General features: G+C 72.0%; 60 protein-coding genes (2 of these 60 only partly in view). 32 read left to right on the plus strand and 28 right to left on the minus strand.

Annotated features, from left to right (window positions below):
• From AC3ANM_RS17700 to ettA, 3 genes are all read left to right on the plus strand, one after another.
• Positions 1-269: the final stretch of a GTPase family protein gene (locus AC3ANM_RS17700; protein WP_488285728.1), read on the plus strand. Its footprint begins 1,408 nt before the window's first position; only the last 269 of its 1,677 coding nucleotides appear in the window; the start codon falls outside the window, past its left edge; its stop codon occupies positions 267-269.
• A 421-nt stretch (positions 270-690) separates the two neighbouring features.
• A complete protein-coding gene (locus AC3ANM_RS17705; RefSeq protein WP_488285729.1) occupies positions 691-1,239 on the plus strand; it encodes a single-stranded DNA-binding protein in 549 nt (182 codons plus the stop codon).
• Between the two features lie 70 nt (positions 1,240-1,309).
• On the plus strand, positions 1,310-2,992 hold the full coding sequence (ettA, locus tag AC3ANM_RS17710) for an energy-dependent translational throttle protein EttA (protein ID WP_488285730.1): 1,683 nt from the start codon (positions 1,310-1,312) through the stop codon (positions 2,990-2,992).
• Between the two features lie 147 nt (positions 2,993-3,139).
• Here the strand turns inward: ettA and AC3ANM_RS17715 are convergent, their stop codons facing one another.
• Positions 3,140-3,760 carry a TetR/AcrR family transcriptional regulator gene (locus AC3ANM_RS17715; protein WP_488285731.1) on the minus strand — a complete coding sequence of 207 codons (621 nt, stop codon included), beginning with the start codon at positions 3,758-3,760 and terminating at the stop codon, positions 3,140-3,142.
• Positions 3,761-3,822: 62 nt separating this feature from the next.
• Between AC3ANM_RS17715 and AC3ANM_RS17720 the strand changes: the two genes are divergently transcribed.
• From AC3ANM_RS17720 to AC3ANM_RS17735, 4 genes are all read left to right on the plus strand, one after another.
• Positions 3,823-4,968, plus strand: coding sequence for an acyl-CoA dehydrogenase family protein (locus AC3ANM_RS17720; protein ID WP_488285732.1), 1,146 nt, complete (start codon positions 3,823-3,825; stop codon positions 4,966-4,968).
• A gap of 79 nt (positions 4,969-5,047) precedes the next feature.
• Complete coding sequence (locus tag AC3ANM_RS17725; RefSeq protein ID WP_488285733.1) at positions 5,048-5,818, plus strand: SDR family oxidoreductase; 771 nt, start codon at positions 5,048-5,050, stop codon at positions 5,816-5,818.
• Positions 5,815-6,606 (plus strand): SDR family oxidoreductase, encoded by a 792-nt coding sequence (locus tag AC3ANM_RS17730; protein ID WP_488285734.1) that lies wholly within the window; start codon positions 5,815-5,817, stop codon positions 6,604-6,606. Before AC3ANM_RS17725 ends, AC3ANM_RS17730 begins: the two co-directional genes overlap by 4 nt.
• The gene (locus tag AC3ANM_RS17735; protein ID WP_488285735.1) at positions 6,606-7,595 is read left to right on the plus strand and encodes an NADPH:quinone oxidoreductase family protein; all 990 of its coding nucleotides are present in this window, start codon (positions 6,606-6,608) and stop codon (positions 7,593-7,595) included. Before AC3ANM_RS17730 ends, AC3ANM_RS17735 begins: the two co-directional genes overlap by 1 nt.
• A 101-nt stretch (positions 7,596-7,696) precedes the next feature.
• Here AC3ANM_RS17735 and AC3ANM_RS17740 read toward each other — a convergent pair whose 3' ends face one another.
• From AC3ANM_RS17740 to AC3ANM_RS17765, 6 genes are all read right to left on the minus strand, one after another.
• Entirely contained in the window at positions 7,697-7,930 is a 234-nt protein-coding gene (locus AC3ANM_RS17740; RefSeq protein ID WP_488285736.1) for a helix-turn-helix domain-containing protein, read from the minus strand.
• Positions 7,927-8,658 (minus strand): hypothetical protein, encoded by a 732-nt coding sequence (locus tag AC3ANM_RS17745; RefSeq protein ID WP_488285737.1) that lies wholly within the window; start codon positions 8,656-8,658, stop codon positions 7,927-7,929. Before AC3ANM_RS17745 ends, AC3ANM_RS17740 begins: the two co-directional genes overlap by 4 nt.
• A gap of 109 nt (positions 8,659-8,767) precedes the next feature.
• Positions 8,768-9,688 carry an aminoglycoside phosphotransferase family protein gene (locus tag AC3ANM_RS17750; RefSeq protein ID WP_488285738.1) on the minus strand — a complete coding sequence of 307 codons (921 nt, stop codon included), beginning with the start codon at positions 9,686-9,688 and terminating at the stop codon, positions 8,768-8,770.
• 160 nt (positions 9,689-9,848) lie between these two features.
• Complete coding sequence (fabG, locus tag AC3ANM_RS17755) at positions 9,849-10,610, minus strand: 3-oxoacyl-ACP reductase FabG (protein WP_488285739.1); 762 nt, start codon at positions 10,608-10,610, stop codon at positions 9,849-9,851.
• A gap of 51 nt (positions 10,611-10,661) precedes the next feature.
• Positions 10,662-11,675, minus strand: a complete 1,014-nt coding sequence (locus tag AC3ANM_RS17760; RefSeq protein WP_488285740.1) for a phosphotransferase family protein — start codon at positions 11,673-11,675, stop codon at positions 10,662-10,664.
• A gap of 88 nt (positions 11,676-11,763) precedes the next feature.
• The gene (locus tag AC3ANM_RS17765; protein WP_488285741.1) at positions 11,764-12,777 is read right to left on the minus strand and encodes an acyl-CoA thioesterase; all 1,014 of its coding nucleotides are present in this window, start codon (positions 12,775-12,777) and stop codon (positions 11,764-11,766) included.
• 10 nt (positions 12,778-12,787) lie between these two features.
• Here AC3ANM_RS17765 and AC3ANM_RS17770 point away from each other — a divergent pair, with 10 nt between their 5' ends.
• Both AC3ANM_RS17770 and AC3ANM_RS17775 read left to right on the plus strand, forming a co-directional pair.
• Positions 12,788-13,249, plus strand: a complete 462-nt coding sequence (locus tag AC3ANM_RS17770) for an acyl-CoA thioesterase (RefSeq protein WP_488285742.1) — start codon at positions 12,788-12,790, stop codon at positions 13,247-13,249.
• Positions 13,246-13,878, plus strand: a complete 633-nt coding sequence (locus AC3ANM_RS17775) for a DUF8185 domain-containing protein (protein WP_488285743.1) — start codon at positions 13,246-13,248, stop codon at positions 13,876-13,878. The genes AC3ANM_RS17770 and AC3ANM_RS17775 overlap by 4 nt, the downstream gene beginning before the upstream one ends.
• Here AC3ANM_RS17775 and AC3ANM_RS17780 read toward each other — a convergent pair.
• From AC3ANM_RS17780 to AC3ANM_RS17815, 8 genes are all read right to left on the minus strand, one after another.
• Complete coding sequence (locus tag AC3ANM_RS17780; RefSeq protein ID WP_488285744.1) at positions 13,860-15,335, minus strand: MFS transporter; 1,476 nt, start codon at positions 15,333-15,335, stop codon at positions 13,860-13,862. The two genes, AC3ANM_RS17775 and AC3ANM_RS17780, sit on opposite strands and share 19 nt — an antisense overlap.
• Positions 15,336-15,577: 242 nt before the next feature.
• Positions 15,578-17,359 carry a glycoside hydrolase family 13 protein gene (locus AC3ANM_RS17785; protein ID WP_488285745.1) on the minus strand — a complete coding sequence of 594 codons (1,782 nt, stop codon included), beginning with the start codon at positions 17,357-17,359 and terminating at the stop codon, positions 15,578-15,580.
• Positions 17,360-17,710: 351 nt separating this feature from the next.
• On the minus strand, positions 17,711-18,439 hold the full coding sequence (locus tag AC3ANM_RS17790) for a LuxR C-terminal-related transcriptional regulator (RefSeq protein WP_488285746.1): 729 nt from the start codon (positions 18,437-18,439) through the stop codon (positions 17,711-17,713).
• 49 nt (positions 18,440-18,488) lie between these two features.
• Positions 18,489-19,250, minus strand: a complete 762-nt coding sequence (locus AC3ANM_RS17795) for a LuxR C-terminal-related transcriptional regulator (protein WP_488285747.1) — start codon at positions 19,248-19,250, stop codon at positions 18,489-18,491.
• A 1-nt stretch (position 19,251) separates the two neighbouring features.
• Complete coding sequence (locus AC3ANM_RS17800; RefSeq protein WP_488285748.1) at positions 19,252-19,638, minus strand: globin; 387 nt, start codon at positions 19,636-19,638, stop codon at positions 19,252-19,254.
• 17 nt (positions 19,639-19,655) lie between these two features.
• Positions 19,656-20,705: a hypothetical protein gene (locus AC3ANM_RS17805; protein ID WP_488285749.1), complete on the minus strand. Its 1,050-nt coding sequence runs from the start codon at positions 20,703-20,705 to the stop codon at positions 19,656-19,658.
• Positions 20,702-21,229 (minus strand): SigE family RNA polymerase sigma factor, encoded by a 528-nt coding sequence (locus AC3ANM_RS17810; protein ID WP_488285750.1) that lies wholly within the window; start codon positions 21,227-21,229, stop codon positions 20,702-20,704. Before AC3ANM_RS17810 ends, AC3ANM_RS17805 begins: the two co-directional genes overlap by 4 nt.
• A 148-nt stretch (positions 21,230-21,377) precedes the next feature.
• Positions 21,378-22,316: a mechanosensitive ion channel family protein gene (locus tag AC3ANM_RS17815; protein ID WP_488285751.1), complete on the minus strand. Its 939-nt coding sequence runs from the start codon at positions 22,314-22,316 to the stop codon at positions 21,378-21,380.
• Between the two features lie 91 nt (positions 22,317-22,407).
• Between AC3ANM_RS17815 and malQ the strand changes: the two genes are divergently transcribed.
• Positions 22,408-24,531, plus strand: coding sequence for a 4-alpha-glucanotransferase (gene malQ / locus AC3ANM_RS17820; RefSeq protein WP_488285752.1), 2,124 nt, complete (start codon positions 22,408-22,410; stop codon positions 24,529-24,531).
• A 182-nt stretch (positions 24,532-24,713) separates the two neighbouring features.
• Here malQ and pepN read toward each other — a convergent pair whose 3' ends face one another.
• Entirely contained in the window at positions 24,714-27,290 is a 2,577-nt protein-coding gene (pepN, locus tag AC3ANM_RS17825; protein WP_488285753.1) for an aminopeptidase N, read from the minus strand.
• Positions 27,291-27,467: 177 nt separating this feature from the next.
• On the opposite strand from pepN, the gene AC3ANM_RS17830 reads away from it, so the two are divergent.
• From AC3ANM_RS17830 to AC3ANM_RS17840, 3 genes are all read left to right on the plus strand, one after another.
• Positions 27,468-28,091: a mycothiol-dependent nitroreductase Rv2466c family protein gene (locus AC3ANM_RS17830; RefSeq protein ID WP_488285754.1), complete on the plus strand. Its 624-nt coding sequence runs from the start codon at positions 27,468-27,470 to the stop codon at positions 28,089-28,091.
• 32 nt (positions 28,092-28,123) lie between these two features.
• Positions 28,124-28,603 (plus strand): ribose-5-phosphate isomerase, encoded by a 480-nt coding sequence (locus AC3ANM_RS17835; RefSeq protein WP_488285755.1) that lies wholly within the window; start codon positions 28,124-28,126, stop codon positions 28,601-28,603.
• A gap of 85 nt (positions 28,604-28,688) precedes the next feature.
• Entirely contained in the window at positions 28,689-29,801 is a 1,113-nt protein-coding gene (locus AC3ANM_RS17840) for a PP2C family protein-serine/threonine phosphatase (RefSeq protein WP_488285756.1), read from the plus strand.
• A 73-nt stretch (positions 29,802-29,874) separates the two neighbouring features.
• Here AC3ANM_RS17840 and AC3ANM_RS17845 read toward each other — a convergent pair whose 3' ends face one another.
• The 5 genes from AC3ANM_RS17845 to AC3ANM_RS17865 all read right to left on the minus strand — a co-directional run bounded on the left by AC3ANM_RS17845 (position 29,875) and on the right by AC3ANM_RS17865 (position 33,407).
• Positions 29,875-30,384 carry a DUF4395 domain-containing protein gene (locus AC3ANM_RS17845; RefSeq protein WP_488285757.1) on the minus strand — a complete coding sequence of 170 codons (510 nt, stop codon included), beginning with the start codon at positions 30,382-30,384 and terminating at the stop codon, positions 29,875-29,877.
• Between the two features lie 161 nt (positions 30,385-30,545).
• Entirely contained in the window at positions 30,546-31,871 is a 1,326-nt protein-coding gene (locus AC3ANM_RS17850) for a sensor histidine kinase (RefSeq protein WP_488285758.1), read from the minus strand.
• On the minus strand, positions 31,868-32,539 hold the full coding sequence (locus AC3ANM_RS17855; protein WP_488285759.1) for a response regulator transcription factor: 672 nt from the start codon (positions 32,537-32,539) through the stop codon (positions 31,868-31,870). The genes AC3ANM_RS17850 and AC3ANM_RS17855 overlap by 4 nt, the downstream gene beginning before the upstream one ends.
• Before the next feature lie 36 nt (positions 32,540-32,575).
• Positions 32,576-33,073: a DUF2231 domain-containing protein gene (locus AC3ANM_RS17860; RefSeq protein ID WP_488285760.1), complete on the minus strand. Its 498-nt coding sequence runs from the start codon at positions 33,071-33,073 to the stop codon at positions 32,576-32,578.
• A 109-nt stretch (positions 33,074-33,182) separates the two neighbouring features.
• Positions 33,183-33,407: an antitoxin gene (locus AC3ANM_RS17865; protein WP_488285761.1), complete on the minus strand. Its 225-nt coding sequence runs from the start codon at positions 33,405-33,407 to the stop codon at positions 33,183-33,185.
• 107 nt (positions 33,408-33,514) lie between these two features.
• On the opposite strand from AC3ANM_RS17865, the gene AC3ANM_RS17870 reads away from it, so the two are divergent.
• From AC3ANM_RS17870 to AC3ANM_RS17880, 3 genes are all read left to right on the plus strand, one after another.
• Positions 33,515-34,123, plus strand: coding sequence for a TMEM175 family protein (locus tag AC3ANM_RS17870; protein ID WP_488285762.1), 609 nt, complete (start codon positions 33,515-33,517; stop codon positions 34,121-34,123).
• Positions 34,116-34,958, plus strand: coding sequence for a DUF3626 domain-containing protein (locus AC3ANM_RS17875; protein ID WP_488285763.1), 843 nt, complete (start codon positions 34,116-34,118; stop codon positions 34,956-34,958). The genes AC3ANM_RS17870 and AC3ANM_RS17875 overlap by 8 nt, the downstream gene beginning before the upstream one ends.
• Before the next feature lie 95 nt (positions 34,959-35,053).
• Positions 35,054-35,527 carry a hypothetical protein gene (locus tag AC3ANM_RS17880; RefSeq protein WP_488285764.1) on the plus strand — a complete coding sequence of 158 codons (474 nt, stop codon included), beginning with the start codon at positions 35,054-35,056 and terminating at the stop codon, positions 35,525-35,527.
• An 81-nt stretch (positions 35,528-35,608) separates the two neighbouring features.
• Here the strand turns inward: AC3ANM_RS17880 and AC3ANM_RS17885 are convergent, their stop codons facing one another.
• Positions 35,609-36,328 carry a metal-dependent hydrolase gene (locus AC3ANM_RS17885; RefSeq protein ID WP_488285765.1) on the minus strand — a complete coding sequence of 240 codons (720 nt, stop codon included), beginning with the start codon at positions 36,326-36,328 and terminating at the stop codon, positions 35,609-35,611.
• Positions 36,329-36,603: 275 nt separating this feature from the next.
• On the opposite strand from AC3ANM_RS17885, the gene AC3ANM_RS17890 reads away from it, so the two are divergent.
• Positions 36,604-37,077, plus strand: coding sequence for a GNAT family N-acetyltransferase (locus AC3ANM_RS17890; protein ID WP_488285766.1), 474 nt, complete (start codon positions 36,604-36,606; stop codon positions 37,075-37,077).
• A gap of 1 nt (position 37,078) precedes the next feature.
• On the opposite strand, the gene AC3ANM_RS17895 is transcribed toward AC3ANM_RS17890, so the two are convergent.
• The gene (locus AC3ANM_RS17895; protein WP_488285767.1) at positions 37,079-37,552 is read right to left on the minus strand and encodes a DUF1203 domain-containing protein; all 474 of its coding nucleotides are present in this window, start codon (positions 37,550-37,552) and stop codon (positions 37,079-37,081) included.
• 175 nt (positions 37,553-37,727) lie between these two features.
• Between AC3ANM_RS17895 and AC3ANM_RS17900 the strand changes: the two genes are divergently transcribed.
• Complete coding sequence (locus AC3ANM_RS17900) at positions 37,728-38,300, plus strand: GNAT family N-acetyltransferase (protein WP_488285768.1); 573 nt, start codon at positions 37,728-37,730, stop codon at positions 38,298-38,300.
• Positions 38,301-38,478: 178 nt separating this feature from the next.
• Positions 38,479-38,922: a nuclear transport factor 2 family protein gene (locus tag AC3ANM_RS17905; protein WP_488285769.1), complete on the plus strand. Its 444-nt coding sequence runs from the start codon at positions 38,479-38,481 to the stop codon at positions 38,920-38,922.
• A 112-nt stretch (positions 38,923-39,034) separates the two neighbouring features.
• Here the strand turns inward: AC3ANM_RS17905 and AC3ANM_RS17910 are convergent, their stop codons facing one another.
• Together AC3ANM_RS17910 and AC3ANM_RS17915 are read right to left on the minus strand one after the other, a co-directional pair.
• Positions 39,035-40,405: a cation:proton antiporter gene (locus tag AC3ANM_RS17910; RefSeq protein ID WP_488285770.1), complete on the minus strand. Its 1,371-nt coding sequence runs from the start codon at positions 40,403-40,405 to the stop codon at positions 39,035-39,037.
• A gap of 174 nt (positions 40,406-40,579) precedes the next feature.
• Complete coding sequence (locus AC3ANM_RS17915) at positions 40,580-40,810, minus strand: hypothetical protein (RefSeq protein ID WP_488285771.1); 231 nt, start codon at positions 40,808-40,810, stop codon at positions 40,580-40,582.
• Positions 40,811-40,867: 57 nt separating this feature from the next.
• On the opposite strand from AC3ANM_RS17915, the gene AC3ANM_RS17920 reads away from it, so the two are divergent.
• The 4 genes from AC3ANM_RS17920 (at position 40,868) to AC3ANM_RS17935 (ending at position 44,266) form a co-directional block, all read left to right on the plus strand.
• Positions 40,868-41,149 carry a hypothetical protein gene (locus AC3ANM_RS17920; protein WP_488285772.1) on the plus strand — a complete coding sequence of 94 codons (282 nt, stop codon included), beginning with the start codon at positions 40,868-40,870 and terminating at the stop codon, positions 41,147-41,149.
• A 73-nt stretch (positions 41,150-41,222) separates the two neighbouring features.
• Positions 41,223-41,666, plus strand: coding sequence for a hypothetical protein (locus AC3ANM_RS17925; RefSeq protein ID WP_488285773.1), 444 nt, complete (start codon positions 41,223-41,225; stop codon positions 41,664-41,666).
• 332 nt (positions 41,667-41,998) lie between these two features.
• On the plus strand, positions 41,999-42,370 hold the full coding sequence (locus tag AC3ANM_RS17930) for a VOC family protein (protein WP_488285774.1): 372 nt from the start codon (positions 41,999-42,001) through the stop codon (positions 42,368-42,370).
• A 168-nt stretch (positions 42,371-42,538) separates the two neighbouring features.
• A complete protein-coding gene (locus AC3ANM_RS17935) occupies positions 42,539-44,266 on the plus strand; it encodes an ATP-binding cassette domain-containing protein (protein WP_488285775.1) in 1,728 nt (575 codons plus the stop codon).
• A gap of 61 nt (positions 44,267-44,327) precedes the next feature.
• Here AC3ANM_RS17935 and AC3ANM_RS17940 read toward each other — a convergent pair whose 3' ends face one another.
• Positions 44,328-44,879: a hypothetical protein gene (locus tag AC3ANM_RS17940; protein WP_488285776.1), complete on the minus strand. Its 552-nt coding sequence runs from the start codon at positions 44,877-44,879 to the stop codon at positions 44,328-44,330.
• Between the two features lie 281 nt (positions 44,880-45,160).
• On the opposite strand from AC3ANM_RS17940, the gene AC3ANM_RS17945 reads away from it, so the two are divergent.
• From AC3ANM_RS17945 to AC3ANM_RS17965, 5 genes are all read left to right on the plus strand, one after another.
• Positions 45,161-45,619 carry a hypothetical protein gene (locus tag AC3ANM_RS17945; protein ID WP_488285777.1) on the plus strand — a complete coding sequence of 153 codons (459 nt, stop codon included), beginning with the start codon at positions 45,161-45,163 and terminating at the stop codon, positions 45,617-45,619.
• Between the two features lie 364 nt (positions 45,620-45,983).
• Entirely contained in the window at positions 45,984-46,592 is a 609-nt protein-coding gene (locus AC3ANM_RS17950) for an HIT family protein (RefSeq protein ID WP_488285778.1), read from the plus strand.
• A gap of 170 nt (positions 46,593-46,762) precedes the next feature.
• Positions 46,763-47,143 carry a YciI family protein gene (locus tag AC3ANM_RS17955; RefSeq protein WP_488285779.1) on the plus strand — a complete coding sequence of 127 codons (381 nt, stop codon included), beginning with the start codon at positions 46,763-46,765 and terminating at the stop codon, positions 47,141-47,143.
• 158 nt (positions 47,144-47,301) lie between these two features.
• On the plus strand, positions 47,302-48,138 hold the full coding sequence (locus AC3ANM_RS17960; RefSeq protein WP_488285780.1) for an SMP-30/gluconolactonase/LRE family protein: 837 nt from the start codon (positions 47,302-47,304) through the stop codon (positions 48,136-48,138).
• A gap of 296 nt (positions 48,139-48,434) precedes the next feature.
• The gene (locus AC3ANM_RS17965; RefSeq protein WP_488287974.1) at positions 48,435-49,106 is read left to right on the plus strand and encodes a Type 1 glutamine amidotransferase-like domain-containing protein; all 672 of its coding nucleotides are present in this window, start codon (positions 48,435-48,437) and stop codon (positions 49,104-49,106) included.
• 123 nt (positions 49,107-49,229) lie between these two features.
• Here AC3ANM_RS17965 and AC3ANM_RS17970 read toward each other — a convergent pair whose 3' ends face one another.
• Both AC3ANM_RS17970 and AC3ANM_RS17975 read right to left on the minus strand, forming a co-directional pair.
• The gene (locus AC3ANM_RS17970; protein ID WP_488285781.1) at positions 49,230-49,928 is read right to left on the minus strand and encodes a DUF4386 domain-containing protein; all 699 of its coding nucleotides are present in this window, start codon (positions 49,926-49,928) and stop codon (positions 49,230-49,232) included.
• 241 nt (positions 49,929-50,169) lie between these two features.
• Positions 50,170-51,516 (minus strand): NAD-dependent succinate-semialdehyde dehydrogenase, encoded by a 1,347-nt coding sequence (locus tag AC3ANM_RS17975; RefSeq protein ID WP_488287975.1) that lies wholly within the window; start codon positions 51,514-51,516, stop codon positions 50,170-50,172.
• 286 nt (positions 51,517-51,802) lie between these two features.
• Between AC3ANM_RS17975 and AC3ANM_RS17980 the strand changes: the two genes are divergently transcribed.
• From AC3ANM_RS17980 to AC3ANM_RS17995, 4 genes are all read left to right on the plus strand, one after another.
• Entirely contained in the window at positions 51,803-52,123 is a 321-nt protein-coding gene (locus AC3ANM_RS17980) for a hypothetical protein (protein ID WP_488285782.1), read from the plus strand.
• 337 nt (positions 52,124-52,460) lie between these two features.
• On the plus strand, positions 52,461-53,027 hold the full coding sequence (locus AC3ANM_RS17985; protein WP_488285783.1) for a hypothetical protein: 567 nt from the start codon (positions 52,461-52,463) through the stop codon (positions 53,025-53,027).
• Positions 53,028-53,508: 481 nt separating this feature from the next.
• A complete protein-coding gene (locus tag AC3ANM_RS17990) occupies positions 53,509-54,024 on the plus strand; it encodes a hypothetical protein (protein WP_488285784.1) in 516 nt (171 codons plus the stop codon).
• A 454-nt stretch (positions 54,025-54,478) separates the two neighbouring features.
• A protein-coding gene (locus AC3ANM_RS17995; protein ID WP_488285785.1) for a SigE family RNA polymerase sigma factor crosses the window boundary here: on the plus strand, positions 54,479-54,959 show its 5' portion. 17 nt of this gene lie beyond the right edge of the window; 481 of the gene's 498 nt are visible here — the first part of the coding sequence; its start codon is at positions 54,479-54,481; its stop codon lies beyond the right edge, outside the window.

Raw genomic sequence — 54,959 nt, forward strand, 5'->3', positions numbered from 1 at the left:
TGCGCCTGCCGCCCATCCTCACCCCCTACCTCGGGGTCGTGCCCCTGCCGACCGTCCTGCTGCTGGCCGGCCTGGCGGTGGGCTTTCTGCTGGGCTTCGTCTGCCGCTTCGCGGGGCAGAAGGGGGCCAGACGGCGCCGCGAGCTGGTGGCCGACCGGCTCGAGCAGGCCATCACCGAGGTGGCCGCCGCGCACATCGTCGCCCCGATGGAGGCCGTGCTCGGCGCCCACCGGCAGACCCGCGAGCACCTCATCCGAGTCGGCGCCTGACCCCGGCACCTAACCCGGCCGGCGCCTTCCCGGCACCGCCCCGGCGGGCGCGTCATCCCGGCACCGCCCCGGCGGGCGCGTCATCCCGGCACCGCCCCGGCGGGCGCGCCATCCCGGCGCTTGGCCGTGGCGCCCGGCGCCCGGCCGGCGCCGACTGCTGACGGCCGTTGCGCAGGAACGTCACACCTGCGCGGAAACGTTTCCGCGCAGGTGTGACGGACCTGCGCGACAACGCCGTTGAGCGGCGCCGGGCCCGGCCGTACCTCGTCGTGCCGAGGACCCGGTTGTCCACATGGGGTCCGCGCTTCGTCCCACCATCCACAGGCCGCGGCCGGCCTCTGGTGCCGGCCACCCGGCATACCGAGTCTGGGTTCACCCGCCGAGCGGTCGGCGGGGCACACACAGATGAGGGGATGCACAGATGAACGAGAGCTACGTGACCATCAGCGGCAACGTCGTGGGCGACCCGGTCGTCCGCACGACGCGGGCCTCGGTGCCGTTCGTGACCTTCCGGGTCGCCTCGACGGTGCGGCGGGTGGACACCAAGACGGGGGAGTACATCGACGGCGGGACCAACTACGTCAACGTGACGGCGTTCCGGTCGCTCGGGATCAACCTCGCCAACTCGCTGCACAAGGGTGACCCGGTCATCGTCTACGGCCGGCTGCGGATCAACCAGTGGGTCAACGGCGAGCGCAGCGGCACCTCCGTGGAGATCGACGCCTACAACGTCGGCCACGACCTGTCGCGCGGGCAGTCGCAGTTCACCCGCGTCGCCAAGCCGCAGCTCGACCCGCACGACCGGCTTGCCGACCCGGCGGTCCAGGAGGCGCACGACGCGCTCGCCCGGGCCGAGGTCGGCGACGAGCCGGCCGAGTGTGACGACCTCGCCTACGCCGGCGGCTTCGACCGGCCCGAGGAGGCGGCGGACACCGACGACTACGAGCTGGTGGGTGTCGCGGCCGACTGAGGCGGGGGATCCGCAGCCAGCGGGTGAGCGGATTAACTCGGCGGGGCGTCAGGCAGATAACCTGACGCCCATGCCCGAGTTCATCTACACCATGACCAAGGCGCGCAAGGCGCACGGCGACAAGGTCATCCTCGACGACGTCACCATGTCGTTCTACCCCGGCGCCAAGATCGGTGTCGTCGGTCCGAACGGCGCCGGCAAGTCCACGATCCTGAAGATCATGGCGGGTCTGGACCAGCCCTCCAACGGCGAGGCGCGGCTGACCCCGGGCTACAGCGTGGGCATCCTGCTGCAGGAGCCGCCGCTGAACGAGGAGAAGACGGTCCTCGGCAACGTGGAGGAGGGCGTGGGCGAGATCAAGGCCCAGGTCGACCGCTACAACGAGATCTCGGCGCTCATGGCCGAGCCGGACGCCGACTTCGACGCGCTGATGGAGGAGATGGGCAAGCTCCAGACCGCGATCGACGCGGCCGACGCGTGGGACCTCGATTCCCAGCTCGAGCAGGCGATGGACGCGCTGCGCTGCCCGCCGCCGGACGCCGACGTCACCGTGCTCTCCGGTGGTGAGCGCCGCCGCGTCGCGCTGTGCAAGCTGCTGCTGAGCAAGCCTGACCTGCTGCTGCTCGACGAGCCCACCAACCACCTCGACGCCGAGAGCGTGCAGTGGCTCGAGCAGCACCTCGCGTCCTACCCGGGCGCCGTGCTGGCCGTCACCCACGACCGGTACTTCCTCGACAACGTCGCCCAGTGGATCGCCGAGGTCGACCGCGGTCACCTCTACCCCTACGAGGGCAACTACTCGACCTACCTGGAGAAGAAGCAGGAGCGCCTGCAGGTCCAGGGCAAGAAGGACGCCAAGCTCGCCAAGCGCCTCAAGGATGAGCTGGAGTGGGTCCGGTCCAACGCCAAGGCCCGCCAGACCAAGTCCAAGTCGCGTCTGGCCCGCTACGAGGAGATGGCCGCCGAGGCCGAGCGCACGCGCAAGCTCGACTTCGAGGAGATCCAGATCCCGCCGGGCCCGCGCCTGGGCAGCGTCGTCATCGAGGTCGACGACCTGCGCAAGGGCTTCGACGAGCGCATCCTCATCAACGGCCTGAGCTTCACGCTGCCGCGCAACGGCATCGTCGGTGTCATCGGCCCCAACGGTGTCGGCAAGACGACGCTGTTCAAGACCATCGTCGGGTTCGAGGAGCCGGACTCGGGCACGGTCAAGATCGGCGAGACCGTCAAGATCTCCTACGTCGACCAGAACCGCTCCGGCCTCGACCCCAAGGTGAACGTCTGGGAGACGGTCTCCGAGGGCCTGGACTACATCCAGGTGGGCAACGTCGAGATCCCCTCGCGCGCCTACGTGTCCAGCTTCGGCTTCAAGGGCCCGGACCAGCAGAAGCCGACCGGCGTGCTCTCCGGTGGTGAGCGCAACCGCCTCAACCTGGCCATGACCCTCCGGCAGGGCGGCAACCTGCTCCTGCTCGACGAGCCGACGAACGACCTGGACGTCGAGACCCTGGGATCGCTGGAGAACGCCCTGCTGGACTTCCCCGGCTGCGCCGTGGTCATCAGCCACGACCGGTGGTTCCTCGACCGCGTCGCGACGCACATCCTCGCCTACGAGGGTGACGCCGAGGACCCGAGCAAGTGGTTCTGGTTCGAGGGCAACTTCGAGTCCTACGAGAAGAACAAGATCGAGCGGCTCGGCGCCGACGCGGCCCGTCCGCACCGCGTGACCTACCGCAAGCTGACCCGCGACTGAGCCACCCGGCATACCGGTCACGACGGAGCCCGCGCCCCCTGGAGGGGGACGCGGGCTCCGTGTCGTGCGGGGGAGTGGCGGGGCGACCGGTCGGGTCGCCGCGGCCGCTCCGGGCGGTCGGGCGCTCAGCCCTTCAGGGCCGATCGGTCAGGGGCGCACGAGGCGCAGCGCCAGGGAGCCGTATGCCGTGCCGATGGCTTCGGGGGTGCGCCTGGTCCCCGGCTCGAACCAGCGGGCCACGTCGATGCACATCGACAGCAGCGCCAGGGTGGTCCCGGGCACGTCGGGCACCTCGAAGTCGCCGGCGCGGACGCCGGCGGAGAGCACCCGCCGCACCGCAGCGTCGATCTGCTTGCGCAGGGCCCGGACCTCGTCGCGGTGGTCGGGGGAGAGGTGGGGGAACTCGTACTGCACGATCCGGGCGGTGCGGAAGTGCTCGGCGTGCCAGCGGGCGAACTCCGAGACGATGTCCTGCAGCTGGTCGGCCGGGGCGTCCCGGCGCGCGCCGGCCGCCTGGACCAGGTCCAGTGCCGCCACGTGGCCCTGCCGGCTGAGCTGGAACAGCAGGTCCTCCTTGCTGGAGAAGTGCACGTAGACACCGGCCGGGCTCAGCCCCGCGCGGGCCGCGATGTCCCGGGTGGTCGTGGCGTGGAAGCCCTTGTCTGCGAACGCTTCCGCTGCTGCCTCGATGATCCGCTGGAGGGTGTCGGGGACCCGACGGCCGGTGGCGCCGGCGGCGTCTCCCGTGGTCGACGTGGCGCTCGTCATGGTTGACAGCATGGCCCACCTGTCGAAGACTAAGCAAGCGCTTAGTTACCCGGAGGTAGGTTATGCCCCGCAACGTCTACGGCCCCGATCACGAGGCCTTCCGTGCGTCCGTCCGCGAGTTCGTCGAACGGACCCTCAAGCCCCGTGCCGAGGACTTCATCGCGGCCAAGTCCATCGACCGTGCGGTCTGGCAGGAGGCCGGCAAGCAGGGTCTGCTCGGTCTGGACATCCCCGAGGAGTACGGCGGCGCCGGCGCGGACGACTTCCTCTTCAACGCCGTGGCAGCCGAGGAGTTCTCGAAGTTCAACGCCGCGGTGTCCTCCTGCTTCGGCATCCACGCCGACGTCTGCCCGCCCTACATCGTCGACCTGGGCACCGAGGAGCAGAAGCAGCGCTGGCTGCCCGGCATGGCCGCCGGGGAGCTGATCTGCGGCATCGCGATGACCGAGCCCTCGGGTGGCTCCGACCTCGCCGCGCTGAAGACCACCGCCGTGCGCGATGGTGACGACTGGGTCGTCAACGGCTCCAAGACGTTCATCACCAACGGCTACCAGGGCGACCTCATCATCGTCGCGGCCCGCACCGACCCGTCCAAGGGCGCCAAGGGCATCACGCTGTTCATGCTCGAGACCGGCATGGAGGGCTTCACCCGCGGCCGCAAGCTCGACAAGGTCGGCCAGGAGGAGTCCGACACGGCCGAGCTGTTCTTCGACAACGTGCGCGTGCCCGACGCCAACCGCATCGGCGAGGAGGGTCGTGGCTTCATCGCGATGATGGAGCGCCTGCCCCAGGAGCGCGTCGGCGCCGCGGTGTCCAACACCGCCCACGCGTTCCAGATCCTCGCCGAGACGATCGACTACGTGAAGGAGCGCAAGGCCTTCGGCCAGCCGGTCGGCACGTTCCAGCACAACAAGTTCAAGATCGCCGAGATGCAGACCAAGCTCGAGGTCACCCAGGCCTACGTCGACGACTGCGTCGCGGCGCACGCGAAGGGCGAGCTCAGCGCCGTCGACGCGGCCAAGGCGAAGTGGTGGTCGGCGCAGGTGCAGAACGACGTCCTCGACGAGTGCGTCCAGCTCTACGGCGGCTACGGGTTCATGAACGAGTACCGCGTGGCCCGCGCCTGGCGGGACGCCCGCGTGACCAAGATCTGGGCCGGCTCCAACGAGATCATGAAGGAGCTCATCGGCCGCGACCTCGGCCTCTGAGGCACCGCCGGGCGGGTCCGCACCGGCACGGCCCGCCGCACCACCCGAGCGACCACCCCCGAAGACAGGAGCACCACCCGTGGGCCTGCACGACCACACCGTCGCCGTCGTCACCGGAGCCAGCCGCGGGATCGGGCTGGGCATCGCCGAGCGCCTTGTCGCGGAGGGGGCCAGGGTGGTGATCACCGGCCGCAAGGCCGAGGCCCTGGACGAGGCGGTCGAGCACCTCGGCGGCGTCGAGCACGCGCTCGGCGTCGCCGGCCATGCCGACGACCCCGAGCACCAGGACCAGGTCCTCGCCGTGGCGCGGGAGACCTTCGGTCGGCTCGACCTGCTCGTCAACAACGCCGGAATCAACCCGGCCTACGGGCCGATGATCGACACCGACGTCGACGCCGCGCGCAAGATCCTCGAGGTCAACGTGCTCAGTGCCTTCGAGTGGACGAAGAAGGCGGTGCGCGACGGCCTCGGCCGGCCTGACGAGCACGGCCGGCCGACCGGGGCCGTCGTCAACGTCGCCTCCATCGCCGGGCTCGGGGCCACGGGTCTGCTGGGCTGGTATGCGGTGTCGAAGGCTGCGCTCATCCACCTCACCACCGAGCTGGGTCACCAGCTCGGGCCGGACGTGCGCGTCAACGCGGTGGCCCCGGCGGTGGTCAAGACGCAGTTCGCCGAGGCGCTCTACTCCGGACGTGAGGAGAAGGTCGCCGCGGCCTACCCGCTCAAGCGGCTGGGGGTGCCCGAGGACGTCGCCGGGGCGGTCTCCTTCCTGCTGTCGCGGGACGCGTCGTGGATCACCGGGCAGACCCTGGTCATCGACGGCGGCGTGACGCTCGGCGGCGCCCTGTGAGCCGCTTCGACGGCGCGGTGGTGGTCGTCACCGGTGGCGGTCAGGGGATCGGTGCGGCCTACGCGCGCCGGTTCGCCGGCCTCGGCGCCAAGGTCGTGGTCAACGACCTCGACCCCGGCCGGGCGCACGAGGTGGCGCGCGAGGTCGGCGGGGTGGCGATCCCCGGCGATGCCTCGACCGAGGTCGGGGTCGAGATGCTGGTCGGCACGGCCCGCTCGCTCGCCGGTCCGATCGAGGTGTTCTGCGCCAACGCCGGCGTGGCCCGCGGTGGCATGGAGGACGTCGACGAGCGGGCGTGGGAGACCTCCTGGCAGGTCAACGTCATGGCGCACGTGCGGGCCGCCAAGGCGCTGGTGCCGCACTGGGTCGCCCGCGGCCACGGCACGTTCGTCTCCACCGTCTCCGCCGCCGGGCTGCTCTCCATCCCTGGTGCCGCGCCCTACGCGGTGACCAAGCACGCGGCATACGCGTTCGCGGAGTGGCTGTCGATGACGTACGGGGACAAGGGAATCGGTGTCCACGCGGTCTGCCCGCAGGGCGTCCGGACGCAGATGCTCGAGGACTCCGGTGACGCGGGCAAGGCGCTCATGGGCGCCTCGGCCATCGAGCCCGAGGCCGTCGCCGACGCGCTCGTCGAGGCGATGGAGCAGGGCCGGTTCCTGGTCCTGCCGCACCCCGAGGTGGCCGACATGTATGCCGGCCGCGCGGCTGACCCGGACCGCTGGCTGGCCGGGATGCGCCGGGTCGCGGCTGCGCTCCCGGCGTCGATGATGGGGGTGCGGTCCTGATGCGGGCGTGGCAGGTCGACCGGCTCGGCGAGCCGGCGCAGGTCATGACACTGGGCGAGATCGACTCTCCCGCAACGCAACCCGGGCACGTGCTGGTCGACGTGCTCGCCACCGCGCTGAACTTCCCCGACGTGCTCATGGCCCGCGGGGAGTACCAGGTGCGCCCGCCGCTGCCCTACGTCCCCGGCGTGGAGGTCTGCGGCCGGGTCGTCGAGGTCGGCGCCGGGGTCGAGGGTGTGGCCGTCGGTGACCGGGTGGTGGGCATGCCGGCGCTGCCGCACGGTGGGCTGGCGGGGCGCGCCCTCATCCCGGGCCCGGCGTTGTTCGCCGCGCCGGAGGCCCTGGACGACGCCAAGGCCGCGGCGCTCACGATCGGCTACCAGACGGCATACGTGGGCCTGGCCCGCCGCGCGGGCCTGCGGGCGGGGGAGACCCTGCTCGTCCACGCGGCCTCCGGCGGCGTCGGCTCGGCCGCCGTGCAGGTCGGCAAGGCGCTGGGTGCCCGCGTCATCGCCGTCGTCGGTGGAGCCGGGAAGGCCTCTGTCGCAACGGACCTGGGCGCCGACGTGGTGATCGACCGCACGGCCGGCGACCTCGTGCCCGCGCTGAAGGAGGCGGCCGGTCGCGGCGGCGTGGACGTCGTGTTCGACCCCGTGGGCGGGGCGGCCTACGAGGCCTCGACCAAGGTCGTCGCGTTCGAGGGGCGGATCGTGGTCGTCGGCTTCGCGGGCGGCACGATCCCGGCGCCGGCGCTCAACCACGCGCTGGTCAAGAACTACTCGATCGTCGGCCTGCACTGGGGGCTCTACCTCCAGCGTGACCACGCGGTGGCCGAGGAGGCGCACGCGCAGCTCACCCGGTGGGCGGCCGAGGGCCTGGTCGACCCGCTGGTGTCCGAGCGGCTGGCCTTCGAGCAGGCGGCCGACGGCCTCACCCGGCTGGCCGAGGGGCGCACCACCGGCCGGGTCGTCGTCCTCGCCCCGGCCTAGACCGCGACCGAACACCGCTTGGCCCGCGTTGTGGCGCCCTTTCGGCGCCGGAACGCGGGCAAGCGCGTGTCCGGTCGAGGTGGTGGTCACGCACAGGTCGGTCAGGAGCCGAGGGTCAGGACGTCGCCCACGTCGCACTGGAGCACCCGGCAGATCGCGGTGAGGGTGGAGAAGCGCACGGCCTTGGCACGGCCGTTCTTGAGCACGGAGAGGTTGACGATCGAGACACCGACACGCTCGGCGAGCTCGGTGAGGGTCATCCCGCGCTCGGCCAGCAGCGTGTCGAGGTGGCACACGATCGCGCGGCCTTCGTCGAGGGCGGCGGGAGGCGTCACACCAGTCCCTCGAGGTCCTGCCGCATGGCCACTCCGCGCCACCACACCGCGCCCAGGACGATCAGGGCCAGGCCGGCCCCCAACGGCCACAGCGGCACCCACTGCCACCGGAACCAGATGTCAGCCTTGCCCCCGGCCGTGGAGGTTGCCAGCATCCAGCGCAGGACCAGCTGATGGGCCAGGATCGCCAGCGGTGGTCCGGCGAGCACCAGGAGTCCGGCCAGGGTGAGCCGGCGGGCGTTGCGGGCGTCGAAGGGGTCGGCGCGCCGGGCCGAGCCGACCATCCTGGACAGGGTCCACCACAGCCATGCGAGCCCCACGGGGACCGAGGCCTCGGCGACGAGCCAGGCGATCCGCTCGGGCGCGCCGGGGTCCCAGAAGGTCAGCTGGCCGGCTCGCCCCACCATCGGGACCGGGCTGTCGCCGGTGACCAGCTCGGCCCAGCCTGCAGGGTTTGTGCCCCCCGAGGCCGGGACCACGTTGAACGCGTCGGGGGAGTCATGGACGTGCGCCGGTCGGACGAGGACCGGTGACGAGGGAAGCCGGGAGCTGCCCGGCCACAGCTGCTGGGCCTGCTCCGTGACCAGTCGGGGGACGTGCCGGTCGTACAGGGACTTGGTGCCGGTGGTCCCGACGACCACCGCGACGGCGCCCAGCAGGCTGAAGACCGCCAGCGCTCGCAGGACCCACTGCGCCACCGCCAGCGCCGCACCTTGACGTCTCCCCATGACATCCCCCTTAACGTTTTTCGTTATTAACGATGAACGTTAAGTCGGCAAGGTGTTCTGGTCAACCACCGCGGCGCCCCTCGCCCGCCGATCGGCTGCCCGGGCCGGGTCAGTGCCCGGCGGGGGACAGGTCGGTGAGGATGGCGCGCAGCCGCGCCAGGCACTCGTCCACGAAGGCCGGGTAGGTCTGCCAGTAGTAGGCGACCCCGCTCACCCCGACCACGATCGCCCAGGCGCGAGCCCGCTCCCACGTCACGTCGTCCAGGGCCAGCGCGTCGCGGTAGGTCAGCCGGGCCTGCACGGGGTAGTCCCAGAGGACGGCGTGCTCGGCCGCGGGAAGGCCCACCGACAGGGCGCCGAAGTCGATCACGGCGTGCAGGCGTCCCTCCCGCGCCAGCAGGTTGGTCGGCCTGAGGTCACCGTGCAGCCAGACGTGCGGGTCTGCGGGGTCCGGCAGCGCCAGGGCGTCGAGCCAGGCCTGTTCGAGGCGGTCCACGTCCAGGTCCAGCCCCTCGAGGGCGCGGCACTCCTCCAGGGATGTGCCCACCCACTCGGCCGTGTCCTGCAGGCTGCCGCCGCGGTACCAGCTCAGGGCGCCTTCACGGTGCGCGCCGTGAAGATCGGTTGCGTGGAGCGCACCCACGAACCCGGCCAGGTCCGCGCCGAACTGCGCCCAGTCGTCCACGGTGTCGCCGCCGACGACGGCGCCCTCGATCCAGCGGTAGACCGACCAGGGGAACGGGAAGGCGGACGTGGGTTCACCCCGGAGCACGGGCCGGGGCACGTCGACGGGCAGGTGGGGAGCCAGGCACGGCAGCCACACGTGCTCCTTCGCCACGTCACCGGCGGTGCCGGGCCTGCGCGGCAGGCGCACCACCAGGTCCGGCCCCAGCCGGTACATCGTGTTGTCGGAGCCCGACCCCGCCGCGTGCAGGGGGAGGTCGGCCCACTCGGGACGCTGCTCCCGGAGCAGGGCGCGCACCGTCGTCTCGTCGGCGGGTACCTCGTCGTCGTGAAGGCGTGGGGTCACGACGCCACTCTCTGCCACCAGATCCGTGGGTGGCCAACGGTTTTCCCGCCCCGGCGCGCCGAGACACGAGCACCGGACGCGCTTTGGCCCGCGTCTCGGGGTCGATCCGTCCCCGAAACGCGGGCCAGGCGGTGTCCGGTCGAGGACGGGCGCCGAGGCGTCAGTCCTGCGGGCCGCCGGCCACGTAGATGACCTGGCCGGAGACGAAGCCGGCGCTCTCGGACGTGAGGAACGAGATCGTCGCCGCGATGTCCTCCGGCTGGCCGACCCGGCCGACCGGGATCTGCGCCGAGGCGCCGGCGATGAAGTCCTCGAAGGAGACCTTCATCCGCTCGGCCGTCGCCCGGGTCATGTCGGTGGCGATGAAGCCCGGGGCGACCGCGTTGGCCGTGACGCCGTAGCGGCCGAGCTCGATCGCCAGGGTCTTGGTGAAGCCCTGGAGGCCGGCCTTGGCCGCGGAGTAGTTGACCTGGCCGCGGTTGCCCTGCGCCGAGGTCGAGGACAGGTTGACGATCCGGCCGTACTTCTCGGCCGTCATGTGCGTCTGCACCGCCTTGGTCATGAGGAACGCCCCGCGCAGGTGCACGGCCATGACGGCGTCCCAGTCCTCGACGGTCATCTTGAAGATGAGGTTGTCGCGGATGATGCCGGCGTTGTTGACCAGGATCGTCGGCGCGCCGAGCTCCTCGGCCACGCGGCCCACCGCTGCCTCGACCTGGTCGGGCTGGCTGACGTCGACGCCCACGGCGATCGCCCGGCCACCGGCCGCGGTGATGGCCTTCACGGTGTCGGCGCACGCGGCCTCGTCGAGGTCGAGGACGGCGACGGCGTGGCCGTCCGCGGCCAGCCGGATCGCGGTGGCGGCGCCGATGCCGCGGGCCGCGCCCGTCACGATGGCCGTGCGCTGCGGGGTGGTGGTCACAGGTGCCTCCTGGGGCTGTCGGTGGTGAATCGTGTTGGCAGCAAAGACTTCTCAGGCCAGAGCCGCGTGGCCGGCCTCGACCAGCGGTGCGACGACCTCGCCGATGCGGTCGAACCCCGGCCCGACCGTCTGGCCGTGGGTGAAGCGGAAGTGGATGCCCTCGCAGATGACGGCCAGCTTGAAGTAGCCCAGGGCCGTGTACCAGGGCAGGGGACTCACGTCGAGACCCGTGCGCGCGGCATACCGCTCGATGAGCTCCTCCAGCGGCGGGAAGCCGTTGTGCGGGCCCATCCCGTCGGAGACCACGCCCGCGACACCGCGGGTCGGCAGCGCGTAGACCGGCAGCAGGCCGAGGTCGCACAGCGGGTCGCCGAGGGTGGCCATCTCCCAGTCGAGGACGGCGCGGATGCCCTGGTCCGGCCCGACGATCGCGTTGTCGAGGCGGTAGTCGCCATGCACGATGCCCGCCCGCTGGCTGACCGGGACGCGTGCGGCGAGGTCGCGCGCCAGCTCCTCGATCCCCGGTATCGCGCGTGACCGGGACCGCTGCAGCTGCTGCCCCCAGCGGCGCACCTGTCGCTCGAGGAAGCCCTCGGGGTGGCCGAAGTCCCGCAACCCCAACGCTTTCGGGTCCTGGTCGTGGAGATCGGCGAGGGTGTCGATCAGCCGGTGCGCCAGGGTCGTGCGCTGGGCGGACGAGAGCCCGTCCAGGTCGGCGTCCGTGCGCAGGACCGCGCCGTCGACGAGCTCCATGACGTAGAACGGTGCGCCCACGACCTCGGGGTCCTCGCAGAGCGCGACCATGTCCGGCACCGGCACGGCGGTCGGCCCGAGTGCGGACATCACGCGGAACTCGCGGGTCATGTCGTGCGCAGTCGCCAGGACGTGGCCCAGCGGCGGCCGCCGCACGACCCACTGCCGGTCGCCGTCGCTCACCCGGTAGGTGAGGTTGGACTTGCCGCCGGCGATCAGCTCCGCCGTCAGCGACAGCGCCGTGCCGTCGGCCGTGCCGACGACCGGCTCCATGAACCGCGACAGTGCCTCGAGGTCGAGCCCGTCCACCATGCGCCCGACCTTACTGAGCGCTTGCTTAGTGGGGAACCCCGCCCGACGTGACCATGGTCATGGGAGCCGGCCACCCGGCATACCGGGGTCAGCGCTGCTGGCCCTCGACCCAGCCGGAGCCGGAGGACTCCTTGATCCGCACCATGCCCTCCTGGGCGACGGTGGCCACGAGCACGCCGTCGGCGCTGAACATCCGCCCGGTGGCCAGGCCGCGCCCGCCGGAGGCCGAAGGGGAGTCCTGGGTGTAGTAGGTCCACTCGTCGGCACGGGCCGGGCGGTGGAACCACATGGCGTGGTCCAGGCTCGCCGGGCGCAGCCGCGGGTCGGACCAGGCGATGCCGTGCTTGCGCAGCACCGGCTCGAGCAGGGAGTAGTCGGAGCAGTAGGCGAGCACCGCCGCGTGCAGCAGCGGGTCGTCGGGCATGGCGCCGACCGCCTTGAGCCACACGCTCTGCCGCGAGGCCGGCTGCCGGCCGGGCTTGACGTAGATGGCGCCCTCGACGTGGCGCAGGTCGATCGCCCGGCGGGTCGACCAGAACAGCGCGGCCGGGTGGTCGATGTCGGCCAGCTCCTGCGCCGCCGTCGGCAGCGTCTCCGGGTCCGGCGAGGCGGGCATCGGCTCCTGGTGGTCCAGGCCCTCGGCCTCGGTCTGGAACGAGGTGATCATCGACAGGATCGGCTTGCCGTACTGGATCGCGTGGACCCGGCGCGCGGAGAACGAGGCCCCGTCGCGCAGCCGCTCCACCGCGAAACGGATCGGGTGGCTGGAGTCGCCGGCGCGCAGGAAGTAGCCATGCAGCGAGTGGATGTGCCGGGGCGCGCCCTCGATGTCCTGCACGGTGCGCCCGGCGGCGATGATCGACTGCGCGAGCACCTGCCCGCCGAACACCCGGCCGTGCGGCTGGGGCTGGCTGCGGCCGATGAAGACGTCGGCCGAGGACTCCCCGAGGTCGGACTCCGCGTCGCCGGGGGCGTCGACGCTGATGTGCGCCAGGCCCGCGGGCTTGAGGTCGAGGACGTCGAGGAGGTCCTCGAAGGGGTCGGCGAGCGAGCCGTCGTCAAGGGTCGTGGTCACACCGAGACGATATCCGGCGCCTGCCATGATGGGTCGCATGCCTGCCCGCCCCTACCACGTGGACGTCCCGCTGCGCTGGTCCGACATGGACGCCTACGGCCACGTCAACAACGTCCAGTTCCTGCGCCTGCTCGAGGACGCGCGGGTCATCGGCTTCCAGGAGTGGTTCGGCCAGGACCGTTCGATGCTGAACGAGGGCGTGCTGGTCGCGCGCCACGAGATCGAGTACCTCGCGCCGCTGGAGTTCCGCCACGCCCCGATCGCGGTGGACATGTGGGCCACCAAGGTTTCCGGCGCCAGCTTCGACCTCGCCTACGAGGTGCGCGACCCCGAGGGTCACGGCACGAGCCTGTATGCGCGGGCCGAGACGACGCTGGTCGCCTACGACTTCTCGACCGCCTCACCCCGGCGGCTGCGGCCCGACGAGCGCGAGAAGCTCAAGTCCGTCTCCGGCGACCCGGTGCCGTTCCGCTGGCGGGCCAAGGCGTCCCGCGCGTGAGCGTGCTGCGCTTCCCCGACGCCGAGGCGCTCGCCGACCTCGGCACCTTCGTCGCCCGGGCCCGCTCGCTCGACGCCGAGGGTGCCATCCGCCTCCAGGCCCACGGCCTGGCGCTGGCCGCCTACGTCGGGGTGCTGCCCGGACGGGGGCTGATGGCCGAGGGTGCCGTCCTGGGCATGCGGGTCATGCCGCTGGCCGAGCCGGCCGACCTCGACACGACCGTCCCGCTGGCGGGGGTCACCGACCGGCTGGCCCGCACCGGCACCGCCGACGCGCGCACGCTCGACGTGCCGCCGACCACCGTCAGCGCCGGCTGGGCGGCCGTCGCCCCGCCCCGTTCCGGATGGGAGCGCGTGGGGGACCTGGGCGCCGACGTGCTCAAGGCCGTTGCCACGCATGGCATCGAGGAGATCGCCCAGGGGGCGCCGAGCGGCTCCGGCGGCCACGCGGTGACCTCGCTGCGGGAGCGGGTGTGGAGCCGGCCGACCGACACCGTGCCGCCCGTGCCGGCAGGGGCGGCGTTCGCGGCCTACGCCCTGGGGTTCCTCGGGCAGGGGAGTGCTGCGGTGTTCATGCACGGTCGGTGGACGCGGCTGTCCACCGAGGCCGGTCACGTCCTGCTGCGGTAGCCACCGAGGACGACCAGCGCCGCGACGGCGGCCAGACCGGACCAGATCAGCACGAAGGTGTCGGTGTCGTTGCCGCTGCCATGGTGCAGGGCGGCGAAGACCGCACCGGCCGTGGCGATGCCGAGCACGCTGCCCAGGGCGTCCGCGAGCTGCAGTGCGGAGGAGGCCCGGCCCTGCTCGCCCTCTGCGGCGAGCTGGAGCGAGAGCACCGACGTGGTGGACATGGCCAGCCCCATGCCGAGCCCGGCGAGGACCTGGGCCACGCCGACCAGCACCGAGGGCAGGCCGGCCGCCCCGATCACCGCCATACCCGCGATGCCCAGCGTCAGCGAGGTGCCGCCGGCCATGACCAGTCCGGTGCGCCGGTGCAGCAGCACGTCGCGGCCCTGGACCCACGACCCGAAGGACCAGCCCAGCGCCCCCACGGTCAGGGTGGCACCGGCCAGGGTCGGGCTGAGGTGGCGCTGCGTGACGAGCATCAGCGGCACGAACGCGAGGCCGCCGTTGAAGGCCGAGGTCAGCAGGAACCGGCTGAGCACTACCGAGGGCAGCCCGCGGGCCATACGCAGCGTGCCGGCCGGCATGAGCCGGGGCGCGGTGGCGCCGAGGACGGCGACGCCCGCTGCAGTGAGCACGAGCGGCCAGACCTGCGGCGGGACGAGGCTCTGCGAGCCCCACTGCAGCGCCGCGGCGGCGGCCGCCACGCCGACCCCGAGCCCGGCGGTGCGCCGGTGGGCGGCTCGCTCGGCCTCGGGCACGTCACGCCGGTCGCACTCGTCGGCCAGGCGTGAGCGCTGGGACAGCACGGCCAGCAGGGTCATCGCGACGGAGGGGACGACGATGAGGAACACCCAGCGCCATGACAGGTGCGTCGCCAGCCAGCCGGCGACCGGCGGCCCCACGAGCGCGGGCAGCACCCAGGCCGCCGAGACCCACGTGAACACCTTGGGGCGTAATGCATCCGGGTAGGCCCGGGCGATCACGACGTAGAGCGCGACGACGACCAGCCCGGCGCCGAGCCCGGCGACGAAGCGGCCGGCGAGCAGCACGGGGAAGCTCGTCGCGAGGCCGGCCAGCGCCGACCCGCCGGCCAGCAGCAGCTGCCCGGCGATGAGCCCGGGCAGCGGTCCGCGCCGGTCGCTCCACACGCCCGCCAGGACGATGCCGAGCAGCTGCGCGGTCAGCATCACCGAGAAGGCCAGGCTGTAGGAGCGCACCGCGTCGAGCTCCCGCGCGACCACGGGCATCGCCGTGGAGATGGCCATGGCCTCGAAGGCGATGGTGGTCACCAGGGCGACGATCGCCAACGTCACCAGCCGGTATGCCGGGGCCATCGGTCCGCGGGCCGGTGCACCCCCGGGAGTGGTCGAGGTGCTCGGGGTGGCGGTGGCCGGCGAGGACGCCGTCCCCGGGCGCACGTCGGGCCGGGTGTCGCTCGTGTCGGTCGATGCAGTCACGTCGCTCATGGGACTACGTCAAGCAGGCTTGAGGTCAAGGCGACGGGCATGCCCGTCACGCTAGCCCGGCCCGCCGACACCTGGCACGGCCATTTCGCGGGGCAGGTGCGTGCCTGGTCGTGGCCCCTCCGGCTCCGATGGCCCGCCGTTGACGGGTCCGGACGCACCAGATCCGTCGAATCAGGCCCGGATGAGGGTCGAGACGACGGATCTGGTGCGTCCGGTCAGGGTGAGGAGGGGGTTCAGGCCTCCAGCGAGAGCCAGACCGTGGTGTCGGTGCCGAGCGTGCCGTCCTCGCCCAGCGGGCCGCTGGACAGCAGGACGGACGCGCCCTGCGGCAGGGCCACCGGCTCGGCGCCGAGGTTGGCCACCACGAGGGTGCGCCGGTCGTCGGCGTCGACGGCGAACGCCACGACGTCCTCGCCGTAGCCCTCGACCCACGTGAACGTGCCCACGCCGAGCGCCCGCTGACGACGGGTGGCGAGCAGCGCGCGATACAGCTCGAGGGTGGAGCCCTCGACGCCGACCTGCTGGTCCACGGCGTAGCGGCGGTAGGCGGCGGGCTGCGGCAGCCACGTCTGGTCCGACGGGCCGAAGCCGAACGCGGGGGCGTCGGCCTCCCACGGCAGCGGCACCCGGCAGCCGTCGCGGCCGCGCTCGGTGCGGCCCGAGCGCTCCCACGCCGGGTCCTGGCGGAACTCGTCGGGCATGTCGGTGGAGTCCGGCAGGCCGAGCTCCTCGCCCTGGTAGACGTAGGCCGAGCCGGGCAGGGCCAGCATGATCGCGGTCGCGGCGCGCGCCCGCTTCAGGCCGAGCTCGACGTCGGGCTGCGGGTCGCCGATGCCGATGCCGTTGGGGCGCTTGCTGCCCACGGGCAGGCCCAGGCGCGAGGCGTGGCGCACGACGTCGTGGTTGGACAGCACCCACGTGGAGGGGGCGCCCACCGAGTCCGCCGCCGCGAAGGAGGACGTGACCACGGCGCGCAGGTCCCCGGCGTGCCACTGCGAGGTGAGGAAGTCGAAGTTGAACGCTTGGTGCATCTCGTCCTCGCGGACGTAGCGCACGGCGCGCTCCTGCGGGTGCACCCACGCCTCGGCGCACAGGATGCGGTCGCGGTTGCGGTCGACCGAGTCACCCTCGATGGGGTTGTACGCGTTGAGGATCTCGCGCCAGCGGCGGTAGACCTCGTGGACGCGGTCCTGGTCCCACATCGGCGGGCGGCGGTCGTCGTGCTCCTCGTCGGCGCCGCCGAGCATCTCCTGGGACTCCTCCCAGTTCGGCAGGCCGTCCTCCTTGATCAGGCCGTGGGCCACGTCGACGCGGAAGCCGTCGACGCCGCGGTCCAGCCAGAAGCGCAGGATGTCCTCGAACTCGGCGCGGACCTCGGGGTGCTCCCAGTTGAAGTCCGGCTGCTTGGAGTCGAACAGGTGCAGGTACCACTGGCCGGGGGTGCCGTCGGCCTCGACCGCACGGGTCCACGCCGGGCCGCCGAAGACGCTGCGCCAGTCGTTCGGCGGCAGCTCGCCGTCCTCGCCCAGGCCGTCGCGGAACATGTAGCGCTCACGCTCGGCGCTGCCCGGGCCGGCGGCCAGCGCGGCCTGGAACCACGGGTGCTCGTCGGAGGAGTGGTTGGGGACCAGGTCGACGATGACCTTGATGCCCAGTTCGTGGGCGCGCGCCAGCATGGCGTCGGCGTCCTCGAGCGAGCCGAACAGCGGGTCGATGTCGCGGTAGTCCGCCACGTCGTAGCCGGCGTCGGCCTGCGGCGAGGTGTAGAAGGGCGAGAGCCAGACGGCGTCGACGCCGAGGTCGCGCAGGTAGGGCAGCCGGGCCGTGATGCCGGGCAGGTCGCCGATGCCGTCGCCGTTGGCGTCGGCCCACGAGCGCGGGTAGATCTGGTAGATCACCGCGTGGCGCCACCACGGGGCGTCCTGGGGGCCGGCGACGTGGGTCGGGGTCGTGGCCAGGCGCAGGTCTGGCGCGCCGTCGACGGCGGTCAGGTCGAGAGCGGGGGAGACAGTCACGGGTCACCATCCTGCATCAGGGACCCCGCCTCACCCAAGGCGACCCTGCAACTTCTTGCGGAATGGGCAAGAAGTTGCAGAGGTGTTCCGTCCGCGCCTTGGTATGCCGTGTGGCCGCCCCGGCAGGCCCCTGACGTGCTCCGCGCAGCAGGTTTGCAGGAACCTGCAATCGGCTTGGAGCCGAGGTGGTGAAGGCCACACCCTGATCCGGCAGCATCCAGCGGTCGGTTTCGGGGGACTTCGATCGCTTGGCGCCCGGTCGGGCACTGGCGGAGGGGCCAGTGCCCGATCGCGCCGCTGTCCAGCCCCGGGTCCCCGCCACGGGTCCCGGCGCCAGATCCCCACCCAGGCTCAGCCCCGCAGCAGCAGCGCGGCGGTCTGGAAGCGGGAGCGCGCCCCGACGGCGTCCATGAGCAGGCGCACCTCTGCGGCGACGGTGCGCACCGAGACGCCGGCGGTCCGGGCGATGGCGGCATCGGTCAGGCCGTCCAGCAGGCCGCGGGCCACCGTGCGCTGGCGGTCGCTGAGGAAGAGCGCGGTCGCCGGCAGGCTGACGGAGGCGCGAGCGGTCTCCTCCCAGAGCGCCACGGCGGCCGCGACGGTCGCCGGCTCCCACACCAGCCACCCGGACCGGGAGCCGCTGCCGGGGGCACCCCCGTCGACCGTCGGTCCGTCGACCACGACCCGCTCCCCGTCCAGCAGGATCATCTGGAGCTGCACCGGCGCGAGCCGGATCTTCTCCCGGTGCGCCGTCTCCGGGGCGGCGATGGGGCGGGCCCCGACGGACGTGTCCATGATCAGGCGCAGGTCGAGGCCGCGCTGCACGCTGCGCCGGTCCGCCTCGTCGACCAAGCTGCGCGGGTCGCCGGCGTACTGGCTCAGCGTCCACACCGACCGCCGGGTCTCGCGCTCGAGGTCGTCGAAGGCCGACTGCACCTCCAGCCCCGTCCTGCCCAGCATCCGGGCGCGGGCGCGGGCGTGACCGGGCCGGGTCGCGGCCTCGGCCATGGCGTCGGCAGCCAGCCGGGCCACCTCGGCCGAGGCCTCCGTGATCCGGGCCCAGGCCTGAGGATCGGTCATGGCCGCCACCGTAGCCCGGCCACGCGGAGCCTGCAGGGCGCGCCGGGCCTCAACGCTGGTGCAGCCGCGAGGCGGTCTGGTAGCGGCTCTGGGCCCCGACGGCGTCCATGAGGAAGCGCACCTCGGCGGCCACCGTGCGCACCGAGACCCGCAGCGTCCGGGCGATCGCGGCGTCCGTCTCGCCCTGCAGCAGCCCCGCCGCCACCGCCCGCTGCCGCTCGGTCATCACGAAGGCCGTCAAGGGCAGCGGCTCGGAGACGGCCAGGGTGCCCTGCCACAGCGCGCAGGCCGCGGCGACCGTGGCCGGCTCGCTGATCAGCCAGCCGGACGGGCCGCTGCCCGGGACGAGGGTGGGTCCGTCGAGCACCACCCGCTCCTCGTCGATGAGCAGCATCTGGATCTGGACCGGCGCCACCCGCACCCGGTCCCGCAGGGCGTCGTCGACGTCGGCGATCGGGCGCGATACGGCAGCCCGGTTGATGATGCTGCGCAGGTCCACGCCGCGCTCCAGGCTCTGCCGGTTGAGCGCCGCCACCAGGCTGACCGGGTCGGAGGGCCGCGGGCTGAGGCGCCACACGGCACGCCGCGCCGACGGCTCCAGCGGTGACAGGGCCTGGCGCACCTCCGCCGGAGTGCGTCCCAGCATCCGCACCCGCTCGCTGCGCGCGCCGGCGAGCGCAGCCGCGATGCCTGTGGCGACCCGGGCGTTGAGCTCGCCGGTCAGCGCCGTGACGCTGGCCCAGGCGGCCACCGGGTCCGGCGTGGGCCCCTCCGGCGCTGGGGCCCCGTCCGCCGCGTCCCCCTGCGCCACGTCAGTCCTCCAGGGTGTTGACCAGCGAGTGCGCGGCGCGGTCGAGGTAGTCCCGCAGGATCAGGTCGTCCGCCGGCGCGAGCTCGAGCGTGTCGACCGCGGCCATCATGTGGGTCAGCCACCGGTCCCGCTGGGCGGGGGTGACCTTGAACGGGTGGTGGCGCATGCGCAGCCTCGGGTGGCCCCGCTCCTGCGAGTAGGTGGTCGGCCCACCCCAGTACTGCTCGAGGAACAGGCGCAGCCGCTCCTCCGCGGGGCCGAGGTCCTGCTCGGGGTAGAGCGCCCGCAGCTCGGGGTCGCCGGCCACCCCCACGTAGAACTCGTGCACCAGCCTGGCGAACGTCTCGTGGCCACCCACCTGGTCGTAGAACGTCGTCACGCGCGCCATTCTCGCAGCACCGTGTGTCAGGGCTGGCCGCCGACCACCACACGCCAGTCCGGCCCGACGAACCCCTCGGGGATGACCACGAGGTCCAGGTGGCCCGGCGTGGCGCCGGCAGGCGGGGGGTAGTGCTCGAGCCCGACGCCGGTGCCGGTGACGACGTAGTCGAAGAACTCCACGTACCCGTCCTCGATGCGACGGCCCAGCACGTCCGCCGGGTCCAGCGGCTTGCCGTTGATGATCAGCTTGAGCCGCCCGGGGCCGCGGGTCTCGATGGACAGGCCCTCGTTGCGCTTGACCGGCAGGCTGACGGACACGGTCCTGTCCGCGTGCGCCGTGCTGCTGGGGGCGACGACTTGGACCTTGGGGACCTTCGGCGTGCTCCAGACACGGTCGGGGTCGGTGTCGTACCCCGAGGGCCGTGCCGGGAACTGGTACTGCGCCCACGGCACCAGCTCGTAGAAACCCAGCGTGACCCTCGAACCCAGGAACGACATGGCGGATCGCGTCCTCCCGTCACCGATGAGCAGGTGCACGTCGACCGACGTCCGGCGGCCGGTCGCCGGGCCGAGCGTGGCACTGCCTCCCGGGATGCCGGCCTCCGGCATGCACCCGAGTGGCACGGCCTCCTTCCCGTGCGGTGTCGCCGTGAACGTCAGGGACGGCCCGACGTCGAACATGGCGGCCGGGGTGCAGACCGGCAGGACCATCAGCTCCCGGCCCGGCGTGGTCGGGACGTCGATGGTGCCCGTGAGACCCTTCGCCGCCGGTGCGGTGACGACCAGCAGCCGCTTGCTCCCGTCGCTGTATGCCGGGAAGTTGCCTCCCGAGCTCACCTCCTGGAAGGGGCCGGTGCGGGCGGGTTGCGAGCTGTGCCGGCCCTGCTGGAGCGTGGCGGCCAGCCCGGCGGCGAGGAGCAAGGCGGCAGCCGTGGCCCCGGCCACCACACGCCGACGGTGTGTGGCCCGCAGCCGGGCGCCGGCCCCGGCGACGAGGGCGTCCGGGGACGGCAGCGGGGCCGTCAGGGCCTCGTCCTGCAGGGCGCGGCGCAGGTCGTCCAGGGTCGGGTTCATCGGGTCAGCCCCTTCCGGGAGGTGCTCACGTCTTCGGGCTCGTCGCGCAGGGGAGGGGACACCCGCAGCGAGGCCAGTGCCTTCGCGGTCTGTGACTTCACTGTGCCGACGCTGACCCCGAGGGTCTCGGCGGTCTGGGCCTCGGTGCAGTCATGGAAGAAACGCAGCACGACCACCGCTCGCTGCCGGGGCGGCAGGGCGGCGAGCGCGGCCATGAGCCCGGCGCGCACGCTGACCGCCTCGTCGTGCCCGGCCTGGGCCGGCTCGGGCAGCTGGGCGGTCGGCACCTCGCCGCGCCACCGGCGGCGCCAGCCCGAGGCGAACTCGTTGATGATGATCCGGCGCACGTAGGCCTCGCGGTCGCCGTCGATGCGGCCCCAGGCCCGCCAGGCCTTGGCCAGCGCCGTCTGGACGAGGTCCTCGCCGGAGGCCTCGTGTCGGGTCAGCAGGACCGCCGTGCGGTGCAGCGCCGGACCCCGGGCCGCGACGAAGTCGACGAACCCCTCCGGTGGTGATCCCCTCATGCCCCCATGACCCCCTGGACGTCCCCGATGGTTGCCCGGCCGTGCCGGTCGGCTCGACCGGACCCGGCGCCAGTCTGGCCCCCGGGGACGCCGACGGCCCGGAACCTCACGGGTTCCGGGCCGTCGTTGCGTGGTCCTGCGGAGGGCCTCAGGTGCGCATGGCGCCGCCGTAGGGCGGCAGCACCTGCGGTGCGCGGACCTCGGCCCGGTCGAGGCTGGCCTTGACCCGCTCGCGCAGCTCGCGCGATACCGGCACGTTCTCGTTGGCCGCGCACTTGGCCACGATCCGGATCGTGACGACGCCGCCGACCATGGACTCCACCCCGACGACCTCGGGCTCGGCCAGCAGCCGCTTGCCCCACGCCTCGTCCTGCGCCATGCCGTGGACGGCGTCGCGGATGAGCGGCATGACCTTGTCGAGGTCCTCGTCGTAGGGGATCGGGATGTCGACCAGCGCCGTGGACCAGCCCTGGGAGCGGTTGCCGATGCGGATGATCTCGCCGTTGCGGACGTACCAGATGACGCCGTTGAAGTCGCGGACCCGCGTGATGCGCAGGGTGACGTCCTCGACCTCGCCGATCACCTCGCCGGTGTCGACGATGTCCCCGACGCCGTACTGGTCCTCGGCGATCATGAAGATGCCGGAGATGAAGTCCTTGACCAGGCTCTGCGCGCCGAAGGCGAGGGCGACACCGGTGACGCCGGCGGAGGTCAGCAGCCCGGTCAGCGGGAGCCCGACCTCCTGCATCACCGTGAGCAGGGTGACCACGAAGATCAGGACGGTGGCGATGCTGCGCAGCAGGGTGCCCAGGGTGGCGATCCGCTGACGCTGGCGCTCGCGGGCCACGCCGGTGGCATGCCGCAGGACCGTGACGCTGCGTCGGGGCGACTTCGCCGCCTGGTGCTCGACGGCCTTGGTCACGCCGGTGCTCAGGATGCGGGCGATGAAGCGGTGGACCAGCCATCGGAGGGCGAGCCCGGCGGCGATGGTGACGATCACCTTGAGCGGGGTGCCCGAGAGCCAGCCCCAGAAGCCTTCCCACGTCAGGGAGCTCAGGTGCTTGAGGATTCCGTTGAGCAACACCATGCCCCCCATCCAAGCGAAGAGAACGGCGAGTGCCGAATCGCCACTCGTGAAAGAGTGGTGGCTCGCGACACATCTCACAGGAAGGGGCCCCGTGAGCGTTCCCGCACCCTCGCCGGCGCTGACCGAGCTGGCTCGCGCCTACGGCGTGGCCACGGAGTACTGGGACTGGCAGGGCAACCACGTCGTCGTGAGCGCGTCCACGATCGTCGCCGTCCTGGCGGCGCTGGACGTCGACGCGGCCTCGGAGGAGGGGGTCCGGGCGGCGCTGGAGGCGGTGGAGCTGCGTGCCTGGCGCCGGGTGCTCCCGCCGGTCGTGGTCTGCCGCGAGGGCTGGACTCCGTGGGTGCCGGTCCACCTCGACGACGGGGCGACCGTGCAGCTGTGGATCACCCTCGAGGGCGGTGCCCGCCGCGAGGTCCGGCAGGTGGACCGGTGGGTCGAGCCGCGCGAGGTCGACGGCCGGCGCGTGGGGGAGGCGACCTTCGAGCTGCCGGGCGACCTGCCGCTGGGCTGGCACACGCTGCACGCCCGGCTGGGCAGCGGCACCACCACGACGACCCCGCTGGTCGTCACCCCGAAGCGGCTCGAGCTGCCCTCGGCGATGGGCGACCGTCGCGCCTGGGGGCTGATGACCCAGCTGTACTCCGTGCGGTCCCGGCGTTCGTGGGGGATCGGCGACCTGGCCGACCTCGCCGACATGGCCTCGTGGGCTGCGGTCGACCTCGGGGCCGACTTCGTGCTCGTCAACCCGCTGCACGCCGCCGAGCCGGTGCCGCCGATGGAGCCCTCGCCCTACCTGCCGACGACCCGCCGCTTCGTCAACCCTGTCTACATCCGGGTCGAGGACATCCCCGAGGTCGCCTACATGTCGGCGGCCGAGCGGCAGTTCCTGGAGTGGCACGGTGACGACGCGCGGGCGCTCGACACCAGCGACGTCATCGACCGCGACGCCGCCTGGGAGCACAAGGTCGTCGCGCTGCGGCACGTCTTCCACCAGCCGCGCTCGGCGCGCCGCGAGCGGGCATTCATCGCCTTCTGCGAGCGCGAGGGGCAGGGCCTCGTCGACTTCGCCACGTGGTGCGCGCTGGCCGACACGCACGGGCTGCCCTGGACCACGTGGCCGCAGGAGCTGCACGACCCGCACGGAGCCGAGGTGGAGCACGTCCGCGGCGACCTTGCCGAGGACGTGCAGTTCCACTGCTGGCTGCAGTGGGTCGTCGACGAGCAGCTCGGCCGGGCGCAGGACGAGGCCCGGGCGGCCGGCATGGCCCTGGGGGTCGTGCACGACCTGGCCGTCGGGGTGCACCCCGAGGGCGCCGACGCCTGGGGGCTGTCCGACGCGCTCGCGCGTGACGTGACCGTCGGCGCGCCGCCGGACCAGTACAACCAGATGGGCCAGGACTGGAGCCAGCCGCCGTGGCGGCCGGACCGGCTCGAGGAGCTCGGCTACGCGCCGTACCGCGACATGCTGCGCACCGTCCTGCGGCACGCCGGCGGGATCCGCGTCGACCACGTCATCGGCCTGTTCCGGCTGTGGTGGGTGCCGGCCGGAGCCTCCCCGCGTGAGGGCACCTACGTGCGCTACGACCACGAGGCGCTCGTGGGGATCCTGGCGCTGGAGGCCCACCGCGCCGGCGCCCTGGTGGTCGGGGAGGACCTCGGCGTCGTGGAGCCGTGGGCCCGGGACTACCTCAAGGAGCGCGGGATCCTCGGCACCTCGATCCTGTGGTTCGAGAAGGACGAGGGCGGGGCCCCGCTGCCGCCCGAGCGCTACCGCGAGCTGTGCCTGGCGACGGTCACGACACACGACCTGCCGCCGACGGCGGGCTATCTCGCCGGCGAGCACATCGACCTGCGCCACGACCTCGGCCTGCTCACCCGGCCGATCGAGGAGGAGCGCCAGGCCGACGAGGCCGCCCGGATGGAGGTCCTCACGGTGCTGTCCGAGCGCGGCCTGCTGCGCGAGGGCGGCGGCCCGCACGAGGTGATCGAGGCGCTGCACCGGTTCCTGTCCTGGACGCCGGCGAAGCTGCTCGGGGTCGCGGTGCCGGACATGACCGGCGACCGGCGGGCGATGAACCAGCCGGGCACCGACGAGGAGTACCCCAACTGGCGGCTCCCGCTGGCCGACGGCGAGGGCAAGCCGGTCCTGCTGGAGGACCTCATGGCCTCGCGCTGGGCCAAGCGCCTGGCGCGCTGCGTCGCCCAGCGCTGAGGCCCGTCGCGACACGCAGGAGGGGCGGGGACCGTGTCGGTCCCCACCCCTCCGGTATGCCGTGCTGGTTGCGGCTGTCGCTCTGCCGAGGTTCGTGTCGCTCTGCCGAGGCTGCAACCTCGGCAGAGCGACACCTTCCTCGGCAGAGCGCGGGCGACGTGCCCTGGGCCCGCTGCCGCGGCTCAGGCCCGGGCGTCCCGCTCCTGCGCGGTCAGGGCGCGGGTGATGGCGTCGCGGTTCTCGGCCACGAGGCGGCGCAGCGCCGGCGCCGCGTCGGTGTGGGCGTCGAGCCACGCCTGGGTGGCGTCCCGCAGCTCGGCGTTCGCCAGCGCGTGCGGGTAGAACGTCTCGATGATCGACTCGGCGATGGCGTGGGTGCGCGAGCCCCACACGTCGAGCAGCATCGCGTGGTAGCGCTCGACGAACGGCGCGAGCACCGCCGGGTCGTGCGCCTTGGCGAAGCCCAGGCCGATCGCGTCGATCGTCTGGTTGGGCAGGCCGTCCTGGAGGACCGCCTTCGTCCAGGCCTCGTCCTTGGCCTGCGCCGTCGGGATCGTCGCCAGCGCCTTGGCCGCCCGCTCGCGGCCGGTGGCGGTGGCGTCCCGCGCGCGCTCGGCCTCGATCTCGGCCTCGGTGGCCGCGTGGGCCGCCGCCAGCGAGGTCAGCAGCGTCCAGCGCATCTCTGTGTCGATGGCCAGGCCCTCGACCGACTCGGTGCCCTCGTACAGGCCCCGGATGAACGCCACGTCGGCCGCCGACGTCGCGAAGGACGCGAAGGCCGTGGCCAGCTGCAGCTGGGCGTCGCTGCCCGGCTCGGCGGAGCCGAGCAGGTCGCGCAGGCGGGCGACCACCGCGGCGGTGACGTCCGCGCGGTGCTGCGGCGCGACATACATCAGGGCGGTCGTGCTCATCTGCTGGAGCAGCGTGCGCAGCAGCGTCGAGTCGGTCTCGCCCGGCAGCGCGGCCAGGACCATCTCGATGAAGTCGCGCCCGGCCATCTCGCCGTCGCGGGTCATGTCCCAGGCCGCGCCGAGGACCAGCGCGCGCGGCAGGCTGCTGGTGAAGCCGCGCGGGTGGGCGATCGCCGTGGCCAGCGAGCGCTCGTCGAGACGGATCTTGGCGTAGGCCAGGTCGTCGTCGTTGACCAGCAGCAGGTCGGGCTGCTGCTGCCCCACGAGCATCGGCAGCTCGGTGAGCTCACCGTCGACGTCGAGCTCGTGGCGGCCCACGCGGACCAGGGCGTCGCCCTGGACCTCGTAGAGGCCGATGGCCAGGCGGTGCGGGCGCAGGGTGGCGAAGTCGGCGGCGGCGGTCTGGCGGATCGCGGCCGCGGTGTAGGCACCAAACTCGTCGACGCTGACCTCGGGGGTCAGCGTGTTGACGCCGGCGGTCTCCAGCCACAGCTTGGACCACGCGGACAGGTCGCGGCCGGAGGTCTGCTCCAGCTCGCCGAGCAGGTCCGAGAGCGTGGTGTTGCCCCAGGCGTGCTTGGCGAAGTAGGCGCGCAGGCCCGCGGTGAACGGCTCGCGGCCGACGTAGGCCACCAGCTGCTTGAGCACCGAGGCGCCCTTGGCGTAGGTGATGCCGTCGAAGTTGACCTCGACGTCGGCCAGGTCACGGATGTCGGCGACGATCGGGTGGGTCGAGGAGAGCTGGTCCTGGCGGTAGGCCCAAGCCTTCTCGGAGGTGCCGAACGTCGTCCAGGCGGTCTCCCACTGGGTGGCCTCGGCCTGGCAGGTGGTCGACGCCCACTCGGCGAAGGACTCGTTGAGCCACAGGTCGTTCCACCACTTCATGGTGACCAGGTCGCCGAACCACATGTGCGCCAGCTCGTGCAGGATCGTCAGCGCCCGGCGCTCGATGATCGCCTCGGTGACCTTGGCGCGGAAGACGTAGATCTCGTTGATCGTGACGGCGCCGGCGTTCTCCATCGCGCCCATGTTGTACTCGGGCGTGAAGAGCTGGTCGTACTTCTCGAACGGGTACTCGAAGTCGAACTCGTCCTCGAAGAAGGTGAACCCGCGCTTCGTGCAGTCGAAGATGTTGTCGGCGTCCAGGTGCGGCGACAGCGACTTGCGGCAGAAGATGCCCAGCGGCACGACGCCCTTGCGGGTCTTCACCTCGTCGCGGACGACGTCGTAGGGCCCGGCGATCAGCGCGGTGATGTAGGAGGACATCCGCGGGGTCGGCGTGAACGCCCACGTGGCGGTGGCGACGGTGTCGCCGGACTCGTCCTGCATCGACCCGGCCGGGGTCGGCTCCGGGGTGGGGGAGTTGGACACGACCTGCCAGTGCGCCGGCGCCGTGACCGTGAAGGCGTAGGTGGCCTTGAGGTCGGGCTGCTCGAACACGGCGAACATGCGGCGGGAGTCGGCGACCTCGAACTGCGTGTAGAGGTAGACCTCGTTGTCGACCGGGTCGACGAACCGGTGCAGGCCCTCGCCGGTGTTCATGTAGACACCCGTGGCGTCGATCGTCAGCTCGTTGCCGGCCTGCACGCCCGGGATGCGCACCCGCACGCCGTCGAAGTGGTCGGCCGGGTCGAGGCTCTCCCCGTTGAGGGTGATCGACTCGACGGACTCGGCGATGAGGTCGATGAAGGTCTCGGCGCCCGGCGTCGTGGCCTCGAAGGTCACGGTGGTGCGGGTGCGGAACGTCTTCGGACCCGTGGTGAGGTCGAGGGCGACGTCGTAGGCCGCGACGGACAGCAGGTCGGCGCGCTCGCGCGCCTCGTCACGGGTGAGGTTCTTTCCGGGCACGGGTGTCTGCTCCTACGGGAAAGGGCTGTGGGTCCGGTCATCCTCGCACGAGCCCCGTCGCAGGTCACCCACGTTACGGGCACGTCCGGGGCAGTCACGGGCGTCGCGGCAAACGGGCACGGGACGCGCACGCGGGGCGGGTCACCCGGGTAACGGGCGCGCGCCGGGGCTGGCAGGATGGTCGCCGTGAGTGACGTGACGCGTAGCCAGGCCGAGATGTGGTTCGACCCGATCTGCCCGTGGGCGTGGATGACCTCACGCTGGCTGATGGAGGTCGAGGCCGTCCGCGAGGTCGACGTCACCTGGTCGGTGATGAGCCTGGCCGTCCTCAACGAGGGCCGCGACCTGCCCGAGGCCTACCGGGAGATGATGGACCGCGCCTGGGGCCCGGTCCGCGTCATCATCGCGGCCGCCCGCGAGCACGGCGACAAGGTCATCAAGCCCCTGTATGACGCCATGGGCACCCGCATCCACCTCGGCGGCGAGAAGGACTACACCAAGGTCCTCGCCCCGGCGCTGGCCGAGGTCGGCCTGCCCGAGGACCTCGCCCGCTTCGCCACGCTGCCCGACGTCGACGACGCGCTGCGGGCCAGCCACGAGCGCGGCATCAGCCTCGTCGGCGACGAGGTCGGCACCCCGGTCATCTCCGTCGAGGGCGTCGCGTTCTTCGGCCCCGTGGTCTCACCCGCACCCAAGGGCGAGGCGGCCGGGCGGCTCTGGGACGGCTGCCTGCTCGTGGCCGGCACCCCGGGCTTCTTCGAGATCAAGCGGACCCGCACCGTCGGGCCCATCTTCGACTGACCGTTCCCCTTCCTCGTTCAAAGGACTCCCAGATGCGCGTTCACATCGGCGGCGACCACGCGGCATACGAGCTCAAGTGCGAGCTCGTCACCTTCCTGCAGTCCAAGGGCTACGACGTGGTCGACCACGGGCCGGACTACTTCGACGCCGATGACGACTACCCCGTGGCCGTGCTGCGCGCCGCCGAGGGCGTCGCCGGCGAGCACGGGTCCTTCGGCATCGTGCTCGGTGGCTCCGGCAACGGCGAGCAGATGGCCGCCAACAAGGTGCGTGACATCCGCGCGGCGCTGGCCTACGACGTGGAGACGGCGCGGCTGGCGCGGGAGCACAACAACGCGCAGGTCCTCTCGATCGGCGCGCGCAAGAACACCGTCGAGGAAGCCAAGGAGATGGTCGCGGCCTTCCTGTCGACCCCGTTCAGCGGCGACGACCGGCACAAGCGACGGCTGGCCATGATCTGGCGCTACGAGCACCAGGGCGAGCTGCCCCCCACCACGGCCTCCGAGGGCTGAGGGCAACGGTCAACGACAGGCCAGTGACGCGCCAGAAGAGGGTAAAGATCCCCATGGTGCGCTGCTGCCTGACTACGTTCGTGCTGTGACGACGCAGGTCGAGATGCTTGCCCGACCCCGCAGACGCACCACTTTCCTCCGGATGGCCCGCCGGGTCTCGCGCTTCAGCTCCAAGGTGACCCCGGCCACCGGCTGCGCCCTCGTCGCCCTCACGGGTCTGGCCACCTGGGTCCTGGTGCAGTTCCCGGTCGTGGTGCCCTGGAGCATCTTCGTGCCCGTGGCGGTGCTCGCGGGCCTGTTCCTCACCCCACGGTGGATCGCGGTCGTCTACGCGGCGATCGCCGCCGGCTTCGGGTATGCCGGGTGGGAGCTGTCCGAGACCAAGATCTCCTACTCCGGGGCCGGGTTCGTCCTGCTCGTCGTCAGCGCCTCGATGCTCTGGCTGGGCCTGTCGCGGGCGAGGCTGGGCGTCCAGGGCACCTTGGGCGAGTCGATGCTGGTGGACCTGCGGGACCGGCTCCGCGCCCACGGAGTGCTGCCCGACCTGCCGAGGCCGTGGCACGCCGAGACGGCGCTGGAGTCCGCCTACGGGCACGCCTTCTCGGGCGACTTCATCGTCGCCACCCGCTCCGACGACGGCAACCGCCTGGAGGTCACCCTCGTCGACGTCTCCGGCAAGGGCGTCGACGCCGGGGCCAAGGCGCTCCTGCTCTCCGGCGCGTTGGGCGGCCTGCTCGGCGCCATGCCCCCGGAGGACTTCCTGCCTGCGGCCAACCGCTACCTGCTGCGCCAGAAGTGGAACGAGGGCTTCGCCACCGCGATCCACGTCGCCCTGGAGCTGGACACCGGCCGGTTCTGCGTCGGCGGGGCCGGCCACCCCCCGGCGGCGAAGTTCTCCGCCGGGTCCGGACGCTGGCAGCTGATGGATGACCCGGGTGGACCGTTGCTGGGCGTGATGGACGGGATGTCCTTCCCGCGGGCCGATGGCGTGCTCGAGCGCGGGGACGCCCTGCTGCTCTACACCGACGGGGTGATCGAGACGCGGACCCGCGACCTCACGGTCGGGATCGACCGGATGCTCGGCACCGCGGAGCGGCTCGTGTCGCACGGCTTCACCGGGGGAGCGGACCGGATCTGTGCCACGGCGCTGGCCGGCGAGACCGACGACCGCGCGGTCGTCCTGATCTGGCGGGGCTGACGTGGCGGCCTACACCACCCCCGGCGAGGGGGCCGGGACGCTGTCGATGCTCGCGCTGGCGCCCCTGCTGCGCTCAGCGCGGGGAGGCCGTGGCGCGCTGGCGCAGGCTGATGTCCGCGCACTCGAGGCAGACCTCCTCGGGCACCAGGCCAAGCTTCATCAGCCCACCGAAGAGCACGCAGCCGACGCAGAAGCCCAGCAGCGACTCCAGTGCGGGGAAGACGACCATCACCACGCCGATGGCGAGCACCACGGGTGCGGCGACGCCGGTCAGCCACAGCACTGAGGCCGCGGTCGTCAGCACGGCGCCGATGCTCGCGGCGAACCGCTTCGGCGGCCCGGCGGTCGGCCGCTTGGCCGCCCTCACCCGCGGACGGATGACGGTCTGGACGAGACGGGCGATCGGGCTCGCCTGGGGGCCGAGGGCGGCACGCAGGATGAAGTCCACGGCCAGCACGGCGTAGAGCCACCACTGGTGGGCGGCGAGCGCGACGACGCCGAGGAGCAGCACGACCCCGGCGATGAGGCGGACGGTGACGTCGTCGACGACGCGCGGGAAACGGGGCTGGCCCACAGTGGTCATGGACCGTTCAACGACCGGCACCCCCGGGGGCTATTCCGCCCGCGCCGGGATTCTCGTCATACGGACGCCCTGTCCGGGGATCGGACTCCCGGCTGCCTGCCGCCCGCGTTGCCTGCCGCCCCCGCTGCTGGCCGCCCCCGCTTCAGGCCGGTGCTCGCAGGTCAGGCGGTCCGGGGTGCCCGGGACGTGCGGGGTGGCCGGGTGCGCACCGGCAGGCTGATGATCCAGTTCGCCCCGTGGCCGGGGCTGCTCTCGACCCCGAGGGTGCCGCCGTGGGCCTCCAGCACGTCGCGGACCAGGGCCAGGCCCAGGCCGAAGCGCCGCCGGTCGTCGTGCCCCCGGCCGAACGGGCGCAGCAGCTCCTCGAGGCGGTCGGGGTCCAGGCCCTCGCCGTCGTCGCGCACGCTCACGCGGACCCGGTGGCCGTCGGTCGTGGTCGTCAGCTGCACCGTGCCGCCGGGCGGGGTGTGGGCCAGGGCGTTGTCGACGAGTGCACCCAGCGCGCGGCGCAGAGCGGTCGGGCTGCCGAGCACCGTGGTGCCCTCCCCGCCGGTGGACGGAGCCGCCGCCGTCAGGCTGATGTCGGCCAGGTCGGCACGCACCTGGTCCGCGGCGACGACCTCGGTGACGAGGGCCGCGACGTCGACCGGGGTGCCGCCGGCGGGGTTGACCCGCAGCTGGGCAGAGACCAGCAGGTCGTTGAGCACCTCCGACATGGTCTGCGCGTCGCGCAGCAGCAGGTCGGCGTCCCGCCGGGCCGCGGCCGCGTGGTCGTCCCCGGCGGCTGTCGGGCCGGTGGCTGTCGGGTCGGAAGCCGTCGGGCCGGTGGCCGGCGCCGGGCGGAGCTCACGTGTGAGCAGCTCGGCGCGCATCGCCAGCCGTGACAGGGGGGTCCTCAGCTCGTGGCTGGCGTCGGCGACGAAGCGGCGCTGGCGCTCCAGCGCCTCGGCCAGGGGCCGGGTCGCGCGCCGGGCGAGCGCGGTCCCGGCGGCCAGGGCCAGGGCCAGCCCGACGAGCAGGGCCAGCAGCAGGGCGCCTGCCAGCCGCTGCCGCTCCTGCTCGCGGCCGGTGAGGTCCTGCGCGGCCTGCACGACGGCCCCGTCACGGACGACGGTCCGCACGGCGTACTCCGTCCCGGCGATGCTCACCTCGCGCTGGTCGGCGTGGCGGGTGCGGCCCACCTGCGTCATGGCCGCCGCGACCGGCAGGCCGGCCGGGGCGTCGGGGGTCCGGTGCACGTGGCCGGAGGCGTCCCGGATGAACAGGAAGGTGTCGGCCGGCGGGTCCTGGACGTCGTCGGCGTGCTCGGCCGCCGCGCTCAGGGCGCGGTTGGCGCTGGCGTCGCGGGCCCGCACCACCGCCAGCCAGGTCACGCCGCTGGCCAGCAGCACGCCCAGCATGACGGCGGCGGCGACCATCGTCGCGACGTGCCGACGCGCCCGGTCCAGGGCGGGGGAGCTGTGGGCCCCACCGGTCCGCGCGATCACGTGATCTCGCCGGCGCGGTAACCCACGGCGCGGACGGTCTGCACCACCCCGGTGCCCAGCTTGCGGCGCAGGTAGTAGACGTAGGTGTCCACGGCGCCGGGGCTCTCGGCCTCGGCGAACGCCCGCTCGCGCAGCTCGTCCCGGCTGAAGACGCGGGTCGGCCGGCTCGCGAGGGCGGCCAGCAGGTCGCGCTCGGTGCGGGAGAGCTCGACCACGCTGCCGTCCGGCCGGCGGGCGGCGCACCCCTCGACGTCGAGCCAGCCCTCGCCGAGGGGCAGCAGGACGGCCGTGTCGGCGTGGCGGCGGCGCAGCGCGCGCAGCCGGGCGCACAGCTCCTCCGCCGCCACGGGCTTGACGACGTAGTCCTCGGCCCCGGCGTCGAGGCCGGCGACGCGGTCCTCCACGGTGCCGTAGGCGGTCAGGACCAGGACGGGGGTCTGGTTGCCGACCCGGCGCAGCCGGGTCAGGGTGTCCAGGCCGTCGCCGTCGGGGAGGCCGCGGTCGAGGACGGCGACGTCGAAGTCGCCGCTCAGCAGCGCGTGCAGGCCGGACTGGCCGTCGCGAGCCCGCTCCACGGCATACCCCTCGGACTCGAGGACCCGGGTGAGCAGCTCGGCGAGCTCGTCGTCGTCCTCGACGACGAGGACGCTGGGCTCGATGGTGGTCACGGGCTCAGGGTCGCACGGCGGAGGCGCGCCGCAGGCTCAGTTGCCGTCCTCGCCCCCGGACTTGGGGGCGGTCTTGGCCACGTCGGACCAGGCGGCCTGGGCGCCGGTGTGGCCGATGCGCACCACCTGGAAGGTCGTGCCGCCGGCCCCGATGAGGCCGAGGACGATGCCGCCGACGACGAGGGCGCGCGGCAGGCCGCCACGCGTGCCGGCCTGGCGGTGGTGCCAGTAGAGGGCGGCGGCCGCGACGACGAGGACGGCCACCCACGGCAGCAGCCCGTCGGCGAGCTCGGTGTGCCGCTCCAGGACCGCGGAGTGGTCGACCCGGCGCTCGAGCGCCTCGCCGGACTGGGTGCTCAGCGGCACCAGGACGAGGGCCACGATGCTGAGGAGCAGCGGCACGATCCCGGCGCGGCGCCGGAACGCCGGCCAGAGCGCGGCCAGCAGTACGGCGAGCGCGGCGGCCGGCACGAGCACGACGGTGGCGTGGACCACGAGGGGGTGCATCGGGAGGCCGAACACGGTGTCGAACACAGGGTCTCCTTGAGTCGGGGCGGTCGCGCCGCATGCTGCCCACCCATTCTCAGAGTCCCCTCAGAACGGCGCATCCCGGGAGGATTGGGGCCCCCCGGGACGCCAGGCGTCAGCGGATGTCGTCGTCGCGGCCGTCGAGCTTGTCCAGGCCGTCCTTGGCTTTCTCGACGCCGGTGGCGATCTTGTCGGTGTGCTTGCCGCCGGTGCGGTCGTCCAGGAACTCGCCCGCCTTCTCCAGCCCCTCCCCGATCTGGTCGCCGTGCTCGTCGACGAGGTCACCGACCTTGCCCTTGAGGCCCTCCGCCTTGCCCTTGAGGTCGTCGAACATGCCCATGGTGGTTCCTCCTTCGTCCGGGTCTGCCCAACGTATGCCGTGTCGCCACCTCGCGCGACGGCCACCCCGTGGGGGCGGCCGGTATGGTCCGGCACGAGGAGGTGCCCATGGGCAAGGCCCGGCTCGAGGCGTTCAGCGACGGGGTGATGGCCGTGGTCATCACGCTGCTCGTGCTGGACCTGCACGTCTACCCCGAGGGCCACGGGTCGCTGGGGCAGCAGCTCGTGCAGGAGTGGCCCTCCTTCGCCGCCTACGCGGTGAGCTTCTTCATCGTCGGCGTCATCTGGGTCAACCACCACGCCCTGATGACCCTCGTGGCGCGGGTGGACCGGGTGCTGCTCTACGTCAACCTCGTCCTGCTGCTGTTCGTGACCACCATCCCGTTCACGACCTCGACGCTGGCCTCGTTCCTCCGTGAGGGCGGCACCGACGCCCGGCTGGCGGCCCTGCTCTACGGGGTGTCCATGGAGGGGATGGCGGTGAGCTTCACCGTGATGTTGCGCCACATGGTCCGGCGGCAGCTGCTGCACGAGCCGGTTGATGCGGACACGGGCCGGCGCGCGGTGCGCCGCTTCGGGCTGGGGACGCTGGTCTACCCGGTCATCGTGGCCGTGGGGATGGTGTCGGCGCCGGTGATGCTGCTGCTGTATGCCGCGCTGACCGGCTTCTACGTCACCGAGCAGACCCCGATCCTCGACGGGGCGCGACGTGGCTGACCCCGACTCGCAGACCCGTGCCTTGGCGCACGTGGCCGGGCTCGCCTCGGGCCCTCCCCTGGACCCGGGCCTGCGGGTGACGATGAGCTTCCACCCCGACCGCTGCGACGGTGGTGGTGTCCCGATCCTCGCGGCGCTGGCCAGGGAAGGCCGCTACCGCTCCCAGTTCGAGACCGGCACCAGCAACGGCGGGCTGACCGCCCACCCCGGTGGGGACCGGTTCCGCTGGGAGAGCAGGATATTCGGCGGCGCCTACGACAACGCCGACCCCGCGCACCGCCCCACCTACGGGGCGCTGAACCTGTGGCGACGTCCCGGGGGAGCGGCGCCCCGGTTCGGGTCGGCGTACTTCCGGCTGACCTCGGCCACCCTGCAGCGCACGACGTTCTGCCACCCCGACAGCGTCTTCGAGCCGGAGCACTTCGGGGTCGCCGCCCGGATGGGGCTCCTGGAGCGGGCCCGGCCGGGGGAGCCGGAGCTGCTCGACGACTACGTCGAGGCGCAGGTGCACGGGCCGGTCCGCCTGGCGGACGACGTCGAGGCGCTGGTGCTGGACCCCTGCTACCGCGGGACCCGCGTCGAGGCGCTCGCCCGCGCCCTGCCGTGCCCGGTGGAGTGGCACCCCGGCTGGGTGCTGGACGTGGCCGAGCTGCAACGCCACCCCGACTACCGCGGGCCCGAGGTGGTCGAGCTCGGGCTGGCGATCGCCCGCGACGGACGGCTCGACGCGCGGGTCGTGGGGGAGGCGGTCGCGACCGGCCGGCACGACCCGCAGTCCCTCAAGCGGGTGTGGCACTGCATCGCCCGGTTCGGATCGGCGACGCCCGGGCGCTGACCGGGGCCGGCAAGGGACCGTGTCGGCGGCTCCGAGGTTCGTCCGAGAAAAGGTCGGCACGGTGGAACGCCTTGACCACCCCGGAAGGAGATGTCATGCCCACCCCGACGCCGCAGACCGACGTCCGACCGCAGACTTCGACCACCACGCAGGGTGCTCCCGCAACGGGCGCGGCGCACTCCCTGGCCGCCCGCCTCGCCGGCGCCGCGCTCTCGCTGGGCGTGGGCTGGATCCACGTCGTCGACCAGGGCGGCTTCCCCGGCTCGAAGGACCCGTCCTACGTGGGCGCCGGCTACTACGTGCTCGAGGTCGTGTCGGTCCTCGTCGCCATCGGCCTGCTGCTGGCCCCGGCGCGCCGGCGCCTGACCGCGTGGTTCGTGGGTGTCGGCGTCGCGCTCGGCCCGCTGGTGGGCTACGCCCTCTCGCGTGGTCCGGGTATGCCCGACTACACCGACGACCGCGGCAACTGGACCGAGCCGCTCGGCCTGATCAGCCTCGCGGTCGAGGGCACGCTCCTGCTGCTCTGCCTGGCGGTCCTGCGCTCGGCTCGGGCCTCGCGCGACAGCTGAGACCAGACTCCCGGACCCGCGTCCCACCCCCCGGGGGCGCGGGTCCGGTGCTGTCCGGGGCGGTCCGCCCTGCTCCCCGGGTCAGCCGAGCGTGCGGAGCGCGGCCCGCAGGGACGCGGTCGCGGCATACACGCCGGTGTTGCGGTAGAGCGCGTAGACGGTGGCGAGCAGCAGCATCGGCGCCGCGAAGTAGAGCTCGACCGGCGCGCCGGTCTTGAAGAAGCGCCCGGCGACACGCGTGGCGTGGCCGCCGAACCACGTGAACGGCACGGGGATCCCGCCGACGGTGAACCAGTCCCCGGCGATGTGGACCAGCACGCCGCCGGCGACGGCCAGCGGCAGCCACGGCGCGCTGGCGTGACCGGCCGCGGTGATCCACCAGGCGCCGAGCGCGGACATGGCCAGGTTGCCGATGACCGTGTTCTCGGCCCGGCCCGGGATGACGAAGTTGCACGCCCGCAGGGCCAGGCCGATCGCGAACGCCAGCATCACCAGGGACGTCCACGGGTGCTGGCCGGCCAGCCAGGCCAGGCCGCCGAAGGCCAGCGGGGCGAGGATCGCGTCGTGCGTGCCGTTGCGGTGCCCACGCGAGATCGCCCCGATGCCGGTGGCGAGCGCCTCGGTGACCGGGCCCCACATGCGCCCGATGGTGGCGCCGCGCTGGTCCAGGTCGGGCAGCATGGCGAAGCCGCCCCAGGCGGCCACCCAGGCGGTCTGCTGCGCGGCGCTGTGCACCGGGGCGAACGGCAGGGTGGCGGCGCCGGCGGCGAGGCCGGACAGGGCGTGGGAGTGGCCGAGCACGTGAGGTCTCCACGGATGCGGTCGCGGTCGCTGTCGCGACCTGGGGGGCGGACGCTGGTATGCCGTGCTGTCGCCAGGGTGCGCGTCGGTGGGGGCCGCGAATACGCCTGTGCTGCTTGGCCGTCCGGCCGGGTGGGGGGCGCCCGGACCGGTGTCGCCGAAGCCTAGGTCTCGACGATCGGCGCTTCACGCCCGGGGTGGCGCCCGGCCCCGGCGCCGGCCATCCCTTGTGCCCGCTCAGGGGCTGACCCGCCGTCGCTTGTAGCGTTTGCGGCATGAGCGCCGCTCCCGGGATCGCCGAGGTTGGCGCCGCCTCGCCGTGGCTGCCGAGCGTGGCGGTGCTGTTCGACCAGTACCGATGCCACTACGGCGAGACCGGCGACCCGGACCGGTCGAAGGCCTGGCTGTCCGCCCAGCTCGAGGCCGGGCGGCTCCGCGCCTTCGTCGCGCGCAGTGGCGGGGACGTGGACGGCTTCGCGTTCGTCGCCGTGACCCCGGCCTCCCAGCGGCTGGGCCACTTCTGGCAGCTGCGGGACCTGTATGTCGCGGATCGCCGCCGTCGTCACGGCGTCGGTCGCGCGCTGGTCACCCATGTCCGTGACGCGGCCCGGGCCGACGGCGCGTTGCGACTGTCCCTCACCACGGAGGCGGACAACGCCGCCGCGCTGGCTCTCTATGCCGACCTCGGCTTCGAGGCCGTCACCGGGTACACCGGCTTGTCCCTGTCCACCCGGGACCCGCACCGCTGAGTCAGGCGCGCCGGACGGTGAAGTTCCAGCAGCCGGCGACCACGTTGCGCACGTGCACGTAGGCCACGGCCGGGTCGCCCAGCAGCTCGTGCACCAGCTGCTCGCTCTGGCCCGGCTGGGCCAGGCGACCGTCGAGCATGAGCCCGCGCGCGTCATACGGCCGGAGGACGGCCAGACGGTCGCGGAACTCGGGCGGGAAGGTGCTCGACCCGGGGTAGCCGCCACAGTCCTCGGCGTGCACGAACACCGGGCCGACCTCGGCGTACGGGCCGCCGACGTCGGCGGGGCGGTGGGCGATGAGCAGCAGGCGCTCGCCGTCGCGGGAGAGGCGCAGGCAGCAGCGCAGCGGGAGCCCGGCCTCCCGGACCTGGGGCTCGACGCGGTTGCCGAAGTCGTCCCGGCCGGTCCGGCGGACACGGGCGAGCAGCTCCTCGGGGACGGGCAGGTAGACCACGGTGGCAGTGGTGGTTGTCATGCCCGTTGAACGTCACGGCGGCGGGGCGTGTGAGCCCATGGCGGCTGAGTCTCGTCGTCGCCCCTGCGCGGTGGGACGGCCGCCTCCGGGGCGCGATCAGGGACGGCGTGCAGCGCAGGGCCGGCTCCGGATACCTGGTTGATCGGCCACCCCTCACGAAGGGACCATGACGCCCATGTCGCTGCCCACCCCCACGCTGCACACCGCTCGCCTTCGGCTGCGCCCCTTCGGAGACACGGACGTGGACGACCTCTTCGCGCTGCACAGCAGTGCTCACGTGTTGCGCTACTGGGACGCGCCGCCGTGGAGCGGGCGCGAGCGCGCCGGGCGGTTCATCACGGCCTGCCGGCAGATGGCCGACGGGGGCACCGGGGCACGACTGGCCGTGGACCGGGTCTCCGATGGGGCGTTCATCGGCTGGTGCAGCCTGACCCGGTGGAACCCGGACTACCGGAGCGCGTCGCTGGGCTACTGCTTCGACGACGCGGCGTGGGGCAATGGCTACGCGACGGAGGCCGCCCGTGCCCTGCTGCGATGGGCCTTCGACACCTTGGACCTGAACCGGGTCCAGGCGGAGACCGATACGCGCAACGGGGGGTCCGCCCGCGTGCTGGAGAAGCTCGGGTTCGTGCGGGAAGGGACCTTGCGGGAGGACTGCGTGGTGAACGGCGATGTCTCCGACTCGTGGGTCTACGGGCTGCTCAGGCGAGAGTGGCGGCCGTCCCCGGAGCCGGCTCCCGCTCGCTGACCCCTGGCTCCCGCTCGCTGAGTCCCCGATCCCTCGCGAGCCGGCGCCCGGGCGGCCAGCAGGGCTCGCGCTCCCGGACCGGGCTGGTCGGGGAGGCGAACCCGCCTTCGGGCCGTGTTCACCGAAGGCGGGCTCTGGCATCGTGGGTCGCAGGGGAGGCTGCGGGAGGAGCAGGGCTATGGACGAGCACTCGGTGCAGGAGCTGTTCAGGAGGGCGATCGCGCAGGACGACGCCGCCGCGATGAGGGAAGGGATCGAGGCGATGCTCGGCCTGGACGGCGCGGGTCTGTCGGCCGACCGCGAGGCGCTGTTGCGCCGCCCCGACTTCGTCATGGAGATGCCGCAGTCGGGGGAGCGGATCCGCGGACGGGATGCGATGCGGCGGATGCAGGAAGCGTTCCCCGCCGGGGGGCCGCAGGTGACCCTGCGGCGCGTCGTGGGAGCCGGGCGCGTGTGGGTGGCCGAGGCGACGAACCGCTACGGCGAGGACGCCTGGCAGGTGGTCGTCGTCTTCGAGCTCGACGACGACGGGCTCGTCGCCCGGGAGACGCGCTACTACGCCCAGCCGTTCGAGCCACCGGAGTGGCGTGCCGGGCTCACCGAGTCGATGGCGCAGGACTGAGGCGATGGCGTCCGCTGGACAACACGCGGCGTGGAGCGCCGCCGTGGTGCTCCGGTAGGGGCCGACGGGCCCGGCGTTGCGGAGGGACCGACCCCGTGCCGGGACGCTCGGCCTACTCGGTGCGGCTGCGCGAGGCGGCGCGCCGGATCACGCGCCGGCCGCCCTGCGCAGGAATCGCGCCCTCGGGAGTGCCGAGCAGCCGGTCCCGCGGCACGCGCTCGAGCCAGGCGCCGGCCAGCAGCGAGGTGACGATGGCCAGCAGGACCAGCACGGCGTAGAACGACTGGTTGATGATCCCGGCGCCGAAGGCGACCGAGGCCAGCACGATCCCGGGGCCGCCGCGCGCGTTCATGGCCACCGCCAGGTTCACCGAGGCGTGCGGAGGCTGCCCGCCCACGCGAGCCCCGGCATACACGCTGACGGCCTTGACCAGGCAGGCGAAGCCGAGGTAGCCGAGGAAGAAGAGCGGGTTGAACCCGTGCAGCAGGTCCAGCTGCAGGCCGACGATCGCGAAGTAGATGGGCACGAAGAACGCGAAGGCGAAGTCCTTGATCGCGACCGCGGCGCCCTCCTCGGTCGGGTTGGGGGTGCTCGTCGCCGAGCCGACGATGATGCCGGCCACGAACGCCCCGAAGAACGGCTGGATGCCCAGGAAGACGCACACCAGGCAGGCCACCAGCAGGAAGACGAGCTGGGAGGCCACCGGGCTGTGGCGGTGGAGCAGGTTGAGCCGGGATCCCGTGGCCGCGCGGTAGAGCGGCCGCCCCACGAGCAGGCTCAGCCCGAGCACGGCGACGGTGGCCGCGGCGTGGTAGCCGAAGTCCCAGCCGGAGCCGGGGTGCACGCCGAGCGCGGCGGGCAGGCCGAAGCCGGCGCTGGAGGGATGGGCGGCGGCGCCGAGGGCCACCGCGAGCACGACGTAGAGCAGGACGTCCTCGACGACGGCGGCGCCGATCACGATGCGCGAGAACGGAGTCCCGAGGATGCCCAGGTCGAACATGATCCGCGAGATGACCGGGATGCTCGTGACGGCCATGGCCACGCCGAACACGAGCAGGAACGAGGTGTGGTTGCCGGACGGGCCGAAGAAGGTGCGCTCGTGGAGGAAGGGCAGGACGGCCAGGCCGGCCAGGAACGGCACCACGGTGCCGAGCAGCAGGATGGAGGCCACGGTCCGGCCCTCGCGGCGCTTGACCGCCGAGCGGACCTCGATGCCCGAGCAGTACATCAGCAGCAGCAGGCCGAGCTGGTAGATCGAGCCCAGCACGGTGGCCGTCGGGCCGCTGGTGGGGAACAGCCAGCGCTCGGCCGCCGGGGCCAGCGCGCCCAGGACCGTGGGACCGAGCACGAGCCCGCCGAGGATCTCGCCGATGACCCGCGGCTGGCGCAGGCTGGCGAAGAGACCGCCGATGCCGTGCGCGGTGACCAGGATGATCGTCAGGGCCAGGAGGATGCGGGCGACGTCGGCCGTGGCAATGGTCATCGTCTCCCCGTTCCGCAGCGCGTGCCCGTCCCTCCCAGTGAACGGTCAGGGTGGGCGGCGGCCCACGCGCAAGCGGCGTAGTGGTCACGGGGACGGGGTATGACGAGCCGTCACCTCGATGAGTGAGGTCCGGCTCCGGCATCTGGCGGAGCCGGTTGGTCGAACCGGACCCGGTCAGGTCTGCCGTCGCCGGCCGAAGAGGAAGTATGCCGAGGGCAGCACGCCGACCGAGTTCACCAGGACGATCGCCGTCGCCCAGACCTTCTTCGAGCCGCGGACCTCGTCGGCGGGGCGTCGCCGGAGGTCCACCAGCGCCGCGATCTTGACGATGCCCTCGGCGATGCCCACGACCACGATCAGTCTGCGTTGGCTCGGGCTCAGGTCACTCCACCGCTTCTTGGCCACCGGCCCTCCCTTCCACGAGCCGCGCCACGCACGGCCTGCTTCCAGTGTGGGGTGGTCGTGGGAGGTGCGACTCAACCTCTGCGGGAACGTGCCGCCGTCGCGCGCCGGCCACCGGTCCCACCGCCACCTGGCGACGGCGGGCTCACCTACGGCCTGGGCGCCACCCCGGCCGAGCTCGTGGACGCGGCCGTCCAGCGGGTCCGCGGCACGGGGGCGTTCATCGCCCGGGAGGTGGCGCGGGGCAACCCGCGGTTCGCCGCGCCTGCGCGCGAGAACCACGCCGAGGGCTACGCGTACGCCGCGGAGGTCCTCGAGCGCTCGCGCGACGCGTTCTGCTGACGCGACCGCAGCCCACAGCCCCGGGACAGGTGCGCGACAGCCGGCGCCCGGGCGGGTGCCGCACCCTGGGCGGGTGAGCCCGACCATCGCCCCGACGCCTGTCGCCCCGTCCCCGGTCCCGGCCAGGCCGCTTCGCACCCCCCGGGTGCGTGGGGCTGCCATGGTCTTCCTGGCGTGCGCGGCGCTCCTGGTCCCGTGGGCCGCCTGGCTGGCCACGTCGCTGCCGCAGACCTACGTCATCTCGACTTGGAACGGTGCTTGGGTCGGCTTCGACGTCCTGCTGATCGTCGTGCTCGGCGCGACCGGGGTGCTCGCGCGCCGGCAGCACCCCCTGCTCGCCCCCGCGGCCTTCGCCTCGGCCGCCTTCCTCGTCGCCGACGCGTGGTTCGACGTCATGACAGCCGAGAGCAGCGACCGGCTCGTGGCGCTGGTCAGTGCGGTCCTCATCGAGCTCCCGCTGGCCGCCCTGCTACTGCGCCACGCCACGACGGGAGCCGTGGCCACCGAGCGACCCTGACCCAGGCTGGGTGGGGCCTCGGTGGGGTCCGTGCCGTGTCGAGCTCACCGTTCGTGACCGTTGACGTCTTCACCGAGCAGCGGTTCGGGGGAAACGCCCTGGCGGTCTTCACCCAACCGCACCTTCACGTCGGTGCAGGGCGGGGAGATGGGGCGCCCGAGCCGTCTGGAGCTGCAGGCCTGGCGAGGCCACGACGGCATACGGGCGAAGGTCGGCGGCGGCTGCGTACCCGTGCTGCGCGGCGAGGCCGAGTTCGCCTGAGCTGCCGTGCCATTTTCGCTCCCCAGGGGCTACGTTGCGAGAGGCAGGAATCCACGCCGAGGGGGCACACCATGGACTTCAAGATCGAGCTGATCCCGCTGGCCGTGCAGGACGTCGACCGGTCGGTCGAGTTCTACGGCAACCAGCTGGGCTGGAGCATCGACCACGACCAGACCGTCACCCCCGAGCTGCGGTTCGTGCAGGTCACCCCGCCCGGGTCGGCGTGCTCCTTCTGCTTCGGCACGGGGCTCGGCATGATGCCGGAGGGCTCCTCGCAGTTCATCCAGGTTGTCGTGGCGGACGCGGACGAGGCCTGCGCCTACCTTCGCGACCGCGGGGTGGGGTGCAGCGACGTCGACGAGCAGCCCTGGGGGCGGTTCGTGCGCTTTGACGACCCGGACGGCAACCGCTGGGCGCTGCAGCAGCTGATCACGCCGTCCTGACGCCGCCGTCCCCGAGTGCCGCCGCGGCGAGCTGAGAGGCCGTGAGCCGGCTCGCCGTTGGCCGGGAAACCAGTTGCGGTGTCGGCACGGCCACGGTCGACTCTGGGGTGGGCGCGGCGGCCAGCTCGTCGCCGGGAGGCCCACGAGGTGGCGCAGGGGGCGGTCCGGGTGAGGCAGGTGTGGGGCGACGTCGCCTTCGTGGGCGGCCAGACGTTTCGGGCAGCACGCGGCCCCGCAGTCGTGGTGACCGTGCTCGCCGTGGTGCTGGCGTTCGTCCCGGCCGTCCAGGTGCTGGCGACGGCGGCCCTCATCCGGGGGCTCGGGCCCGGGGCCACGATGGCGAGTCTGGTGCTCCCGCTGCTCGCAGTGGTTGCCGTCGTCGGGCTGACCGGGCCCGCGCATACGATCTGGGCGGTTGTCGGCGAGCGGGCGATGCTGCGGACCTGCGCTGCGATGCAGTCCCGGCTGGCGGTGGACGCCGCCAGGATGCCCCCGTCCCGGCTGGCCGACGCCCGGATCGCCGCGGAGGTGGAGGGCCACAGCCGGGCGATCATCGACGCGGTCTCGCACTTCTACGTCGACGCCGTCGTCGGGGTGGAGTCGATGCTGGCGGCGGCCGGTGTCGTCGCCGCCCTGTACAGCTTCAGCCCGCTGGCTGCGGGGCTGGTCGTCCTGGCGATGCTGCCGGCCCTGGTTGCCGGCCGATACGTCAGCAGGGCCCACGAGCGGATGTGGTCGATCATCGGCCGGGTCTACCAGCGCGACCGCTACCTGCGCGAGACGCTGAGCCAGCAGCGCAGCCTCACCGAGCTGGCCAGCCTGGGCACGACCGACCGGGTGGCCCAGATGGTGCGCCTGCAGCAGGACGCCGTCGTCGAGGCACGCGACATCCCGCTCCGGGCGTCCCTGGCCTCGGGATGGATGGTCGGGCTGGCGTCGACGGCCTTGCTGGCGTTCGCGATCGGCGCCGTCATCGTCGGGCTCGACTTCGGACCTGCGGCCGCAGCCGGGGTGTTCGGCGTGGTCGCGGCCGTGGGTGCGGTGGCCCAGGGCAGCCACTACCTGTCGCTGCTGATCCAGTACGCCCCGCAGACGACGAAGCTGCGCGACTTCCACGCCGCTGCTCCGCCACCGCGCCGGCACGCGATCGCCGAGAGCGCCGACACGCTCGTCGTGCGGGGGCTGACCCACCGGTACCCGGGCCGCAGCGCCGACGCCGTGAGCGGTGTCGAGCTGACAGCCCGTCGCGGCGAGGTCATCGCCCTGGTCGGGGTGAACGGCGCAGGAAAGACCACCACCGTCCACAGCATCCTGGGCCTGGTCGCGCCCACCGCGGGGTCGGTCACGGTGGACGGCCGCACCCGTGACGAGCTCGGCGAGGACCGGTGGCTCGGGCTGTTCGGGCTCCTGACGCAGGAGTTCGGACGCTACGAGTTCACCGTCCGGGAGACGGTGACCCTGGGGTCACCCAGGGACGACATCACCGATGGCGAGGCGTGGGCCGCCCTCGACGCTGCCCAGGCCGGGGACTTCGTGCGTGCCATGCCCGAGGGCCTGGACACCCAGCTCGGGCAGCAGTGGGGCGGTGTCGGGGTCTCCGGCGGCCAGTGGCAACGGCTGGCGCTGGCGCGGATCTACCTGCGTGACGCCCCGATCTGGATCCTCGACGAACCGACCTCGGCGATCGACGCGGAGGCCGAGCAGGAGGTCTTCCGGGGGCTTCAGCGCACCAAGGCAGACCGGATCACCGTCGTGGTCTCCCACCGTGCCTGGACGCTCAGGGGCATGGACCGGATCTACGTCTTCGAGGAGGGGCGGATCGTGGAGCAGGGGACCTTTGATGACCTGACGATCCCCGGCGGCAGGTTCGCCGAGATCTTCGCCGAACAGTTCTGACGGGCTCCGCCGCCGCGCCGATGACCGAGCCGGTCAGTCGGTGTCTTCTGAGCCGGGCCGCTCAGCCGAGGCGAGGCAAGTTCTGGCGGGGCGTCGAGGCGCCCGCCGGCTTGCGGCCGGCCAGGAGGAACAGCACCCCGGAGGCGAGCACGGGCATGAGCAGCACCGAGATCGACAGCGGCCGGACCCAGCCGTCTCCCGCCCCGATCATCGCCAGCACCGTTGGCGCCACGACGATCGTGACCGTCAGGGCGCCCGCCGCGGCAGGGTGTGTCAGGCCCTCGACGGCCAGGGCGGCGGCGACCACGACGATCAACATCAACGACACCGGCCCGGTCCGGTCCTCCCATGCCTGCCAGCGTTCGTAGTCCAACAGCTGCAACACCCCGAACCCGACGGGTACGCACACGGCGACAGCAAGGACGGGCAGGGCCAGGTCCGGCCAAGCGCGGGCCATGAGGCACAGCAGCACCAACGGACCCAGCCAGGCGGCGGTAATGCCCACGGCCTTCCAGCCGCCCGGGTCCACAAGGGTTTCCCCGATGACCATCAGCGCCACGAACCCGGCGAACACAGCCATGACCGTGAACGCAGCCACCTTGAGCGACGACATCACCACGTCCTCTCGACCCGGGCAATGCCAGCCTGCGGCGGCTCCCGGTCCGTGGCCAGAGGCCAACGTCCCAGCGGTCCGGGCCTGGAGGGCAACGCTCGTGCATACTCCGGTGCGTGAGTCAGGCGCGCTGGCGGTGGGTCCCAGCCCCGGGGTGGCCTCCGCCTCCTCCAGGCTGGGCGCCGCCGCCGGGCTGGTCCCCGGACCCCCGTTGGCCCGCTGCTCCACCTGGGCACGTCTACTGGCGGCAGAGCAGGAGCCAGGGGCCGTGGCTGGCCTACGTGGCCGTCGTGTCAGCGGCCTTCGTGGTCGTTGTCGGCGCCGTCGTCGCCAGCAAGGTGTCGTGGGCCTTCGCCCAGCCGGAGTCCGTGGACACGATGACCCCGTCCGTGCACGCCCTGTGGCGGTTGGGGGGCGCCGCGACGGGCTGCGGTGCCTTGCTCGGCTTGGCCCGAGTGCAGCTGCCCCGGGCGGCGGCGTCAGGACTGTTGGCCCTCTTCGCTGTGGTCGTCGCGTTCGCGAGTGCGGGGGTCGCGTTCGCCGTCACGGGAGCCGCTGCCATGGGTCAGCCCTGCACCGGCGACACGTGCGACAGCGCGGCCGCGCCGGCTGCGGTCATGGCTGCGGGAGCCGTCGGGCTCGTCGCCGCTGCGGGTGTCGTCGGCGCGTGCGTCCTGGTCGCGACGCTCAGGATGCTGGTCCCGGCTTCCAGCCGCTGGTCTCTCGGGGAGGGCGGCTGAGGGCGGCCAGCCGCCCCTTCGATCCCTCGTATGTCGCGAGGTTCCACGCCGCCAGGACGACGGCTTCCCCCTACGTCGTCGTGGACTTCGCTCCGCCCCCCTGGCTGCGCGGTTCGGGTCCCCGCCCGTCGTCGTGCTGGTCCACGGGACCAGCGTGCCCGTCCGGAGGGGTCCACGTGCCTGAACGCCGGCAACGACTCGCCGGCAACGACTCCCGGCAAACCCAGGCGCTGGGGCGACCGGACGGCATACGAGGTGCTTGCAGCGAGGCCGCAGGTTGGGCGCCGTTGGGCGCGCGATCCAGCGCCTGCCAGGGCCGCGGAAGCCGCGAACTTGGCCGTGCTCGCACGTTAGGGTGCCGGCCATGGCAATGTCGCCGGACGACTTCTACGCCCATGTGCTGGCCGGGGCAGACAGCGAGCAGCGTTTGCCCCTCTCGCGCATGACGGGCTGGGACGTCGCCCCCTTCGAGCAGGAGAACCTCCGCGTCGTCCCGATGCGCCCACCCGTGGTGCCTGAGAAGCCGAGGGATGGCGAGGACCCGCGAAGCTGTGGCGCCTGCGCGGCGGGGGAGGAGGGCGTCTGGGTCAGCGAGCACTGGCGGCTGCGCCGTGTCGGGCCGGTCGGCGTGCCCCTCGTGCTCATGCTCCTGCCCAGGCAGCACTACGACCTCGGCGACCTCCCCGACGACCGGGCCGCCGAGCTCGGCGTCCTGAGCACGCACATCGCCCGGCACATGGAGGCCCTGCCGAACATCGCCCGGGCCCACGTCTACCGGGTCGGGGACGGCGGGGCGCACCTGCACGTCTGGTTCTTCGCCCGTCCCCTGGGGCAGGGGCAGCTGTACGGTTCCTGGCTGCCCGTCTGGGACGACCTGCTTCCCGCCTACCCCGAGGCCCTGGCGCAGGCAGACGCCGACGCCGTCGCCCGAGCCTTGGAGGCCAGCTACTCGCCCGTGGGGACCTCCTCGTGACCGACGTGCGGACTCGACTGCCTTGAGCCCACCGTCAAGGGAAATCAGCTGCGCGATGGTGTCGTATCCGGGCGCGGCCGTTCGTGGAACGAGTGTGGCGGTCGGAGGGACCGCCGGGCACGGGAGTCGAATGCGGCCCTCGTCCGGGACTGACTGAGAGGGAGACGACCATGACGGAGTACCTGATCACCTTCAACGACGAGTGGGTGCAGGAGCACACGGAGGACGAGCTGCGCGCGAAGGGCGCCGCCGCCCGGGCCGTGCTCGAGGAGATGCAGGCCGACGACGTCCTGATCTTCACCAATGGCGGGCTCGACCGTTCCACTGCGGTGTGCAGCGTCGTGGCGGTCGAGGGGAAGCCGGTCTTCACCGACGGCCCGTACGTCGAGACCAAGGAGCACCTTGGTGGCTTCTGCGTCGTCGACGTCCCCGACGACGAGGCAGCGCGGTACTGGGCCGGTCGGCTCGCGACCGCGCTCGACTGGCCGCAGGAGGTGCACCGGTTCCGCGGTCCCGGGCACACCCGGCGCCACGACACCGGGGGGCGCTGAGCTCGGTCCAGTCTCCGGCGTTCCGTCTGCGGTCGGCCGGATACGTCTCGTTCTGGCGTCCGCAGCCCCGGACGAGAAAGGGCGTGATCCCTTGGGACCACTGGAAACGGTGACGGGAAGCAGCCACCATCGAAAGAGCGCACCGAGGGAGGCCGGGCATGACGGAGACGACGATCCTCGTGAGCGGTCTGGCCATGGGAGAGTCACCCCGATGGCACGAAGACCGGCTGTGGGTGTGCGACTGGGTTGCCGGGGAGATTCTCACCGTCGACGACCTGGGCAACCGGCAGGTCATGCGGACGATGGACGGGCTGCCCTTCTCGATCGACTGGCTGCCGGACCGACGGCTCGTCATCACGTCCGGGAACGCGCGCCGGGTGTTCGCTGAGCAGGCGGACGGCTCCCTGACGGCGTACGGCCACATGCAGGGCGTGTGGAACGAGGTGGTCGTCGACGGCCGCGGCAACACGTTCGTCAACGAGATCGGTTTCGACCTGATGGCCGGCGCCCCACCTGCCGCCGGCACGATCGCCGTCGTCCGTCCGGACGGTCAGATGCGGACGGTGGCTGACGATGTGTGGTTTCCCAACGGCATGGCCGTGACTCGGGATGACGCGACGCTGATCGTGGCCGAGTCCTATGCCAGCCGGCTGACGGCGTTCGACATTGCACCCGACGGCGGCCTGAGCAACCGTCGGGTCTGGGCCGGCCTCGCTGACGCCGCCCCGGACGGCATCTGCCTCGACGCCGAGGGTGCGGTCTGGTACGCCGACGTCCCGCATCAGCGCTGTGTACGCGTCCGCGAGGGTGGTGAGGTGCTGCAGACGATCGAGGCCGACCGAGGCTGTTTCGCCTGCATGCTCGGGGGCGATGACGGCCGGACCTTGTTCATCGTGGCGACGAGATGGGACGCGGCCGCGATGGCCGTAGAAGACGGCCGCACCGGACAGATCCTCACAGCTCGGGTCAGCGCTCCGCACCAGGGGAGGCCATGACACGGCGCAACGCGTCGACCGCTCACAGCTGATACGGGTGCGCAGTTCGGCCTCGCGCAGGTCCGACTCGCGATCGGGACCCTGAACGCGCGGCCGCTTGTTCCCGCAGCCGGGCGGAGGGTTCCGTGAAGGATTCGGCCGGTAGTTGTCGGATCCGGAGCAAGGCGCTCGTCGTAGGGGTGAAGAGGCGGTCCGATCACGGCGCAGGACCAGACCGCTCGGGTTGATCTGATTTCGGCTCGCGCGCTGTCGTGAGGTCGGTACGCTCGCGCCGAGGGTGACATTGGGGAGGCATGGTGAAGCTACTTCTCACGTCGGGTGGCGTGACGAACGCGAGCATCCGCGAAGCGCTCGTCGACCTGCTGGGCAAGCCGATCGCCGACTCCAGTGCCCTGTGCATCCCGACCGCGATGTACGGACATCCTTCGTGCGGCCCCGGCGTCCGGGCCTGGCAGTTCATCAGCGGGAAGTCCGAGAATCCTATGGTCGACCTGGGCTGGAAGTCCGTCGGCGTGCTGGAGCTCACCGCGCTGCCCAGCATCGACGAAGAGCGCTGGGCGCCGGTGGTCCGGGAGGCCGATGTCCTGCTCGTGTCGGGTGGTGACGCCCTGTATCTATGCCACTGGATCCGGGAGTCGGGGCTGGCCGACCTGCTGCCGTCGCTGAGCGAGACGGTCTGGGTGGGACTGAGCGCCGGGAGCATGGTGATGACACCTCGGATCGGCGAGGACTTCGTCCAGTGGAGACCGCCGAGCGGTGATGACAGCACGTTGGGCTTGGTCGACTTCTCGATCTGTCCGCACCTGGCTGAGGAGGGCATGCCGGGCAACTCCATGGCCGAGGCCGAAAGCTGGGCGGCCGACATCGCGGGTCCGGCGTACGCCATGGACGACCAGACGGCCATCAAGGTGATCGACGGCGATGTCGAAGTCATCTCCGAGGGTCATTGGAAGCTCCTTTCCCCCTGACGTGCTGACGCTCGGCCGACCGCCGGAGAAGCCGCGACCTGACTCTGGACCGCACTGAGCGCGTTCAGATGACCCACATTCCCGGAGGCGGCCAGTATCGGACACTTCCGGCCCGGGGGCCGCCTAGAGATCGAGACCTGCGGGCGTCGTCGAACGCACGGTCGACGGCGCGATCGAACGCATTGCCGACACGTTGAATCCCTTGGCTATCAACCACACGGCCAGGACCATTTCCTGGAGACCTATCGGGGCGCTGAGAACGTCGTTCACGGTCGTGAAGCCGAAGTTCTGGGTGAAGCCGATGTAGAGGTAGGCGACCAGGCTCAAGATGGCGCCGACAAGACCCCAGGCGGACAGCCATCGGGGAACGAGTCTTGATCGGTACATCACGAAGTTGTACATGAACGTCCCGACGACAAACGCCAGCCCCGCGACGAACCCAGGCGCCCATTCCCGCACGGCGGCCAAGGCGTCTCCGGTGGCTTGAAATGAGGACGGGGCGGCGGAGGCTACGGCCTGCTGGCTCACGGTCAGCAGCGCAAGCAGGCTGACGGTCCCGAGCAGGATGAACACGTTCTCGACCACCCTGCCGGCGACAGCTCCAAGAGCCAGAGTCGGGTTGAACAGTCGAAGGACCGGATACAGCGCGATGGCGATGCCCATCCCGGTGGCGGCCCAGACGAACTCGATGAGCGCCGTCATGACCACGGCGTTGTCGCTTCTCGCCAGCTTGGCGAAATCGACGGGCGCGCCAACTGTCCCGCCCAGCGGAACGATGCTCAAGATGGACGCGGCGGAGCAGAGGATGAACAGAACTCCCACGGCGATGGCGTTGCCTCTGTATGTCTTCATCGCTTCGGGCCTCCGCTGCCTGAATACTGGGTCACGCCGTCACGGTGAAGCCCAGTCCCACCAATCCACGCTAGGTCGCCAGTCGTGGCGGAACAGGGACGGAAGCCCTGCTTGCCCGACGGCTTGCCACGTCTGTTGCTCGACTTCAGCGTGCCCAGAGGTGACCTTCGCTCCATCCACGCTGAGCACGAGGTGAAGGTCCTGGTCGTGATCAGGACAGGCGTCGGATGAGCTTCTTGTTGACGAACTCATCCATGCCGTAGCGGCCCAGCTCACGGCCGAAGCCGGAACGCTTGATGCCGCCGAACGGAAGCTCGGCGCCGTCCAGCAGAACACCATTGACGAACACCATGCCGGCGTCGATCCCGTCGGCCACCCGTGCCGACTGCTTCGCGTCGGTGGTGAAGAGGTAGGAGCCCAGGCCGAACGGGGTGTCGTTCGCGATGGTGACGGCATCTTCCTCAGAGGAGGCCTTGAACACCATCGCGATCGGGCCGAAGAGCTCCTCACGGTAGACGTCGTTGTCTGGGGTGACGCCGGTGAGCACCCCGGTCGGGAACACCGCGCCCTGGCGTTCGCCAGAGGTGACGAGCGACGCCCCTTGCGCGACGGCACGGTCGACCTGCTCCTGCAGCCGCTCGGCGGCGGCGACCGATGACAGCGGTGCGATGCCGTCGGCGTGCGCGAGTACGGCCGCGGTGAACTTCTCGACGAACTCGTCGTAGAGGTCGTCCGCGACGATGAACCGCTTGGCCGCGTTGCAGGACTGCCCGGTGTTGTCCATCCGCGCCGCGACGGCACGCTCGACAACCGCGTCGACGTCATCGGTGGAAAGAAGGATGAACGGGTCGGAGCCGCCGAGCTCGAGCACGACCTTCTTGAGGTTGCGGCCGGCGACCTCGGCAACTGCGGCGCCGGCGCGTTGGGAGCCGGTCAGCGACACGCCCGCGACCCGGGGGTCGGCGATGATGGCGGCGGCCTGTTCGTTGGTGGCGTAGATGTTGACGTAGGCGCCTTCGGGGAAGCCGGCGTCGTCGAAGATCTGTTGGATCGCCGCAGCCGACTCGGGACACTGCGGTGCGTGCTTCAGCAGAATGGTGTTGCCGATGCACAGATTCGGCCCCGCGAAACGCGCCACTTGGTAGTAGGGGAAGTTCCACGGCATGATCCCCAGCAGAACGCCGAACGGCGACCTCCGGATCACCGCGTCACCCTTTCCGCCGAGCAGCGCGATCGGCTCGTCGGCCAGCCAGCCCTCGGCGTTGTCGGCGTAGTACTCGTAGATGGCGGCGCTGAACTCGACCTCGCCGATGGCGTCCTCGATCGGCTTGCCCATCTCTCTGACGATGATCTCGGCGAGCTCGCCCCTGCGCTCGGTGTGCAATTCCGCGACCCGTCGGACCAGCGCGGCCCGCTCGGCGACGGTCGTCGTGCGCGCCCAGCCCAGTGCAGCGGCCGTGGCGGCTGCGATGGCGGCCTGAATCTCGGCGTCGGTGGCGGTCGCGTATTCCTTGACGACCTCACCGGTCGCCGGGTTGGTCACTGCATATCCGGTCATCATCGTCGCCCTCATCTCGTCAATGGGTCGATGATGCGAGGTTACGACCGGGGATGGCGGGGCGGAACGACCGCGTTGCGACCAATGAGGGTTTCGCATGGTGACAGGCTCGGCGCGGCGTCGGGGATCGCCAGCGACGACGCCGGCGCTCTCGTCCCTTCGGCGTACGCGCTCGGCATCGAGAACGGGGGGCGGACAACCTCACGCAAGGAGTACTTTCCATCAGAAGGCGAGCAGAGGGCACCCATTGACGTGGTCCTGGATTGGATAAGCGTTGGGTACTGACGTGGAGCGGCAAACGATTCACGGCTTTCGTCGGCTCGCCGCTGTCGTGATCACTGCGGCGATCGGAGTGGCCCTGAGCTGGCTCTTTTGTCAGGGCTACCTATGGAAAGCCGAGGACCCTCGGCGCGGTGCGGCACGGCTCTTCTGGGAGCCGGAATCCCTTGTCGCCGTCACAGTCCTCGAGTTCGCCGTCCTGGGCGCTTTCATCATCAGGGCAGCCACGAGAGCTCATGGAATCGGCGCCCTCGCCTGGGTCATTGTTCTGGAGTTCATTTTCAATGTTGTGCTCACGGTTGCCCTGTTCGGGTTCCCGGCCTACTAGGGCAGAATCACGTTTGGGTTCACGCCGTTGTTGCAGCACCGGACCTGACGGAAGTCGTGATGGGCGGGGAGAGCCACCGACCCGGTGCCGGAGCATTGGAGGCGGGCCGGAGAGACTGTCCATCCCTCCGGCTAGTGCTCGTGGTGATGCGGCGGTACACGGTATGTGCACCTGGGGCGGGCTGGGGTTTGAGGGCTTGACCGACTCGCAGTGCTGGCCGGGGAACGCCGACGCCACGCCAGGTGACCGCGATTTCGTCTGGCTAATCGCACGCTAATCGCACGCTAATCGCACCGTGGACCCCCCGGGCGGTTGGCGTCACGGCAAGATGCATCGCGTGCTGACATTGCGGGGGCGACTCCGAAAGACGAGGACCCGGTTCTCTCGCTTCGCCTTGGCGGCCCTGACGGTCGCGGTGATGCCATTGCTGAGCTCATGCACGGTGCCGGTCGATGGGGTCACCGGCGTGGGATCGACCGAAACGGGCGAGACCGTCATCTACCTCGCGTCCTGCCATCACCAGATCGATGGCGTCACGCTCTACTGGCCTGATGATCCGGCCGGGAGTGACTCCAGGCACGCCGACGTCGGCCGTTGGGTCGTGTCGGCCATAACCGCTGGCACGACCGTGGAATGGCGGGCCACGTCGGCACTCCCTGGCCCTGGAGTTCGGGCGTTGAAAGTGGCGACACCTCTCGTAGGTGACCGCACGTACTCCGTTTATGGCTGGACGAAGGACAATTCCTTCTCCACCGCCAGCTTGGACTTCAAGGGCGGGGACCTGGCACGGCTCGATCCCGGGGAGGTCTTGGTCGATTCCGTGGCCGTTGATGGTGGTCGCTCACAGGAAAGAGCCATCGCCGTGAGCGCACGTGACTTCCAGCGTGCCGCCTGCCAAGAGTAGGCGGCCGGGCGCGCCACCCGCCTGATTCAAAGATTGAGGGGAACCGACCACTGTTGTCCTGAGCGCCCATGTCCGTGCTCGAATCGCCGTCTGGCGCTCCATACCAGTCCTAGATCGTGCAGGAGCTGATTAGCACTTGTCGCGGGGCAATCGCGCGCCGTCGACCAGCGCGGCCGTGAGTGACCGTCAGAGGCCGCGATCCCGCGTCCGTAATCGCAGGCTGGTCGCACGTCCGCCGTACGGCGCGAAGTGGAGGCAGCGACGCGAGCGGCGTGACCCTGTGCTCGGCGAGTTCGACATTGCCCGGGCGGGTTGACCATCAAGTCTGTGGGGCGTCGGGCCGAACAGGACTCGCTGGGTTTCGAGAGCACCCGGTTGCTGGATCGCCCGGCGGCACTCGTGCCGCGCCGCCGGCCTCCGTCATAGCCGACCGCTCGACACATCGCGAGAACCGGAGACGAGGGGGCGAGACCGTGGGAGCGTGGTGCTCACCCTGGCCGCCGGAACGGTCCGGTGGTGGCGTCCGAGGAGGGTGAACGTCATGTTGCCCAGGTACTGGACCGACAGGGAGATCCCGGTCGACTTCGAGAACGCGACGACAGCGGACACATGGGTAGCCATCACGGCCCACCCGGTGTGCGCTGTCGCGACGATGGCCGTCCACGACGAGGAACGCCGGGGAGTCATCGCGGCAGCGCTGATCCCGGCTTTTCTGCTGGACGTGCTGGTCGACAAGCTGAGCGACTGCGGCGCCCAGCTGCCGGCGCAGTTGACGGCCGTGTTCCCGAGGCGAGACGCGCTGCCGGAGGTGATCGAGCATCCGACGCCGGCCCTCATCCGGCTGGACGGGGTTGAGGGGTTGGCGTGCACGGTCGACTTCGGGCCGCTGATGGCGGTCTTCACCGTGGCGGACGGACACTGGGTGGTCGGTCTCCTGCCCGCGGAGGCACCCTTGCGCCTGACCAGCCTGCCGTTCGCGGCACCTGCCATCGACTGATTCGCGGGGCCATGGCCGGCGCCTCGACTCGTGAGCTGATGCACCGGATGGGCCACGGGAGCATGCGCGCCGCCCTCGTGTATCAGCACGCCACCGGTTTCTGCACGCAGATCGCCAAGGCTTAGGACAACCCCGGATATGACGTGAACGCGGAGCCTGCACCGCCGTTGCACAAGGTCCTCCACCAAGTCGGGCCGGCTGCAGCTGACGTATTGGTTCCGGACGGTTTCTCGCACTTAATCAAAGATCGAGGGGAACCGGCCACCGACGTCCTGAGGTCGCGGGCTTGTGCGCCGGGGACTGCTCGGCTGTCCGCCAACGTCCGAGGCTGTTCAGCCGTTGGTTAGCAGTCGCGTTGGCAACTGACGCTTCTGCCTGGTGTGGGCAGATGGGCGACTCAACCTTCCCAGAGGGACCGGCGTTACTAGGGTGCACGCACAACAGGGGAGGTCCGATGCCGAGGCGCGACGAGGCGTCATTCGATGAGTTCATTCGGGGCGCCTCGCCCCGACTGCTGGGCATGGCGTGGTTGTTGACCGGTTCCAGAGCCAGCGCCGAGGACTTGGCGCAGGGCGCGCTCGAACGGGCATACGTCGCCTGGCCGCGGATACAACATGGGGCGCCGTTGGCCTACACGAGGCGGATCTTGGTCAACCTCCACATCGACACCGGACGGCGCCGACGCGGTGAGTACTTGACCGATGCGGTGCCGGACCGACGGACGCCCGATGTCAGCGCCGGCGTCGATCTGGCCGATCACCTCACCCGGGCTCTGGCGACGCTCCCACCCCGGGAGCGGCAGTGCGTGGTCCTTCGATTCCATGCCGACCTGCCCGAGGCCGAGGTCGCCGAAGTGCTCTCGATCTCGGTCGGAACCGTGAAGTCATCCACCTCGCGTGGCCTGGCCAAGCTGCGGGCCCTGCTGGTTCCTCAAG

It is taken from the genome of Oryzihumus sp. JJN4-3R (assembly GCF_057747915.1).

Excerpts from the sequence above, each read along its gene's own strand:
- AC3ANM_RS17895 (WP_488285767.1), bottom strand. The coding sequence starts at position 37,552 with ATGACAACCACCACTGCCACCGTGGTCTACCTGCCCGTCCCCGAGGAG.
- AC3ANM_RS17715 (WP_488285731.1), bottom strand. The coding sequence starts at position 3,760 with ATGACGAGCGCCACGTCGACCACGGGAGACGCCGCCGGCGCCACCGGC.
- AC3ANM_RS17770 (WP_488285742.1), top strand. The coding sequence starts at position 12,788 with ATGCCTGCCCGCCCCTACCACGTGGACGTCCCGCTGCGCTGGTCCGAC.
- AC3ANM_RS17745 (WP_488285737.1), bottom strand. The coding sequence starts at position 8,658 with ATGGGGAGACGTCAAGGTGCGGCGCTGGCGGTGGCGCAGTGGGTCCTG.
- AC3ANM_RS17955 (WP_488285779.1), top strand. The coding sequence starts at position 46,763 with ATGACGGAGTACCTGATCACCTTCAACGACGAGTGGGTGCAGGAGCAC.
- AC3ANM_RS17870 (WP_488285762.1), top strand. The coding sequence starts at position 33,515 with ATGGGCAAGGCCCGGCTCGAGGCGTTCAGCGACGGGGTGATGGCCGTG.
- AC3ANM_RS17865 (WP_488285761.1), bottom strand. The coding sequence starts at position 33,407 with ATGGGCATGTTCGACGACCTCAAGGGCAAGGCGGAGGGCCTCAAGGGC.
- AC3ANM_RS17830 (WP_488285754.1), top strand. The coding sequence starts at position 27,468 with ATGGTCGCCGTGAGTGACGTGACGCGTAGCCAGGCCGAGATGTGGTTC.
- AC3ANM_RS17900 (WP_488285768.1), top strand. The coding sequence starts at position 37,728 with ATGTCGCTGCCCACCCCCACGCTGCACACCGCTCGCCTTCGGCTGCGC.
- AC3ANM_RS17720 (WP_488285732.1), top strand. The coding sequence starts at position 3,823 with ATGCCCCGCAACGTCTACGGCCCCGATCACGAGGCCTTCCGTGCGTCC.
- AC3ANM_RS17950 (WP_488285778.1), top strand. The coding sequence starts at position 45,984 with ATGGCAATGTCGCCGGACGACTTCTACGCCCATGTGCTGGCCGGGGCA.
- AC3ANM_RS17905 (WP_488285769.1), top strand. The coding sequence starts at position 38,479 with ATGGACGAGCACTCGGTGCAGGAGCTGTTCAGGAGGGCGATCGCGCAG.
- AC3ANM_RS17960 (WP_488285780.1), top strand. The coding sequence starts at position 47,302 with ATGACGGAGACGACGATCCTCGTGAGCGGTCTGGCCATGGGAGAGTCA.
- AC3ANM_RS17760 (WP_488285740.1), bottom strand. The coding sequence starts at position 11,675 with ATGGTGGACGGGCTCGACCTCGAGGCACTGTCGCGGTTCATGGAGCCG.
- AC3ANM_RS17800 (WP_488285748.1), bottom strand. The coding sequence starts at position 19,638 with ATGGCGCGCGTGACGACGTTCTACGACCAGGTGGGTGGCCACGAGACG.
- AC3ANM_RS17810 (WP_488285750.1), bottom strand. The coding sequence starts at position 21,229 with ATGAGGGGATCACCACCGGAGGGGTTCGTCGACTTCGTCGCGGCCCGG.
- AC3ANM_RS17705 (WP_488285729.1), top strand. The coding sequence starts at position 691 with ATGAACGAGAGCTACGTGACCATCAGCGGCAACGTCGTGGGCGACCCG.
- AC3ANM_RS17835 (WP_488285755.1), top strand. The coding sequence starts at position 28,124 with ATGCGCGTTCACATCGGCGGCGACCACGCGGCATACGAGCTCAAGTGC.
- AC3ANM_RS17890 (WP_488285766.1), top strand. The coding sequence starts at position 36,604 with ATGAGCGCCGCTCCCGGGATCGCCGAGGTTGGCGCCGCCTCGCCGTGG.
- AC3ANM_RS17765 (WP_488285741.1), bottom strand. The coding sequence starts at position 12,777 with ATGGCAGGCGCCGGATATCGTCTCGGTGTGACCACGACCCTTGACGAC.
- AC3ANM_RS17910 (WP_488285770.1), bottom strand. The coding sequence starts at position 40,405 with ATGACCATTGCCACGGCCGACGTCGCCCGCATCCTCCTGGCCCTGACG.
- AC3ANM_RS17930 (WP_488285774.1), top strand. The coding sequence starts at position 41,999 with ATGGACTTCAAGATCGAGCTGATCCCGCTGGCCGTGCAGGACGTCGAC.
- AC3ANM_RS17790 (WP_488285746.1), bottom strand. The coding sequence starts at position 18,439 with ATGACCGATCCTCAGGCCTGGGCCCGGATCACGGAGGCCTCGGCCGAG.
- AC3ANM_RS17845 (WP_488285757.1), bottom strand. The coding sequence starts at position 30,384 with ATGACCACTGTGGGCCAGCCCCGTTTCCCGCGCGTCGTCGACGACGTC.
- ettA (WP_488285730.1), top strand. The coding sequence starts at position 1,310 with ATGCCCGAGTTCATCTACACCATGACCAAGGCGCGCAAGGCGCACGGC.
- AC3ANM_RS17880 (WP_488285764.1), top strand. The coding sequence starts at position 35,054 with ATGCCCACCCCGACGCCGCAGACCGACGTCCGACCGCAGACTTCGACC.
- AC3ANM_RS17805 (WP_488285749.1), bottom strand. The coding sequence starts at position 20,705 with ATGAACCCGACCCTGGACGACCTGCGCCGCGCCCTGCAGGACGAGGCC.
- AC3ANM_RS17815 (WP_488285751.1), bottom strand. The coding sequence starts at position 22,316 with ATGGTGTTGCTCAACGGAATCCTCAAGCACCTGAGCTCCCTGACGTGG.
- AC3ANM_RS17940 (WP_488285776.1), bottom strand. The coding sequence starts at position 44,879 with ATGTCGTCGCTCAAGGTGGCTGCGTTCACGGTCATGGCTGTGTTCGCC.
- AC3ANM_RS17975 (WP_488287975.1), bottom strand. The coding sequence starts at position 51,516 with ATGACCGGATATGCAGTGACCAACCCGGCGACCGGTGAGGTCGTCAAG.
- AC3ANM_RS17735 (WP_488285735.1), top strand. The coding sequence starts at position 6,606 with ATGCGGGCGTGGCAGGTCGACCGGCTCGGCGAGCCGGCGCAGGTCATG.